General features: G+C 66.0%; 51 protein-coding genes (2 of these 51 cut by a window edge). 13 read left to right on the top strand and 38 right to left on the bottom strand.

The window, feature by feature from the left end; genetic code table 11:
• Both rfbA and rfbB read right to left on the bottom strand, forming a co-directional pair.
• A protein-coding gene (gene rfbA, locus PKKP23_RS10310; RefSeq protein WP_126876799.1) for a glucose-1-phosphate thymidylyltransferase RfbA crosses the window boundary here: on the bottom strand, positions 1–94 show its 5' end (the start). 818 nt of this gene lie to the left of the window's left edge; 94 of the gene's 912 nt are visible here — the first part of the coding sequence; it begins with the start codon at positions 92–94; its stop codon lies off the left edge, out of view.
• A gap of 3 nt (positions 95–97) precedes the next feature.
• Positions 98–1,159, bottom strand: coding sequence for a dTDP-glucose 4,6-dehydratase (gene rfbB, locus PKKP23_RS10305; RefSeq protein ID WP_126876798.1), 1,062 nt, complete (start codon positions 1,157–1,159; stop codon positions 98–100).
• Positions 1,160–1,555: 396 nt separating this feature from the next.
• Here rfbB and PKKP23_RS10300 point away from each other — a divergent pair, with 396 nt between their 5' ends.
• A complete protein-coding gene (locus PKKP23_RS10300; protein WP_240658866.1) occupies positions 1,556–2,851 on the top strand; it encodes a DUF1972 domain-containing protein in 1,296 nt (431 codons plus the stop codon).
• Positions 2,852–2,946: 95 nt separating this feature from the next.
• Here PKKP23_RS10300 and PKKP23_RS10295 read toward each other — a convergent pair whose 3' ends face one another.
• The 5 genes from PKKP23_RS10295 to PKKP23_RS10275 are packed head-to-tail and all read right to left on the bottom strand — an operon-like array spanning position 2,947 to position 8,274.
• Entirely contained in the window at positions 2,947–4,446 is a 1,500-nt protein-coding gene (locus PKKP23_RS10295) for a lipopolysaccharide biosynthesis protein (protein ID WP_126876796.1), read from the bottom strand.
• Positions 4,443–5,564 carry a glycosyltransferase family 4 protein gene (locus tag PKKP23_RS10290; protein WP_161978091.1) on the bottom strand — a complete coding sequence of 374 codons (1,122 nt, stop codon included), beginning with the start codon at positions 5,562–5,564 and terminating at the stop codon, positions 4,443–4,445. The genes PKKP23_RS10295 and PKKP23_RS10290 overlap by 4 nt, the downstream gene beginning before the upstream one ends.
• A 16-nt stretch (positions 5,565–5,580) precedes the next feature.
• Positions 5,581–6,744, bottom strand: coding sequence for a glycosyltransferase (locus PKKP23_RS10285; protein WP_126876794.1), 1,164 nt, complete (start codon positions 6,742–6,744; stop codon positions 5,581–5,583).
• Positions 6,741–7,571, bottom strand: coding sequence for a glycosyltransferase family protein (locus PKKP23_RS10280; protein WP_126876793.1), 831 nt, complete (start codon positions 7,569–7,571; stop codon positions 6,741–6,743). Before PKKP23_RS10280 ends, PKKP23_RS10285 begins: the two co-directional genes overlap by 4 nt.
• Entirely contained in the window at positions 7,558–8,274 is a 717-nt protein-coding gene (locus PKKP23_RS10275) for an acyltransferase (protein WP_126876792.1), read from the bottom strand. Before PKKP23_RS10275 ends, PKKP23_RS10280 begins: the two co-directional genes overlap by 14 nt.
• 369 nt (positions 8,275–8,643) lie before the next feature.
• Here PKKP23_RS10275 and PKKP23_RS10270 point away from each other — a divergent pair, with 369 nt between their 5' ends.
• Positions 8,644–9,045: a hypothetical protein gene (locus PKKP23_RS10270; RefSeq protein ID WP_126876791.1), complete on the top strand. Its 402-nt coding sequence runs from the start codon at positions 8,644–8,646 to the stop codon at positions 9,043–9,045.
• Between the two features lie 54 nt (positions 9,046–9,099).
• Here the strand turns inward: PKKP23_RS10270 and PKKP23_RS10265 are convergent, their stop codons facing one another.
• From PKKP23_RS10265 to PKKP23_RS10235, 7 genes are all read right to left on the bottom strand, one after another.
• Entirely contained in the window at positions 9,100–9,702 is a 603-nt protein-coding gene (locus tag PKKP23_RS10265) for a thioesterase family protein (protein WP_233425642.1), read from the bottom strand.
• A 196-nt stretch (positions 9,703–9,898) separates the two neighbouring features.
• Positions 9,899–11,158 (bottom strand): CaiB/BaiF CoA transferase family protein, encoded by a 1,260-nt coding sequence (locus PKKP23_RS10260; protein ID WP_126876790.1) that lies wholly within the window; start codon positions 11,156–11,158, stop codon positions 9,899–9,901.
• A 65-nt stretch (positions 11,159–11,223) separates the two neighbouring features.
• On the bottom strand, positions 11,224–12,006 hold the full coding sequence (locus PKKP23_RS10255; protein WP_126876789.1) for an enoyl-CoA hydratase/isomerase family protein: 783 nt from the start codon (positions 12,004–12,006) through the stop codon (positions 11,224–11,226).
• A 40-nt stretch (positions 12,007–12,046) separates the two neighbouring features.
• Positions 12,047–13,330 carry an MFS transporter gene (locus tag PKKP23_RS10250; RefSeq protein WP_017772871.1) on the bottom strand — a complete coding sequence of 428 codons (1,284 nt, stop codon included), beginning with the start codon at positions 13,328–13,330 and terminating at the stop codon, positions 12,047–12,049.
• Between the two features lie 98 nt (positions 13,331–13,428).
• Positions 13,429–16,518, bottom strand: coding sequence for an FAD-binding and (Fe-S)-binding domain-containing protein (locus PKKP23_RS10245; RefSeq protein ID WP_126876788.1), 3,090 nt, complete (start codon positions 16,516–16,518; stop codon positions 13,429–13,431).
• Complete coding sequence (locus tag PKKP23_RS10240) at positions 16,515–17,327, bottom strand: 2-keto-4-pentenoate hydratase (RefSeq protein ID WP_126876787.1); 813 nt, start codon at positions 17,325–17,327, stop codon at positions 16,515–16,517. The genes PKKP23_RS10245 and PKKP23_RS10240 overlap by 4 nt, the downstream gene beginning before the upstream one ends.
• A gap of 10 nt (positions 17,328–17,337) precedes the next feature.
• On the bottom strand, positions 17,338–18,558 hold the full coding sequence (locus PKKP23_RS10235) for a pyridoxal-phosphate-dependent aminotransferase family protein (RefSeq protein WP_126876786.1): 1,221 nt from the start codon (positions 18,556–18,558) through the stop codon (positions 17,338–17,340).
• A gap of 223 nt (positions 18,559–18,781) precedes the next feature.
• Here PKKP23_RS10235 and PKKP23_RS10230 point away from each other — a divergent pair, with 223 nt between their 5' ends.
• Positions 18,782–19,498: a GntR family transcriptional regulator gene (locus PKKP23_RS10230; protein ID WP_017772867.1), complete on the top strand. Its 717-nt coding sequence runs from the start codon at positions 18,782–18,784 to the stop codon at positions 19,496–19,498.
• Between the two features lie 200 nt (positions 19,499–19,698).
• Here the strand turns inward: PKKP23_RS10230 and PKKP23_RS10225 are convergent, their stop codons facing one another.
• From PKKP23_RS10225 to PKKP23_RS10215, 3 genes are all read right to left on the bottom strand, one after another.
• A complete protein-coding gene (locus PKKP23_RS10225; protein ID WP_126876785.1) occupies positions 19,699–20,274 on the bottom strand; it encodes a YceI family protein in 576 nt (191 codons plus the stop codon).
• Between the two features lie 51 nt (positions 20,275–20,325).
• Entirely contained in the window at positions 20,326–20,901 is a 576-nt protein-coding gene (locus PKKP23_RS10220) for a YceI family protein (RefSeq protein ID WP_017772865.1), read from the bottom strand.
• A gap of 70 nt (positions 20,902–20,971) precedes the next feature.
• Positions 20,972–21,580 (bottom strand): cytochrome b, encoded by a 609-nt coding sequence (locus PKKP23_RS10215; RefSeq protein ID WP_420873212.1) that lies wholly within the window; start codon positions 21,578–21,580, stop codon positions 20,972–20,974.
• 106 nt (positions 21,581–21,686) lie between these two features.
• On the opposite strand from PKKP23_RS10215, the gene PKKP23_RS10210 reads away from it, so the two are divergent.
• Complete coding sequence (locus PKKP23_RS10210) at positions 21,687–22,625, top strand: LysR family transcriptional regulator (RefSeq protein WP_017772863.1); 939 nt, start codon at positions 21,687–21,689, stop codon at positions 22,623–22,625.
• A gap of 90 nt (positions 22,626–22,715) precedes the next feature.
• On the opposite strand, the gene PKKP23_RS10205 is transcribed toward PKKP23_RS10210, so the two are convergent.
• Positions 22,716–24,431, bottom strand: a complete 1,716-nt coding sequence (locus PKKP23_RS10205; protein WP_126876784.1) for a SulP family inorganic anion transporter — start codon at positions 24,429–24,431, stop codon at positions 22,716–22,718.
• Between the two features lie 103 nt (positions 24,432–24,534).
• Entirely contained in the window at positions 24,535–25,224 is a 690-nt protein-coding gene (locus PKKP23_RS10200; RefSeq protein WP_017772861.1) for a VTT domain-containing protein, read from the bottom strand.
• 490 nt (positions 25,225–25,714) lie between these two features.
• Between PKKP23_RS10200 and mutL the strand changes: the two genes are divergently transcribed.
• Together mutL and miaA are read left to right on the top strand one after the other, a co-directional pair.
• Positions 25,715–27,784, top strand: a complete 2,070-nt coding sequence (gene mutL, locus PKKP23_RS10195; RefSeq protein ID WP_126876783.1) for a DNA mismatch repair endonuclease MutL — start codon at positions 25,715–25,717, stop codon at positions 27,782–27,784.
• Positions 27,781–28,764 carry a tRNA (adenosine(37)-N6)-dimethylallyltransferase MiaA gene (miaA, locus tag PKKP23_RS10190; RefSeq protein ID WP_126876782.1) on the top strand — a complete coding sequence of 328 codons (984 nt, stop codon included), beginning with the start codon at positions 27,781–27,783 and terminating at the stop codon, positions 28,762–28,764. The genes mutL and miaA overlap by 4 nt, the downstream gene beginning before the upstream one ends.
• 37 nt (positions 28,765–28,801) lie before the next feature.
• On the opposite strand, the gene PKKP23_RS10185 is transcribed toward miaA, so the two are convergent.
• The 7 genes from PKKP23_RS10185 to PKKP23_RS10155 all read right to left on the bottom strand — a co-directional run bounded on the left by PKKP23_RS10185 (position 28,802) and on the right by PKKP23_RS10155 (position 36,983).
• A complete protein-coding gene (locus PKKP23_RS10185) occupies positions 28,802–29,539 on the bottom strand; it encodes an SDR family oxidoreductase (protein WP_126876781.1) in 738 nt (245 codons plus the stop codon).
• Positions 29,536–31,080 carry an FGGY-family carbohydrate kinase gene (locus PKKP23_RS10180; protein ID WP_126876780.1) on the bottom strand — a complete coding sequence of 515 codons (1,545 nt, stop codon included), beginning with the start codon at positions 31,078–31,080 and terminating at the stop codon, positions 29,536–29,538. Before PKKP23_RS10180 ends, PKKP23_RS10185 begins: the two co-directional genes overlap by 4 nt.
• Before the next feature lie 18 nt (positions 31,081–31,098).
• On the bottom strand, positions 31,099–32,187 hold the full coding sequence (locus tag PKKP23_RS10175; RefSeq protein ID WP_017772856.1) for an erythritol/L-threitol dehydrogenase: 1,089 nt from the start codon (positions 32,185–32,187) through the stop codon (positions 31,099–31,101).
• Positions 32,188–32,248: 61 nt separating this feature from the next.
• Complete coding sequence (locus PKKP23_RS10170; RefSeq protein ID WP_126876779.1) at positions 32,249–33,286, bottom strand: ABC transporter permease; 1,038 nt, start codon at positions 33,284–33,286, stop codon at positions 32,249–32,251.
• On the bottom strand, positions 33,273–34,802 hold the full coding sequence (locus PKKP23_RS10165) for a sugar ABC transporter ATP-binding protein (RefSeq protein WP_126876778.1): 1,530 nt from the start codon (positions 34,800–34,802) through the stop codon (positions 33,273–33,275). The genes PKKP23_RS10170 and PKKP23_RS10165 overlap by 14 nt, the downstream gene beginning before the upstream one ends.
• 66 nt (positions 34,803–34,868) lie before the next feature.
• Positions 34,869–35,849, bottom strand: coding sequence for an ABC transporter substrate-binding protein (locus tag PKKP23_RS10160; RefSeq protein WP_126876777.1), 981 nt, complete (start codon positions 35,847–35,849; stop codon positions 34,869–34,871).
• A 99-nt stretch (positions 35,850–35,948) separates the two neighbouring features.
• Positions 35,949–36,983: an AraC family transcriptional regulator gene (locus tag PKKP23_RS10155; RefSeq protein WP_161978090.1), complete on the bottom strand. Its 1,035-nt coding sequence runs from the start codon at positions 36,981–36,983 to the stop codon at positions 35,949–35,951.
• A 468-nt stretch (positions 36,984–37,451) separates the two neighbouring features.
• Here PKKP23_RS10155 and dalD point away from each other — a divergent pair, with 468 nt between their 5' ends.
• The 3 genes from dalD to PKKP23_RS10140 all read left to right on the top strand — a co-directional run bounded on the left by dalD (position 37,452) and on the right by PKKP23_RS10140 (position 41,536).
• Complete coding sequence (gene dalD, locus PKKP23_RS10150; RefSeq protein WP_126876775.1) at positions 37,452–38,873, top strand: D-arabinitol 4-dehydrogenase; 1,422 nt, start codon at positions 37,452–37,454, stop codon at positions 38,871–38,873.
• An 84-nt stretch (positions 38,874–38,957) separates the two neighbouring features.
• Complete coding sequence (xylB, locus tag PKKP23_RS10145; protein WP_126876774.1) at positions 38,958–40,439, top strand: xylulokinase; 1,482 nt, start codon at positions 38,958–38,960, stop codon at positions 40,437–40,439.
• A gap of 143 nt (positions 40,440–40,582) precedes the next feature.
• A complete protein-coding gene (locus tag PKKP23_RS10140) occupies positions 40,583–41,536 on the top strand; it encodes a sugar-binding transcriptional regulator (RefSeq protein ID WP_017772848.1) in 954 nt (317 codons plus the stop codon).
• Positions 41,537–41,614: 78 nt separating this feature from the next.
• On the opposite strand, the gene PKKP23_RS10135 is transcribed toward PKKP23_RS10140, so the two are convergent.
• The 6 genes from PKKP23_RS10135 to PKKP23_RS10110 all read right to left on the bottom strand — a co-directional run bounded on the left by PKKP23_RS10135 (position 41,615) and on the right by PKKP23_RS10110 (position 47,733).
• Positions 41,615–42,724: an ABC transporter ATP-binding protein gene (locus PKKP23_RS10135; protein ID WP_126876773.1), complete on the bottom strand. Its 1,110-nt coding sequence runs from the start codon at positions 42,722–42,724 to the stop codon at positions 41,615–41,617.
• A 94-nt stretch (positions 42,725–42,818) separates the two neighbouring features.
• Positions 42,819–43,535: an HAD family hydrolase gene (locus PKKP23_RS10130; protein ID WP_017772846.1), complete on the bottom strand. Its 717-nt coding sequence runs from the start codon at positions 43,533–43,535 to the stop codon at positions 42,819–42,821.
• Positions 43,532–44,335, bottom strand: coding sequence for a carbohydrate ABC transporter permease (locus PKKP23_RS10125; RefSeq protein WP_176048921.1), 804 nt, complete (start codon positions 44,333–44,335; stop codon positions 43,532–43,534). The genes PKKP23_RS10130 and PKKP23_RS10125 overlap by 4 nt, the downstream gene beginning before the upstream one ends.
• 68 nt (positions 44,336–44,403) lie before the next feature.
• The gene (locus PKKP23_RS10120) at positions 44,404–45,354 is read right to left on the bottom strand and encodes a carbohydrate ABC transporter permease (protein WP_420873211.1); all 951 of its coding nucleotides are present in this window, start codon (positions 45,352–45,354) and stop codon (positions 44,404–44,406) included.
• Positions 45,355–45,487: 133 nt separating this feature from the next.
• Positions 45,488–46,813 carry an ABC transporter substrate-binding protein gene (locus PKKP23_RS10115; protein WP_126876771.1) on the bottom strand — a complete coding sequence of 442 codons (1,326 nt, stop codon included), beginning with the start codon at positions 46,811–46,813 and terminating at the stop codon, positions 45,488–45,490.
• A gap of 137 nt (positions 46,814–46,950) precedes the next feature.
• Positions 46,951–47,733 (bottom strand): L-iditol 2-dehydrogenase, encoded by a 783-nt coding sequence (locus PKKP23_RS10110; RefSeq protein ID WP_017772842.1) that lies wholly within the window; start codon positions 47,731–47,733, stop codon positions 46,951–46,953.
• 322 nt (positions 47,734–48,055) lie between these two features.
• Here PKKP23_RS10110 and PKKP23_RS10105 point away from each other — a divergent pair, with 322 nt between their 5' ends.
• The 3 genes from PKKP23_RS10105 to PKKP23_RS10095 all read left to right on the top strand — a co-directional run bounded on the left by PKKP23_RS10105 (position 48,056) and on the right by PKKP23_RS10095 (position 50,767).
• The gene (locus tag PKKP23_RS10105) at positions 48,056–48,982 is read left to right on the top strand and encodes a metal ABC transporter solute-binding protein (protein ID WP_126876770.1); all 927 of its coding nucleotides are present in this window, start codon (positions 48,056–48,058) and stop codon (positions 48,980–48,982) included.
• 80 nt (positions 48,983–49,062) lie between these two features.
• Positions 49,063–49,992: an ABC transporter ATP-binding protein gene (locus tag PKKP23_RS10100; RefSeq protein WP_126876769.1), complete on the top strand. Its 930-nt coding sequence runs from the start codon at positions 49,063–49,065 to the stop codon at positions 49,990–49,992.
• Positions 49,985–50,767, top strand: a complete 783-nt coding sequence (locus PKKP23_RS10095) for a metal ABC transporter permease (protein ID WP_026121045.1) — start codon at positions 49,985–49,987, stop codon at positions 50,765–50,767. Before PKKP23_RS10100 ends, PKKP23_RS10095 begins: the two co-directional genes overlap by 8 nt.
• Positions 50,768–50,850: 83 nt before the next feature.
• Here the strand turns inward: PKKP23_RS10095 and fghA are convergent, their stop codons facing one another.
• From fghA to PKKP23_RS10080, 3 genes are all read right to left on the bottom strand, one after another.
• Positions 50,851–51,705, bottom strand: coding sequence for an S-formylglutathione hydrolase (fghA, locus tag PKKP23_RS10090; RefSeq protein ID WP_126876768.1), 855 nt, complete (start codon positions 51,703–51,705; stop codon positions 50,851–50,853).
• Positions 51,706–51,717: 12 nt separating this feature from the next.
• Complete coding sequence (locus tag PKKP23_RS10085; protein WP_042299558.1) at positions 51,718–52,824, bottom strand: S-(hydroxymethyl)glutathione dehydrogenase/class III alcohol dehydrogenase; 1,107 nt, start codon at positions 52,822–52,824, stop codon at positions 51,718–51,720.
• Positions 52,825–52,911: 87 nt separating this feature from the next.
• Positions 52,912–54,354, bottom strand: a complete 1,443-nt coding sequence (locus PKKP23_RS10080; protein WP_126876767.1) for a xylulokinase — start codon at positions 54,352–54,354, stop codon at positions 52,912–52,914.
• A gap of 420 nt (positions 54,355–54,774) precedes the next feature.
• On the opposite strand from PKKP23_RS10080, the gene PKKP23_RS10075 reads away from it, so the two are divergent.
• Positions 54,775–56,148: a nucleobase:cation symporter-2 family protein gene (locus PKKP23_RS10075; protein WP_126876766.1), complete on the top strand. Its 1,374-nt coding sequence runs from the start codon at positions 54,775–54,777 to the stop codon at positions 56,146–56,148.
• A 14-nt stretch (positions 56,149–56,162) separates the two neighbouring features.
• On the opposite strand, the gene PKKP23_RS10070 is transcribed toward PKKP23_RS10075, so the two are convergent.
• The 3 genes from PKKP23_RS10070 to PKKP23_RS10060 form a co-directional block, all read right to left on the bottom strand.
• Positions 56,163–56,687 (bottom strand): helix-turn-helix transcriptional regulator, encoded by a 525-nt coding sequence (locus PKKP23_RS10070; RefSeq protein WP_126876765.1) that lies wholly within the window; start codon positions 56,685–56,687, stop codon positions 56,163–56,165.
• Positions 56,688–56,689: 2 nt separating this feature from the next.
• Positions 56,690–56,983 carry a hypothetical protein gene (locus tag PKKP23_RS34475; RefSeq protein WP_017772833.1) on the bottom strand — a complete coding sequence of 98 codons (294 nt, stop codon included), beginning with the start codon at positions 56,981–56,983 and terminating at the stop codon, positions 56,690–56,692.
• A 391-nt stretch (positions 56,984–57,374) separates the two neighbouring features.
• Positions 57,375–57,443, bottom strand: partial view of an efflux transporter outer membrane subunit gene (locus PKKP23_RS10060; RefSeq protein ID WP_126876764.1) — the final stretch only. 1,458 nt of this gene lie beyond the right edge of the window; 69 of the gene's 1,527 nt are visible here — the last part of the coding sequence; its start codon lies off the right edge, out of view — the gene reads right to left on this strand; the stop codon is at positions 57,375–57,377.

Here is a 57,443-nt window from a genome sequence, read left to right as displayed (position 1 = left end):
CCTGCGTGATCGGATAGAGCCGGGTGCCGGAGCCGCCCGCGAGGACGATGCCCTTACGTGTCGAGATATGCGTCGAGATACGTGTCGAGATCATGGCTTATGCCTGCACCAATGAATTGGAAAAGTACGCGCGCCGGTATTCGCCCGAAAGCACCGCCTCGACCCACGCTTCGTTGTCCACGTACCACTGCACCGTGCGCGCGAGTCCGCTCGCGAAGGTCTGCTGCGGCCGCCAGCCGAGTTCGCGTGCGAGCTTCGTCGCATCCACCGCGTAGCGGCGGTCGTGGCCCTTGCGGTCGGTGACATAGGCGATCTGCTCGCGATAGCTGCCCGCCGCACGCGGTTTCGCCGCGTCCAGCAGCGCGCAGATGCGGTGCACGACATCGACGTTCGTCTGCTCGTTGCAGCCTCCTACGTTGTACGTCTGCCCCGGCGTGCCGCGCGCGAGCACGGTGCGGATCGCGTCGCAATGGTCGCCCACATAGAGCCAGTCGCGCACGTTGAGGCCATCGCCGTACACCGGCAACGGTTCGCCGCGCAAGGCACGCTGGATCATCAGCGGAATGAGCTTCTCGGGAAACTGGTACGGCCCGTAGTTGTTCGAACAATTCGTCGTGAGAGTCGGCATGCCGTAGGTGTGGTGCCAGGCGCGCACCAGATGGTCGGAGCCGGCCTTCGACGCCGCGTAGGGACTGTTCGGCGCATACGGCGTGGTTTCGCTGAACGCGGGATCGTGCGGGCCGAGCGAACCGTAGACCTCGTCGGTCGAGACGTGCAGGAACCGGAAGGCTTCACGCTGCGCGCCGGAAAGGCCATCCCAATACGCGCGCGCTGCTTCGAGCAGCGTCGCGGTGCCCACCACGTTCGTCGAAACGAAGTCGCCCGGCTGGTGGATGGAGCGGTCCACGTGGCTTTCGGCCGCGAAATGCAGCACCGCACGCGGACGATGCGTTTGCATCAGCGCGTCGAGCGCCGCGCGGTCGGTAATATCGGCGTGCACGAAGACGTGGCGCGGATCGTCGCTCACTTGCCGCAGCGTTTCGTAATTGCCCGCATACGTCAGCTTGTCGACGTTGACAACAGGCTCGTCGTGACGCGCCAGCCAGTCGATGACGAAGTTGGCTCCGATAAAGCCGGCGCCACCGGTCACAAGGATCATGTCGTGCCCTCGGGTGTGTGGGATTGCCGCACTGGCGTGTTACCCAGTGTCTTTGCTGTCAGGCTGCACACGAATGCCCCGATCCGCGATGCCGCACTGCACGAAAAACATAGGCCAGAGGATCGCTATGTTAGGGTTCCCGATTGATCGGATTCGGCCATATGGTTGGCGCGTTCCGACATCATCCGGCAACACGCCGCTCTTCACGCAGGCCCGCGAGCGGCCCTTCAATCAAGGCTTCGCGCAACACACGGCTGCCGCAAGAGGTATCCACCCAGTTTGTCCGAATCGATGAAGACGGTGGCCGAATCTGCCATTTCTGTTCGCATACGCTTTTGCACGAGGCAACTCATTCACCGCAGCATCGCCACATGCATAACGACGGGGTTCGACGACATGGCAGTCAGACAGCTTTTCATTCTCGGCACGCGCGGCATTCCCGCGCGCCACGGCGGCTTCGAGACGTTCGCGGAACGCCTTGCGCTCTACCTGACACAACGCGGCTGGGAGGTCACGGTCTATTGCCAGAGCGATGCGGCTGAAGGCGCGATCAACGAAGACATCAGCGAAGACACGTGGCAAGGCGTGCGCCGCATCATCGTGCCGGTGACGCGCGCCGGTGCCGTCGGCACCATGGAGTTCGACTGGAAATCCATTCGCGACGTGGCGGCCCGCGACCCCGGCCTCGTGCTCACGCTCGGCTACAACACGGCCGTGTTCTGCACGTACCTGCGATGGCGAGGCATCACGAACATCATCAACATGGACGGCCTCGAATGGCGGCGCGAAAAGTGGAAGCTGCACGAACGCCTGTGGCTGTGGCTCAACGAGCGCGTGGGATGCTGGGCCGGCAACCATCTGATCGCCGACCACCCCGCCATCGCCGCGCATCTGGCCACGCGCGTGAAGCGCCGCAAGATCACGACCATCCCCTACGGTGCGGACCCCATCGAGAGCATGAGCGCGGTACCGCTGAGAGCGTTCGACCTCGAAGACGTTCGCTACGGACTCGTCATCGCGCGGCCCGAACCGGAGAACTCGGTGCTGGAGATCGTCACCGCGTTTTCGCGCAGACCGCGCGGCGCACGCCTCGTCGTGCTGGGCAAGTACGATGCGACACATCCGTATCAGCGTGCGGTACTCGACGCCGCCAGCGACGAAGTCATGTTCCCCGGCGCCATCTATGACCAGCACGTCGTACGCGCGCTGCGCTACCACGCCAACTTCTATCTGCACGGTCATCGTGTGGGCGGCACCAATCCTTCGCTCGTGGAGGCGCTGGGCGCAGGCTGCGCGGTCATTGCACACGACAACGTCTTCAATCGCTGGGTAGCCGGCCCGGACGCACGCTTCTTCGCCACGGAAGCCGATTGCGACATGCACATCTCCGCGCTGATCGGCGACCCGGCCACGGCGAGCGCCATGGGCCTTGCGAGTGCGCAGCGCTTTCGCAGCGCGTTTCGCTGGGACAGCGTGCTCGCGCAGTACGAGGCGCTACTGGACCGTCATGCTCGACCCGACCGGCAGCACGTCGCGGTCGTGCCGCGTGTCTCGCCGGTTACGGCTGCTGCTGCGGTTGCGGTTGCGGCACAACCGGCCGCAGCGCTCGACGCCCGCGTACGCGCGGAACGTTCGAAAGCGGATCGTGCTGTGGCGTTGAACGCCGAGCACGCGAGCACGCAAGTCGAGTGAGCTGGGCTTCGCGGCGGGCGCTCTCTACGCGTACCGCCGCGAACATCGCCGCAAGACACGCGGCAGTGCTCAAGCCGAACAAACCGTGAACCGTATTACCGGCTCTTGAGCGCGCTGCCATGGAATCTGCGGCGCGCCCTGCTCGCAGTCCAGACAGCCGCTACCGCAAAAGCAAACAGCGCAGCAAAGATCCCACTCGCCGCGACCAATGCCCAGAACTTGCCGGCATCGCGCCACAACCATGCCAGTTGGTGCGTGGCCCAAGCCGCAAGCACCGCCACGCTCGCGAGTGCGGCCAGCAAGTCGAAGCGGATGCGGCACGGCACGATGCTGCGCCCGACGAACCCGCTCACCGCGCAATACGAAGCGCCCGCTGCGAGTGCCGCGCACCCCGCGCCAATGCCGCCGAAGCGCGGCGTCAGCACGAGACTCAGCACGCCGTTCAACAGCAATGCGAGCGCCGCAACCGTGCACATCACCGCCTTGCGTTCCTTGAATTCGAGCGGCTTGTGAAAGAACGGCCCGAGCGAAAAGCAGAACGACGAAGCGACCAGCAACGGCAGAAGCGTAGCCGCCGCGCCGAATTTGTCGCCGAGAAAAAGGCGCGTGGCCGGCACGGCCACAGCATCGACGAGCGCAACGAGAACCGCGCCCGCGCACAACAGCCACGTGAGCAGGTCGCCCAGTTGGCGCGCTGCCGCCTGCTCGTTCCTGGCGTTCCACGCGCCCATCAACTGCGGCCAGGCGGCGGCAAGAATCGGCGCCATCACGAGATTCACCGAGCCCACCACGAGCGTCGACGCCGCACCGTACAGGCCCGCCATTTCCGGCCCGGCGAGTGCGCGAACGAGCAGCCGGTCGCAATACATGGCGAGGTTCATGAAGATGAACCACAGCGTCATCGCGCCGCCGTAGACGCGCAGCTTGTGAAAGACCATGCGCGTGCGGCGCGAAAGCAGCTTGTCACGCACGTCGCGGGCGAAGAGGCCCGCCCGCAACGCACCGAACGCGGCGCCCAGGCACTGCGCGGCGGCCACGGCAAGCAGCAGCGCGCCGACGTCGTTCGGCGCAATCCCACACACGAGCAGCGAAAAAGCGATCTTCAACGCACTCGCGCCCGCCTGCTGGATTGCGTAGGGCCACGCGCGCTGCTCCGATTGCAATGCGGTGCCGACAAGCGTGAAGAGCGTTTGCGCGGCGATCGCGATGACGCAGAGGGGCCACAGCGCGCCGTCCGGAACATCGAGCCACTGCGCTACGCGCGCGAGCACGTACAGCGCGGCAAGCCCCAGGAAAATCGCGCCGCCGCCGCGCAGCACGGCCGCCTTTGCATAGCTGGCCGCGCGCCGGCTCGCGCCTGCGAGGTAGCGTCCCGTGGCCTGCTGCAGCCACTGTCCCGCCACGGAACTCGCGAGCACGATCACCGTGATTGCAACCGTGTAGCCCCCATACAGCGTGGGTTCAAGACGGCGCGTCAGCAGGGAGAGCAGCACGATGTTGAGCCCCGCGTTGCTGCCTATTCCGAGCGCGTAGGGCACGTACGTCGACCACGTCTTGCACAACCGCCCCGCGCCCCCCTGCCCGCCCACCCTCATGACGCAACCGCCGGCGAACGTTGCGAGAGTGCATCGACGAGTCGTTCCACCGAGGCCTGCAGCGTGAACTGTTGGGCAAGGCGCACCGAACGGTCGGCGTAGGCCGTGCGCCGCGCGTCGTCGCCCAGCAGCGCAACGAGCGCATCGGCGAGCGGTTGTGCCGACTTCGGCGGCACGACGATACCGTTCTGCCCGTCTATCACGAAGTCGCGTGTGCCGCCGTTGTCCGCGGTGACCACGGCGCATCCGCACGCCATGGCCTCCAGCGCCGGCAGCCCCCAGCCTTCGCTCCAGCTGGGGCACAGATAGATGGACGACGCGTTGTAGACGGTCTCGCGCAGCACCTGCCTCGCGGGGTCCTGGACATACGCGATCCACGCGGGCAGGAAGTCCGGCCGTGCGGCTGTGCCGAAGAGCACCGCTTGCAGATCGGGAAACGACGCCTTCGCCAGTTCGAGTGCGGCCACGCCTTCTGCCGCACCCTTCCACGCGTGCGGCGAATACAGCATGCTCACCGTGCGGGCACGCTGAGCGGGCGCAGACGTGAGGAAGAACTCCGCGTGATCGACGGGATTGGGCACCTGCCAGGCGGTATCGCCAGATAGCTCGTGCACAAGGTCTTTCAGCCATCCCGAGATCACGATCTTCTTCATGCGCGATTGCAGCGTGCGATTGACGCGCGCCTCAGGGCCGGCCCACGTTTCGTGATGCTGAATGAAATAGAACTTCTCTCCGCTACGTGCCGGCAGACGCTCCACGTATTCGGCGGTACGCCATAGCGTCGCCACGATCACGTCCGCGTGCGGTACGTAACGCGGATACAGCGCGGGCACGACGCTAATCTTCACGCGGGGATGCATCTTCATCCACGGCACGCAGGCGCGGTGTCCCTGCCCGGCCATGGCCTCGCCCACGCCCATCAGCTTCGCGCAGTCAGCCGCGAGCGAACGCAGCCGTGCGGCCGGCGTGTGCCGGAAGCGCCACAGAAACAGCGTGCGCGGATGCAGAACCTCGATCTCGTGTCCGGCTTCGGCGAGCGCATTGGCGTATTGATAGACGATCTTGCCGCCGCCTGTGGGGCGTGGCATGAGACGCGGCAGAACGAAGGTGATTTTCATGACCAGCGCCGGTTCGTCAGCGAGATTCGCGCTGAAGCGCGACGGCGTCGTGCGGAATGGATGCATCTGCTGCCGTGGCGTGGGGCGCCTGTACTGTCTGCGCAATGGCGCGCATATAGGTCTCCACCGTGAATCCGTTCACGTAGCACGCTCGGGCCGCATTCGCGAGCCGCACGTAGTCGTCGTCGGGAAGTGCCAGTGCATGCTTGAGCACGCGCAGCAAGTCCTGCGCGTTGTTCGGCTCGAACAGAAAGCCGGTTACGCCGTGCGTCACGATCTCCGTGAGGCCGCCTGTGGCCGCTGCAATCACGGGGCGGCCGCTCGCGAAGCTTTCTATCGCCACACGCCCGAACGGCTCCGGCAACACCGACGGCACCAGCGCGTAATCGGCCCATGCGTAGTGCTCCGCAGGGTCATTCGTGAAGCCATGTATCTCGACACTCTGCGCGCACGCGTGCGCGGTGTCGCGCAACTGCCCAAGCACCGCCTCGTATCCGGGAAACACGTCGCCGATGATGCGCAGTTCGAGCGGCAAAGCACGGCCCAACGTGCGCAGCGCATCCAGCACGAATTGCTGCCCCTTCCACGGATTGATGCGTCCGATGATGGCAAGCCGCAGCGGCCGCGCACCACGCACCGGCGCAGGGGCAATGTCGCCCGCCACTTCGACGCCGTTGTGGATCACCGTGCCCGGCATACGAAACGCCGCTGCCGTCGCGTTCGAGTTGTAGATCAACGCAGCGTGCGAGAAACGCAACAACGCTCTGAACACGCGCAGCGCCACACGCGAAGGTATTTCGCGCACATGCACGTAGCACCCGGCGCGCCGCCCACGCAGGGCCGCAATCGCAGCGACGCACACCACGGTGTTCACATAGCAAACGTCGTAGCGTTCGAACAGGCGGCAATAGCGTCGCCACGCGCGTGCCATGTTCGCCAGCGTACCCAGCGGTCGCGCCTTGAGCTTCTTCTTGCGCAACACACCGTTCTCGTCGTACTGAATCCGGCTCGCATATCGCGCGACGTGATCGACGATTGGCCCGGGTTCGGGCAGCACGACGTCGATGGAGGCATCGGGGTGCTGCTCGCGCAGTGCACGCAGTGCGGAAAGAAAGCTGCGGTCGGAACCGTACAGCTCTGCGCCCTGGTGCACCATGACGATGGCTAGCGGCGTCTTCAACGAAACACCTCCGCAACGACCTGGAAGAATCGGCCGCGCGCATGGGTGCCAGCCGACACGCGCCACGCCTTCCACACCACGTAGCAGCGAATCGCGAGCTTCTCCATCAGATTGCGGTCGAAGACGTGAACCCACGATTGCCAGAGCCAGATCTGACGCTGCAACGCTGCGTCGGGATTCGTCGTGCTGCGCAATGCGGAGTCGTGCTCGAGATGCGCGCCGGTGAGCCACGCTCGCGAGCCGAGGCGCGCAATGTCGCGGCAAAAGCGCGTATCCACGCCGTAGAGCCGCAGCCGCTCGTCGAATGGTCGCGGCCCGAGGCGCGTAAGCAACGCGCGGCTGATGCACATGCCGCTCATCATCGCGGTGAAGTTCGCCGGCAAAAGCGCGCGGTCGCGTACCCGCGCGAGCGCAGACCCCTTGATCCACTTGAGGCAACCCGGGCTGATCGTCGTATCGCCGTGCCGGATGCGCGGAGTGAAGACTTCGGCGTTGCACGTGTCGATGCTCGCCGTCAGCTCGCGAAAGAACGCGGCATCGACGCTCGAATCCTGATCGAAGATGACGACGTACGGGCGATTCGACTGCCGGACCAGCATGTTGTAGATCTTCGCGAGTGACTCGTTTTCCGGCGACGACCAATAGCGCCACGGAAAAGGCAGGAAGCCCGGATCGGGCGGCGCCGGTTGCTCGCGCGCGTTGTCCCAGATATGGACTTCGATGTCGATGCCCAGCTTCGTGAAGTCGATCCGGCTGAGTGTGGCGAGTGTTTCGGATGTCTCAGGATCGCGCCGATACAGTACGACGATGAGATCAAGCGCATGCATGGGCTTCTGCTCCCTGCCTGCTGCCGACCACGCGCGCGGGAATGCCTGCCACGATCGAGTAGGGCGGCACGTCGCGCGTCACCACCGCGCCCGCGGCAACCACGCAGCCCTGGCCGATCGTGACGCCGCCCAGCACGGTCACGCGTGCGCCGAACCAGCAGTCCTCGCCGATGGCGATCGGCTTGCGCGTCGTGCCCTGGTCGCGAATGGGCCGCGTCAGGTCCGCGAAATTGTGGTTTTCCGGGTGGGCGCTGAAGTATTGCCCGATGATCGTGTTGCGACCGATGGTGACGCCGCCCGAGCCGCCCACACTCGAAAACTCGCCGATGCCGCAGCCTTCGCCAATCACGATGTGAGCGCCGGGCCGCTGCAGATCGGTGCCCACCACGAGCCGCGTATAAGCGCCGATATTCGCGCGTGCACCGATGCGCAATCCGTCGCGCCCCAGTCCGCTCAGAATGGCGCCGTCGCCAATGACCGCGTACCGTCCGATCTCGACCTTGCGTGCGAATCGCAATCTGACGCGTCGACCGACGAAGCACGGTACAGGCCGGCGCGAACGCAACGAAAGCGCCGTGCCGCGCATCAGATTCGCGCACTGCTCCGCGAGAAAGAGAAGTACGTCCAGCGTGCCCAGATCGGGCGCGAGCGCCTTGCCTGGACGAATGCGCCGCAACGCCTGATTGACCAACGCACTCAACATGCCGGTACCCGCAATGGCTCGCCGCTGCCGAGCCGTTCAATGAATACGCAGGTTCAAGGCGACAACGAACACGGTCTGTGTGCCCGCCATTGCGCAGCTTCCTGCATCGATTGCGGCACATCATAAGCACGCGCTTCACTAGCCATATAGGGCTGGCCGATCGCGCCACGATGTTGGCGGATAGCGTCACGCAGCGAGTCACGACACGACGACGCGGGGTCGAGTGGCGGCGACGTTGGCGAGAAACCGCCGAGGTATGGTTTCAATCGGCCAGGTCGCGCTCTCGCCAGCGGAAAAAATTTACGATGCTCGATGAATGTCCTGGCAAGACGCCACGTTGCGCGACGATCATCGATCGGCGGCCATCGCGTGGTGGCGAGCGCGTCGTCCACTCTGCGTCACCTTTCGGTTCCAGTCATGTCGGAAATCTATCCGTTCAAGCGCACAACGCGATTCCTGCACGAGCCCAACAGACGCGTTGCGCTGCCGGCCGCAACAGAACAGCTTTCCCACGACGACGCTATGGTGCTCGGCGAAATCGAGGACTGCTGCGCCGCGCTGTTCGACCGCTGGTGCGAGACCCGGCATGTGGTGCCGCTCGCTTACCTCATGCACGTATGGCCGCTCCCCGCGACATCCGTACACCTCGCCCGTAGAGTGGCAATCGTTTTGCGCGAGTTGCAGCGGCTTCATACGGAATCGCTCGGTCCTGTCGAGCATCAGTTGATTCGCCGTGCGCTGGGCGCGGTGGAACGCGCGTTTCCGTCGTAAAGGCGGACGTGCGAAGGCATTGCGCCAGGCATCCCGTGGTATCGGAAATCGGGATCAGACGTCCTTGAACGCTGCGTCAGTCTCCTCGTCTTCGCGCGCCGCCGCCTGGTTCACCGCCATGCCGCCCTCCGCCGCGCTCCATTGCCGGACCCATTCCGGCAAGGGTGGCGACGGCTGCGTGATACCGGCCAGCTCCATCAGCTCCGCGGTGGATACGGTCCCGCCGCTGCGCTTGAGAAAGCGCGCACGCACAACGCCGAGCGCAACCTGTGCGCCGTCGCGCACGAAACCTTGTTCGAGGAAGATGTTTTTCTCGTCCCAGCCGATCACACGCGTCGCCACTTCGTAGCGTTCGCCCAGTTCGAGCGAGCGATGAAAGCGCAGCGTTTCGAGCGTGACTACCGGATACCAGCCGCGTGCGTTGAGCCGCTTGAAAAGCCCGCTGCGGATCATCAGGTCCACGCGCGCGAGGTCCAGAATCGCGAAGTAACGGCTGTTCGTCATGTGACGCAGCACATCGAGGTCGTTGAGCCACACGCGAAACGGCGTGACGCAGGTATCCAGCACGTTCAGTGGGCCCCGACGTGCCGAGAACAACAAGGTTGTGAGAAGACGCAGCAGCAGACTCATCGCAATGGCCGATTCGATCGGTAACAAGGAAAGCGCGCACCGGACGATGCGCGAGAGTCTGCATGGTAGTCGGCCTGCGAGCGCGTAACGCGCTCAGGCGGCGGGATAGACCTAGAGCACCTCCTCTCGCCCGAGCACGGCGAGGCGGCACCCTGCGTGCGCGGCCTCTGCCCCCAATAGCCGAATTTCCGCTACGGATTCGAGAGCACAGCGCGAGCGCGATTCAAGCCGCCGCCCGCTGCGCATCGTGCGCGAGCACGGCGCCCTCGGCGACGAGCGCATCGATACGCTCGTTATCGAATCCATATTCGCGCAGCACTGCACGCGTATGTTCGCCATAGAGTGGCGCAGGCCGCGAGCGCGGCATCGGCTCGTGTTCCGGCGTGGCGCCATCCACCTCGTCCCCTGCCGAAAAGTGGATCGGCAAACCGATGCCACGCGTGCGCCCCGCAAGCGGATGGTCAGACTCCACCACCATTGCGCGCGCAAGCGTCTGCTCATGCGTGGCGACCTGCGGCACGTCGAGCACCGGTCCGCACGGCAAGCCGATAGCGTCGAATGCGACGAGCCATTCGTCCGTGGTCTTCTGCGCGAGCCGCACGCCCAGCACTTCCACGAGCGCCGCGCGATTGGCCATGCGCGCCGCGTTGGTGCTGAAGCGCGCGTCGCTTGCCAGTTCCGGCATGCCGAGCACGTTCACCAGACGCTCGTAATTGCTCTGGTTCGCGGCGCCCACGTTGATCCAGCCATCCAGCGTACGAAACGCCTGATACGGCGCGCTGGTGGGGTTGGCCGAGCCCATCTTGGGCAGCACGGTGCCGTCGGCGAAGTAGTTGGCGAAGGCCCAGTACATCTGCTGCAGGCCTGCTTCGAAGAGCGACGTATCCACCATCTGGCCGCGGCCCGTGCGCTGCTTCTCGGCATACGCGGCGCAGATGCCGAGCGCGGCGAGAATGCCCGCGTTGATGTCGGTAACGGGCGAGCCCGCCTTGATGGGCGCCTGGCCCGGCTCACCCGTCATGCTCATGAGGCCGCTCATGCCCTGCGCGATGAGGTCGAAGCCGGCCTTGTCGGCCAGCGGCCCGCTGCGTCCGTAGCCCGAGATCGCGCAGTAGATGAGCCCGGGGTTCATCGCCTTGAGCACGTCGTAGCCCATGCCGAGCTTCTCCATGGTGCCCTTGCGATAGTTCTCGGTCACCACGTCCGCGCTCGCCAGCAGCCGTTGCAGCACCTCGCGCCCGCCCGCGGTTTTCAGGTTCAGCGCGATGCCGCGCTTGTTGCGGTTGACGATCATGAACGACGCCGACTCGCCGTGCGCCATGATGGGCGCGAAGCGGCGCGAGTCATCGCCGCCCGGCACCTTCTCCACCTTGATGACGTCCGCGCCCATGTCGGCAAGCATCATGCCGCACACGGGGCCCGACATGATGTGCGCGAGTTCGATCACGCGCATGCCGGCCAGCGGGCCTGCTTTTTGTGCCATCTCGTGTCCCCTCGTTTGCCTCGTTTGCCTCGTTTGCGGCATCTACCTCGTTTGCCTCGTTTGCCTCATTTGCCTTCAAATGCCGGCTTCGTCTTCGCGAGAAACGCCTGGTAGCCGATGCGAAAGTCTTCGGTGCCGAAGCACGCGAAGCCTTCGTCGCGCTCGGCGGCAGTGAGCGGCGCCGGGTTCATCACGCGCCGCACGAACTGCTTGTGCCAGCGCGCGACGAGCGGCGCGCCTTCGGCGATGCGCGTGGCGCACGCCCAGGCTTCGCCAGTGACTTCGGCATCCGCAACCACGCGCGTGACGAGTCCTTTTTGCAGGGCCTCCTGCGCGCCGAAAATGCGCCCTTCGAGCAGAATTTCGAGCGCCACGGCCGGGCCCGCCAGCTTCACGAGCCCCGCGAGTTCGGCGTGCGCCATCACGAGCCCGAGGTTCTTGATGGGCACACCGAAGCGGCTCGACTCGCCGCAGATGCGCAGGTCGCACATCGACGCAATCTCGAGCCCGCCGCCCACGCAGATGCCGTGAATCATCGCGACGAGCGGATGGCGGCAGCGCTCGAACGCGTCGAGCGTGCGATGCATCAGCGCGCCGTACTCGCGCGCCTGCTCCACGTTTGCGCGGTCCGTAGCGAATTCGCCGATGTCGTTGCCCGGCGAAAACGCCTTCTCGCCCGCGCCGCGCAGCACGATGCAGCGCAGGCTGTCTTCGGCGGACAACGCGTCGATGGTTTCGCCCAGCTCGCGCCACAGCGTCTTCGTCATCGCGTTCAACTTGTGCGGCCGGTTGATCGTGACGGTCGCGATGAAGCCGTCACGCTCAACCACAATGCCTGCTTCGTTCATGGCGTCTCCCTATGCCGCTATGCCACCAGGCTGCCGGCAATCAGACGAGCCCGGCTGCCGGCTTGATCGCTTCGTCGGCCTGCTCTTCGAGCCGGCGGTCCGGCCGCATGGCGATGGAGAGCACGATGCCCGCTGCCATCAACGCCATCGACGCGATGAACGGCAGGTTCCAGTTGCCCGTCACGTCGATCATCCAGCCGCCCACCACGGGGCTGATGATCGCGGCGAGCGCCGAGCCCGTGTTCATCACGCCGCTCGCGGTGCCGGCGTGCTTCGGCGCGATGTCCATCGGCACGGCCCACATCGGTCCGATGGTCATTTCGTTGAAGAAAAAGCCGAGGCTCAGGCACACCGCCGCGAGCGTGATCGACATGTTCGGCACCAGCATGATGGGCATGAGCGAGAGCAGCGTCGCGAACATGCAGATGGCCACCATCGCGCTGCGCGCAAGACGCGGGCGACCGGTGCGCTTGAGAATCTTGTCGGTCACTTCACCGCCCAGCCAGTCGCCCAGCACGCCCGCGAAGAACACGCCCGACGCGAAGAGCGCCGACTTGCTCAATTGCAGGTGATAGTTGTGCAGGAAGTACTGCGGAATCCAGCCGAGGAAGAGCCACAGCACCCAGCCGTAGCAGAAGTACACGAGGGTGACGGGCGCCATGCGGCCCACCAGCGCGCGCCAGGGCACCGGCTTGCGTTCCTTGAAGCCGCTGTAGGCGGGCAGGCGGTCGCTTTCGGCGTTGCTGATGCGCGGATGCTCGCGCGGGTCGTCGCGGAAATACCAGATCCACACGAGCGCCCACAGGAAGCTGATCACGCCCGTCACCACGAACGAACCGCGCCACGACGTGGCGAGCATGAGCCACGTGATGAGCGGCGGCGCCACCGCGTTGCCGATGCGCGAAGCCGCATGCGTGATGCCTTGCGCGAAGCCGCGCCGCTCCGGGGTGGTCCAGTTCGACATGGCGCGCGTGGCCGTGGGGAACGTGGCGCCTTCGCCCAGACCCAGCAGCAGCCGCGCGATCACGAGCGACACGAAGCCGCCCGCGAGCCCCGTGAGCACGGTTGCGCCGGCCCAGATGATGGCGCACACGGCGAGCGTGCGGCGCGGCCCGAAGCGGTCGCCCAGCCACCCGCCGATGATCTGGAACACGAGATACGGATACGCGAACGCGGAAAAGACAAAACCGACCTGCGTATGGGTAAGACCCAGCTCGGCGCCGAACTGGCTCGCTGCCGTGCTCACGTTGACGCGGTCAACGTAGGTGATGAGGTACATCGCGCACAACAGCAGCAGAACGCGCGTCGTGACTCGACGGAACATCGCTGTCTCCTTGTCTCCGGTGCCGGCTGCGCTGTAGCGCTGCATCGAGGTAGCGCGCCGTGCGTGGTCAGGTGTGGTTGGAATGACTGCCCGTTTTGCTACATCAATGCCTCCTCGAGAATGTGGGCCACGTGGCGCGCCTTCGCGCCGGCCCCATCGGCAATCTGGTGGCGACAGCTCGTACCGTCCGCCACGATCACGGTGCCCGGCTCCGCCGCGCGAACGGCGGGCAGCAGCGAGAGTTCGGCCATCGCCATCGACACCTCGTAATGCTCGGCCTCGTAACCGAAGCTGCCGGCCATGCCGCAGCACGACGATTCGATCACGGCCACGTCGATGCCGGGAATCCAGCCGAGCACCGTGCGCGAAGGCGCAAACGCCCCGAACGCCTTCTGGTGGCAATGGCCGTGCAGCAGCGCGCGCTTCATGCCGTGAGGCGCCTTCAGCGGCAACTGCATGCGGCCGGCCTCGCGCTCGCGCACGAGAAATTCTTCGAACAGCAGCGCGGACTGCGCGAGCCGCTGTGCCACGTCGCCGAAACCATACGCGAGGAACTCGTCGCGCAGTGTGAAAAGACACGACGGTTCCAGCCCGACGATGGGCACGCCGCGCTCGACGAACGGCCGCAACGCATCCAGCGTGCGGCGCGCTTCGGCCTTCGCTTCGTCCACGAGTCCCGCGGCGAGGAACGTGCGGCCGCAGCACAACGGGCGCTCGCTGCGCGCCGCGGCACCCTGGGCCGCGAACGGATCGACGTGCACGGTGTAGCCGGCCGCTTCGAGCACGCGCCGCGCCGCGCGCGCGTTCTCGGGTTCCATGTGGTTGTTGAAGGTATCGACGAAGAGCAGGACTTCGCGCGTGGCTGACCTGACTGCACCGGCAGTGGTCCCCTGCCCGCGACGCTCGCCTCGCACGCTCGCAAGGAAGCTCTTCGTGAAACGCGGCAGGCTGCGCTCGGGCGCAATGCCGAAGCGTGCCAGCAGCGCGCGCGCCGCCGACGAATGCGTGACGAACGCCGTCACCGGCGCAAACCCGCCGGCGAGCGCCGCATAGCGCGGCAGAAACGCGACGAGCCGATCGCGCCAGCGCATGGGATGCCGCGCATACCATGCCGCGCGGGCCTCGATCTTCACCTTCGCCATATCGACGCCCGTTGGGCAGTCGCGCTTGCAGCCCTTGCAGGAGACGCAGAGGTCGAGCGCCTCGCGTACCTCGGTGCTCGCCAGACCCGCCTCCCCGACCTGCCCGCTCAACGCCAGCCGCAACGTATTCGCGCGGCCCCGCGTGACGTGCTGCTCGTCGCGCGTCACGCGATAGCTCGGGCACATCGTGCCCGCGTCGAACTTGCGGCAGTGGCCGTTGTTGTTGCACATCTCCACGGCCTTCGCGAGTCCGTGCGTGCGGTCGCCGCCACTGCCCGGCGCGCCTTCCGCGCCGGTGAGGGGGTCGCGCGTCACGTTCCACGCGGACCAGTCGAGCTTCGGTTCGAACGGTGTTTCTGCGTAGCCCGGTGCAAAGCGGAAGTGACGCGCGTCGTCCATCTTCGGCGGCGCGACGATGCGGTCCGGGCTGAACAGGTTGTCGGGATCGAACAGCGCTTTGACTTCGCCGAATGCGCGCGTCAGCTGCGGTCCGTACTGCCACGAGATCCATTCGCCGCGGCACAGGCCGTCACCGTGCTCGCCCGAATAAGCGCCCTTGTACTCGCGCACAAGCGCCGCCGCTTCTTCGGCAATGGCGCGCATCTTCGCGGCGCCGTCGCGGCGCATGTCGAGAATGGGCCGCACGTGCAAAGTGCCCACGCTCGCGTGCGCGTACCACGTGCCTTCCGTGCCGTGTCGGTGGAACACGTCGGTCAGGCGACTCGTGTATTCGGCGAGATGTTCGAGCGGCACCGCGCAGTCTTCGATGAAAGACACCGGTTTGCCGTCGCCCTTCATGCTCATCATGATGTTGAGCCCGGCCTTGCGGACGTCCCAGAGCGCTTTCTGCGGGCCCGTGTCCGTCATGCGCACGACCGAGCCCGGCATGCCGAGGTCGCCCATCAGCGCGACGAGGTCTTCCAGCCGGCGTAGCAACGGCGCCTGCTCGCTGCCCGCGAATTCGACCAGCAACACCGCTTGCGGACGACCCACGAGCGCTGCTTCGATCACGGGCCTAAAAGCCGGATTGCCGAGCGAGAGATCGATCATGGTGCGATCGACCAGCTCCACCGCCGAGGGACCGAGCCGCACGATGTGCTGGGTGAGGTCCATTGCCTGGTAGAAGGTGGGAAAGCTCACGACGCCGAGCACCTTGTGCGCGGGCAGCGGCGCGAGCTTCAGCGTGAGTTCGCGGCTGAACGCGAGCGTGCCTTCGGAGCCCACCAGCACGTGCGCGAGATTCGGCTCGCCGTCCGCGCTGTAGGGCATCGGGTTCTGGCAGTCGAACACGTCGAGGTTGTAGCCCGACACGCGGCGCAGCACCTTGGGCACGCGCGCCACGATCTCGTCGCGCTCGCGTGAAGCGATGTTGCGCAGACCGTCCACGATGGCGCGCACGCGAGGGGTCGCCGCTTCCATCTGCGCAAGCGGGCCGAAGCGCGCGAGCGTGCCGTCGGCGAGCACGGCATCGATGGCGGCCACGTTGTGGACCATGTTGCCGTACTGGATGGAGCGCGAGCCGCACGAGTTGTTGCCGGCCATGCCGCCTAGCGTGCATTGCGCACCTGTGGAGACGTCCACGGGAAACCAGAGCCCGTGCGGCTTCAACCACGCGTTCAGATGATCGAGCACCATGCCGGGCTCGACCATTACCGTCAGCGCTTCAGCATCGAAGTGCTTCACGCGGTTGAGCCACTTCGACGTATCGATCACGAGCGCTTCGCCCACGGTCTGACCGCACTGGCTCGTCCCTGCACCGCGTGCGAGCACGGGCACATGGTTTTCGCGGGCAATCTGCAATGCTGTGAGCAGGTCGTCTTCGTCGCGCGGCACCGCTACACCGACGGGCGTGATCTGGTAGATCGAGGCGTCCGTGGCATAGCGGCCGCGCGAGGCACGGTCGAACAACACGTCGCCGCGCAGCGCATTGCCCAACTGGACGGCAAGCGGCGTGGGCGCCATCGCACCCCCCGCCGTGCCGCCAGGGTCCGACGGCATGAGCCGCACCGGCCGCACGAGCGTTGCGCTGCGCGGCGCCGATGTCATCGGGCGGCTCCGTCGAACTGCACCTGCACGGGCGGCAGCCCTTCGATCTCGCCCACGGCAACGCCTGGCTCGCGTGCGCTCCACATGCCGATGAAACTGCCGGTGGTGATGACGGTGCCCGCTTCCAGCGCCATGCCGCGGCCAGTGCTGTGATTCACGACCCAGGTCAAGAGCCGCCGCGGATCGCCCGCCGGGTTCGCCGGCTCAGAACCGAACACGCTCGCGCCGTTATAGGTGAAGCGCAGCGACGGCGCGGCGAACGGGAAGTCGTCGCGATACGGCACGGGCGCGCCCGCAATCAGCGCGCCGTGATTGAGCAGATCGGCAAGCTGCCACAGGCGGTCCACGTCGGGCCACGCGGCGAAGCGGCTCGTCACGACTTCGATGGTCGCGCACATCGATTCGATGGACGACATCACGTCTTGCGCGGCATAGGGCGTGCTGCTCGCTTCAAACGTGCGGCCAAGGCGAAACGCGATCTCGAGTTCGAGCGCGAACGGCGCGTGCGCGTCGAAGTGCAGACGCGCGGGGCTCGCGTAGAGCAACGCGTCAGGCAACGGCGCGCCTTGCGCGGGTGCGTCGGGCGACTTCGCGCCCACCTTCCAGCCGCCGATGCCGTACTTCAGGCGGCGCAGCGTCTCGTGCTGGGTGTCGAAGGCGTCCTCAGCGGTGGCGGGCGCGAGTTCGTCGGGCACGCGCACGATGGGTGAGTGATCGGCGCGCGCATCGGCAAGCCACTGGGCGCGTGCAGCGGTACGGGCGGGGCTGCTGCCGGCCGCTGCGAAGTCGAGGGTTTCGGGACGATTCATCGCGCGGCCCTCACGCGGCTACGCGCAGTGCACGCGCCGGCGCGTGCGTGCCGAGATATTCCATGGCCGCCTGCACGCCACTGCCCGCGAGCTTCACGCCGCCCAGCTTCAGCCCCATCTCGCAGCCGGCGAGCGTGGCCATCAGCGTGAGGTCGTTGCAGTCGCCCAGGTGGCCGATGCGGAACATGCGCCCCTTCACCTTGCCGAGCCCCGTGCCCAACGACATGTCGAAGCGCTCGTAGATCAGCTTGCGCACGGCGTCGGCATCTACGCCCTCGGGCATCACGACGCCCGTGAGCACCGGCGAGTAGACAGCCGGGTCGGCACATTGAATCTCGAGGCCCCACGCGCGCACCGCCTGGCGGCACGCTTCGGCGAGGCGCTGGTGACGTGCGAAGACGTTGTCGAGCCCCTCGCTGAAGATCATGTCGAGCGCTTCGGCGAGGCCGTAGAGCAGGTTCGTATTCGGCGTGTAGGGCCAGTAGCCGGTGCGATTCATCTCGATGATCTCGGTCCAGCCCCAGAACGCGCGCGGCAGCTTCGCGTGGCGGCTCGCTTCCAGCGCCTTTTGCGACACCGCGTTGAAGCTGATGCCGGGCGGCAGCATCAAGCCCTTCTGCGAACCGGACACGGTCACGTCCACGCCCCATTCGTCATGGCGATAGTCGGCGGAGGCGAGGCCCGAGATCGTGTCGACCATGAGCAGCGCCGGGTGGCCCGCGGTGTCGATGGCGCGGCGCACCGCGGCGATGTCCGAGGTCACGCCCGTCGAGGTCTCGTTGTGCACCACGCACACGGCCTTGATGGCGTGCTGCGTGTCTTCGCGCAACCGCGCTTCGATCATGGGCGCCTGCACGCCGCGCCGCCAGCCTTCCACGCCGGGCAGCCCGAGAAACTCGGGCTTCAGACCGAGGCTCTCGGCCATCTTCTTCCAGAGCGTGGCGAAGTGGCCGGTCTCGTACATCAGCACGGTGTCGCCGGGGCTCAGCGTGTTGCACAGCGCGGCCTCCCAGGCGCCGGTGCCCGAGGCCGGATAGATCACGACGGGCTGCGCGGTCTGAAACACCTTCTTGATGCCGGACAGCACCCGCAGGCCGAGCGCGCCGAACTCCGGGCCGCGATGGTCGATGGTGGGATAGCTCATCGCGCGCAGAATCCGGTCGGGCACGGGGCTGGGCCCGGGAATCTGCAGGAAGTGACGGCCGGCGGGATGAAAGTCCAGTTCAAGCATTGCGCGTCCTTTTTGAATTTTGCATGCAAAATACTTTAGAGCACGAATAGGTCTCTGGGAAGGCGCAATGTGCATCACAGCGGCCAGGACAAACCCTTAGCCTCGCAGAGGCCGCGTCACGCCTTGTCTGGCACTAGAATCCGAACATCCGGTCCGCGTTGGTAAAATACCGCTCGCGTCTGGCCAAGCCGCCGGCTGACGCGATTCGATGACGGGAAATTGCATGCGAAATACAGATATTGCCGACGACGCCTCTTTCACGCCCACCTTGCCGCGCGTCGAGCGGCTGCGTCTGCACGACACGGTGGTGGAGCACTTGCGCAACTTCATCGTGGAGGGGCGGCTCGCGCCCGGCGTGAAGCTCAACGAACGCGAACTCTGCGAAATGCTGGGCATCTCGCGCACGCCGCTGCGCGAGGCACTGAAGGTGCTGGCAGCGGAAGGCCTGATCGATATTTCGCCGAATCGCGGCGCGTCGGTGTCGCGCATGTCGGCGGCCGAGATTCGCGAGATGTTCGAACTGATGAGCGGACTCGAAGCGTTTTCGGGCGAACTGGCCTGCGAGCGCATCACGCCTGCGGAACTCGCGCAGATCAAGGCGCTGCACTACGAAATGCTGGCCTGCCACGCGCAGAACGACCTGCCCGGCTACTACAGCCGCAACATGCAGATTCACGACCGCATCAACGAGGCCGCGCGCAATTCGGCACTCCGACAGACGTGGCTTTCGATCAACCGGCGTTTGCAGGCGCTGCGGTTTCGCTCGAACTTCTCGGCGTCGAAGTGGGACCACGCCGTGCACGACCACGAAGAGATGATCAAGGCGCTCGAATCACGCGACGGCAAGCGGCTCGCCACGATCCTGCGCCAGCATCTGCTCGACAAGCGCGACGCGGTGCTGCTCCAGGACGCGCAGCAGCAGGCGGTCAGTGGGGCGTAAGAGGGTGCGTAAGGGGGTTGCCGTAAGGGGGTGCGTAAAGGCAGCCGAGGTTGACGAGAAAGTCCGCAGGGAATGAAAAAAGCCCGTGTGCCTCGAAAGAGCACACGGGCTTTTCACTGCCTGCGTCTGATTGCGTCTGTTGACCGATGCGGCGCGCAAGCAACCGCGCTAACGCCGCATTCGGTCGAGCTAAGCCAGCCTCAGTCGGCCTTCACGCCTTCCACCTGGATCTGCAGCGTGGTGGCCATCTTGAAGCCATAGGCCTGGCCGTAGTTCACGCCGAAGTCGGCACGGTCGAACTGGGCGGTAGCGTCTGCACCGCACACTTCGCGCTTGAGCATCGGGTTCGTGAAGCACTTGAACGAATCGATCTTCAGGTTCAGCGGCTTGGTCACGCCATGCAGCGTGAAGGTGCCGATCACTTCCACAGGCTTGTCGCCGTCGAAGCGGATCGACGTGCCCTTGTAGACGGCCGTCGGGTACTTCTCGACGTCGAGCATTTCGGCCGAGCGCACGTGCTTGTCGAGCGCGCCGTTGCCGGTGTCGATGGACGATGCGTCGATGGTCACGTCCACGGTACCGGTCTTCGCTGCGCGGTCCAGCACCACTGTGCCGCTCGACTTCGTGAACTTGCCGCGCCACACCGAAACGCCGCCGAAGTGGTCGGTTTCGAAGCTCGGGTACGTGTGGGTCGGATCGAGGTTGTAGGTGGTCGCGAACGCCGGTGCGGAGAGAACGGCGGCGAATGCGGCGATAAGCGAAAGGCGGGTCTTCATGTGTTCACTTCCTGGTTTGCGGAAAACGGTTGAGACAAAAGATCGAGCGCGTCACTTGCCCGCGCTGACGATGTGAAACTTGATCTGCACGTCGTCGGCCACGACGGAGGTGTCTTTCCATTCGCCGTCGCCAATGCCGTAGGCCAGGCGCTTGATGGGCAGCGTGCCGTCGAACACTTCGTTCGCGCCGTCCTTGCGGAACTGCACGGGCACTACGACGTCGGTGGTCTTGCCCTTGATGGTGAGCTTGCCGGCCACACTGTAGGCGCCGTTGGCCGCCGGCTTGATCTGCGTGGAAACGAAGGTAGCGTGGGGCCAGGCAGCGGCGTCGAACCATTCCTTGCCCGCCACTTCCTTGTTGTATTCGGGCGAGCCGAGATCGAAGCTCGCCACATCGATGTCGATCTTCGCGCTGCCCGCGGCGGCATTCGCCGGGTCGAAGCGGATGGCTGCGTTGATGCGGTTGAACTTGCCTTCCACGGGCACGTTCATCTGCTTGAAGACGGCGCTGACGCTGGTCTTCGAGGCATCGGTAGCGGCGAGCGCGGGAAGCGAAAGCGCGGCGGCGCCCGCCACGAAGGCGGCGGATGCGGCGAGCGCGCAAAGCGAAACGAGACGTCGGTTCATATCGGGTGAGTGCGGTGAATGTTGTGTGGTGAGCGACGAGCGGTGAAGCGAAGGGATCGCGGTGTTGCGATCAACGACCCGATGCGCCGCCCCGCCCGCCGAACGGCAGCATGCGGGCCACGATGCGCTGCCTGTCGAGCAGTTCGTGTTTGACCACGGCAAGCAGGTGCGCGGCAACGACGGCGGCCAGTGCGTAATCGAGCGCGATATGCACGGTCTTCAGCACGACCTTGAGCGCGTCGTCGGGACCGATCAGCGTGGGCAGCGGCAGCACGCCCAGATAGACCACTTGAATGCCGGCCGCCGAGCTATAGAGATAGCCGCTCACCGGCACCGCGAACATCAGCACGTAGAGCGCGGCGTGGCCCGCGTGAGCGGCCAGCTTCTCCCAGCCGTGCATCGCGTCGGGCAGCGCGGGGGGACGGTGCGTGGCACGCCAGACAACGCGCGCGAGTACGAGCACGAGCACCGTGACGCCGATCCACTTGTGCCACGAGAAATAGCGCAGCTTGGTGGGCGTGATGCCCGGGATGTCGGTCATGATCCAGCCGAGCGCGAAGCCCCAGACGATCAGCGCGGCCACGCTCCAGTGGAGCAGCATGGCCACGGCGCTGTAACGGCCCGCGGGCGCGACGGACGAAGTGGCTTCGGAAAGCGGACGGGAACGGGAAGTAGACAAGGCAATCGGCACGCAATGAAAACAGGTTCGCGGACTGTACCGAACGCCTCCTATTCAAACAACCGGCTAAACTAGATCATTCATATCCAATTTTTCGATACATCGCGTGAGCCGCCCTACCCAACCGCAAGACCGCAGCCCGAGCCTCGATCAACTGCGCACGCTTATCGCCGTCAGCGAGACCGGCAGTTTCTCCGCCGCGGCCGAGCGGCTCGGGCGCGCGCAGTCGGTCGTGAGCTACGCCATTGCGAGCCTCGAAACGCAGCTGGGCGTCGCGCTCTTCGAGCGCGGCAAGCGGCGTCCGCAGCTCACCGCGGCGGGCCGCGCGATTCTGGCGGACGCCCGGCGCCTCGACCTGCTCGCCGGCCAGCTGAGCGCCAAGGCAGCCGGCCTGCAACGCGGACTCGAGAGCGAAGTGTCGCTGGCAGTGGACGTGATGTTCCCCTCCGAACGGCTTGTCGAAGCGCTCCAGGCGTTCGCGCGCGAGTTTCCCACCGTCGCGCTGAATCTCACGATGGAGGCGCTCGGCGGCGTGCTCAAGCTCGTGCTGGACGGCGAGTGCCTCGTGGGCATCAGCGGGCCCAACCAGAACTGGCCGCACGTGATAGAAGCCGAAACGATCTGGTCTGTGGAACTGGTGCACGTAGCGGCGCCCGACCATCCGCTTGCGCGCCTCGCGCAGCCCATTCGCGTTTCCGAAGCGCGCGAGCACACCCAGCTCGTGCTGACCGACCGCAGCCGCCTCACCGAGGGCCAAAGCTTCGGCGTCTACGGCACGCGCACCTGGAAGCTGGGCGACCTGGGCGCGAAGCATCGTCTGTTGCTGGCGGGGCTGGGCTGGGGGTCGATGCCGCGCCACCTCGTGCAAGCAGACCTCGATGCGGGGCGGCTCGTGCGCGTCGAACTGGCGGACCGGCGCGGGGTGAACTACAACGTGTCGCTGATCCATCGCACCGATACGGCGACGGGCCCCGCTACACGGTGGCTCTGCGACCACCTCTGCGAAGGCGCGCCGGCCGACATGCCGCTGCCGGGCGCGCGGTAGTCTCATGCGGGCATCGTGGGCATGGCAGGACTAGAGGGTGTTGCCGGCGCCGGCCGGCACGCGATGGTCGCCGGATCTCGCAACTCACGTCTACGTGGAAGCAACCGGCGCCTGCGCTCCGTTCACCGACGACACGCATTCGTCCACGCTCAGTTCGTGCAGCGTGTCGGCCGGCATCACGTCGTCGGCTGCGCGCTGCAACGCGCGCAGCGCTCTCGGCTTGAGCCGCACCAGTACCAGCTTCAGATTGCGCGAGCGGCATTCCGCCGCGAAGATGCGCAGCGCCTCGATGGCGGACCCATCGACGTCAGGCGTTTCTTCCAGGCTCATCATCACCGTCTGCACCGGCGCCGCCTCGCGCAGCAGCGCGCGCACCTGGCCCAGCACGCGTTCCGTATTGGCGAAGAAGAGCGGCACCTCGGGACGCACGATCAGCAGGCCCGGTATGGGTTGCGCGTCGGGGTGGGCCGAGATGTCGACGAAATCGTGCGTGCCGCGCAGCCGGCCCAGCACGCTCACGTTGGGCTCCGAAAGCTTGCGCAGCGTAAGCAGCAGGCTCACGCCGATCGCAGCCAGCAACCCGTGCAGCACGCCGAGCACGAGCACCGCGGCCAGCGCCGCGATCACCACGAGCCGGTCGCGATGCCAGGTCCAATACGGCTTGAACACCGAGGGATGCAGTGAATGGCTCACCGCGAAGATCACGATGGCGGCCAGCACCGGCTCCGGCGTGCGCGCGAGTTCGGGCAGCAGCACCAGCACGATGATGCCGACCACCACGGCAGCGCACACGCCCGCGAGCCGGCTTTGCGCGCCTGCGGCCTCGTTGGCCGACGTGGCCGAATAGCCCGCGCCCACGGGCATGCCATGCAGCAGCCCTGACACCAGGTTGGCGCAACCGAGCGCCACGAGGTCGCGATTGGCCGACACCGTATCGCCGTGCTTGAGCGCGAAATTGCGAATGGAGCCATACGACTCGGCATAGAGAATCAGCATCAGGGCGAAGCCGAGTTCCGCCGATTGCATCCATTGCGAACGCCCGAGCACGGGCAGGCCGAACGAAATGTTCTGCAGATCGATCTCGCCCACCGACGCAATGCCGTAGCGATGCCAGTCGAGCCCATAGCTCGCGGCAACGCTGAGCACGATCACGACCACCGACGCCGGCAGCCGCGTGCGGCGCCCAAGGCCGAACAGAATCGCGAGCGCCACGGCGCCCACGGCCACGCTGTACGGATTCCAGTGCGAGGCCTGCTGGAAGAACTCGACGAGGATGCGCGGGGCATCGCTGTGCTTGACGGGCACCGCGGCGATCTTCGGCAGTTCCTTGATGAGAATGGTGAGCGCGAGGCCGAACGTGAAGCCGCGCAGCACGGGCCGCGCAATGAAGTCCGACATGCCGCCCAGACGCGCCGCGCCCGCCAGCATGAAGAGCACGCCCGTGGTGGCCACCAGCGCCGCGGCAAGCGAAAGCTGCGCAACCGCGTTGGACGCAGGCTCGGAGAGCACCGTCGCAGCCAGCACGGCCGCTGAAGACGAGGTCGCCGAGACAATCGCAAAGCGGCTCGTCCCGACGAGCGCGTAGACCACGAGCCCCGCGAGCAGCGCGATGAGGCCCGCCTGCGGCGGCAGGTTCGCGATGCCCGCGTAGGCGACCGCTTCGGGCAACAGCAGCCCGGCGATGGAAAGACCCGCGAGCACGTCGCGCCGCACGCCCTGGGGCCGCGGCAGCGGCGGTTCTTCGAGCGCGGAAAACTGCTCGGGATGCTGGAGGTCGGCGGGAGAGCGTTGCGGCGAAATGAACATGACAGGTCCGGAATCAGGCAATCGTCGCTTTCAATGCGGGCTCTCTTTAACGTGCGCTTCTGGCGTCCGCTTAATGTTCGCTCAACGTCCGCTTAACGTGCACTTAACGTCCGCCACCCGGCTTGCGCGCCGAGCCAGCCGACGCATTGCGGCTCATGAGCTTCCACAGCGCGCCGAGCGCGACGGGCACCACCGCCGCGCCCACGCCCACCAGCACGATCACGTTCAGGTACTGGCGAATGAACGGAATGTTGCCGAAGAAGTAGCCGAGCAGCACGAGCAGCAGCACCCAGAACAGCGCGCCCGTGAAGTTGAACAGCTGGAAGCGCTTCATCGACATGCCCGACACGCCCGCCACGAACGGCGCAAACGTGCGCACCACGGGAATGAAGCGCGCGAGCACGATGGTCTTGCCGCCGTGGCGATCGTAGAAATCGTGGGTCTTCTGCAGCGCGGCGCGGTCCAGGAAGCGTTCCAGCACCGGTATGTGCGTACTGAACACCTTCGGGCCGATGGCACGCCCCACCAGATAGTTCACCGTGTTGCCCGTCACGGCCGCCACGAGCAGCAGCACGATCAGCGCAGCCAGATCCATCTCGTGCGCAGCGGCGAAGGCCCCGCCGATGAACAGCAGCGAGTCGCCCGGCAGGAACGGCAGCACGACGAGGCCCGTTTCGCAGAACACGATCAGAAACAGCACCGCGTAGACCCAGGCGCCGTATTGCTGGATGAAAACTCCGAGGAACTTGTCGATGTGCAAGACAAGATTGACGAACTGCAGCAGCGTATCCAAAGGCGTCCCTTATTGAGCGGATGGAGGAGTGAAGCGCGGCGCGCGGCATGATCGGGCCCTGAACCCTGCATTGTCGGCCCTGGCGCCTGGTGAGGCCGGCACCGCGAGCCGGCGCGCTGACGGCGCCATGATACCAGGCCGTGGCACCTCACCAATGTGCGAAGTCGCGCTTGGGGGGAGCGAAAGAGGGCAAAAGGGGCGCAAATGAGTGGCAAGAAGGCGACTTCGCTGCGCGCCAGACGCCGGGCGGGCGGAGTCCCGCCGTTGCGTGCCGTGCCTGGCCGGGCGGCTGTGCGATGGGAAGACATGCCCGGGCAAAAGTGTGCGGGGGCGAAGCTGTGCCGGGTGACGGGTGGCGAAGTCGAGCCGCATTGAACCGAGCCCCACCGCGTCAAGTCGAGTCGAGCCGAGTCGAGTCGAGCCGCACGGCGCCGAGCCGCCCAGCCCCGCACCCTCGCAGCACAAGTCCGCCCAAGGCTGCGCTTATATAATGGCCCGCATGTCCCAGTCCCAAAATCTCGACTCCGCCGCCAGCGCGGCCACCCCAGCGGCCACAGACGGCGAAAGCGCGCGCGTAGCCGGCGCAGCGCCCCGCGCGGCGCAGCCGCCGCGCGCCATCCAGCCGCTGCCCGACCAGCTCATCAGCCAGATCGCCGCCGGTGAAGTGGTGGAGCGGCCGGCGTCGGTGGTCAAGGAACTCGTCGAAAACGCGCTCGATGCCGGCGCCACCACGCTGCGCATCCTGCTCGACGAAGGCGGCGTCAAACGCATCTCCATTACCGACGACGGCTGCGGCATTCCCGAAGCCGAACTGCCGCTCGCGTTGATGCGCCACGCCACGAGCAAGATCCGCTCGCTCGCCGAACTCGAAGCGGTGGCGACGCTCGGGTTTCGCGGCGAGGCGCTGGCGTCCATTGCGTCGGTGGCGCAGATGTACATCACTAGCCGCACCGACGACGCACCGCACGCCATCCGCATCGACGCGCAGACCGGCGTGCTCGCGCCCGCCGCGGGCACACGCGGCACGACCATCGAAGTGCGCGAGCTGTACTTCAACACGCCCGCGCGCCGCAAATTCCTGAAGAGCGAGCAGACAGAGCTGGGCCACTGCCTGGAGATGATCCGGCGCGCGGCGCTCGCGCGGCCCGACGTGGCGATTTCGGTGCTCCACAATGGCCGCGCCGTCGAACACTGGAACGCGAGCGAGCCGCCCGCGCGCGTCGCGAAGATTCTCGGCGAGACGTTCGCCACGGCGCATCTGCCGCTCGACGAATCGGCCGGGCCGCTCGCGGTGTACGGCTGCGCGGGTCTGCCCACGGCAAGCCGCGGCCGCGCGGACCAGCAGTATTTCTTCGTGAACGGCCGCTTCGTGCGCGACAAGCTGCTCACGCACGCCGTGCGCTCCGCGTACGAAGACGTGCTGCACGGCGACCGTTACCCGTCCTACGTGCTGTTCCTCGACCTGCCGCCCGAAGCGGTGGACGTGAACGTGCATCCCTCGAAGATCGAAGTGCGGTTCCGCGACTCGCGCTCCATTCACCAGTTCGTGTTCCATGCCGTGCAGCGTGCGCTTGCGCGGCATGCGGGGGCATCGCCGGAAACGACGGCGGGCGGACATGCGGCCGACCTCGGCGTACTCGGTGCGCCGGCATCGTTCGGCTCCACGCCGCTGGGGTCGTCGGCGGCTTCTTTCGGTGGCACGCCTGGCAATGGATTCGGCGCAGGCGCCGCCGCACGCGGACAGTCTTCCGGCACGACCTGGCTGCGCGACAGCCGCATGACGCAGGGCTCGTTGCCGGTCGCCCAGCCGCTCGCGCTCTACGACGCGCTATTCGGCCGCAAAGACGTGGGCACCGGCACCGACGCGGGCAGCACCGTACTCGAAGCACGCGACGCGCCCACTGAAAACGACACCGGCACCTACGGCGCATTCGGCGCCTACGCAGGCAACGCCGCGACGCTTTCCGCCTCGGACGAACAGCCGCTCGGTTTCGCGCTGGGCCAGATCCACGGCATCTACGTGCTCGCGCAGAATACGCGCGGCCTCGTGATCGTCGACATGCACGCCGCGCACGAGCGCATTCTCTACGAGCAGTTCAAGCACGCGCTCGCCGAACGCGCCGTGGCCGTGCAGCCGCTGCTGATTCCGCTTTCCATGCACGCGGACGCCGTGGAAATCGGCACTGCGGAAGAAGAGCGCGCCACGCTGGATGCGCTCGGCTTCGACATCGCCGTGCTCTCGCCCACCACGCTCGCCATCCGCGCCGTGCCCGCGCTGCTCAAAGACGCGGACCTGCAAGCGCTCGCGCGCGCCGTGCTGGCCGACCTGCACGCCTACGGCGGCTCGCGCGTGCTCACGGAACGCCAGCACGAACTGCTCGGCACGCTGGCGTGCCATCACGCCGTGCGCGCGAACCGGCGCCTCACGCTCGACGAGATGAACGCGCTGCTGCGCCAGATGGAAGCCACCGAACGCGCCGACCAGTGCAACCACGGGCGGCCCACGTGGTATCAGCTCACGCTCGCCGACCTCGACCGCCTCTTCATGCGCGGTCAATGAGCGTGCAGCCTGAAGCCGTCACCCAGGTGGCGTGCCTGCTCGGCCCCACCGCCTCCGGCAAGACCGCGGCGGCACTCGCCTTCGCAGCGCGCGCAGCGGCGAGCGGACTCACGGTGGAAATCGTCAGCGTGGATTCGGCGCTGGTCTATCGCGGCATGGACATCGGCACCGCGAAGCCCACGCCCGAAGAGCGCGCCGCGGTGGCGCATCACTTGATCGATATCGTCGACCCCGCCGATGCCTACTCCGCCGCCGATTTTCGCGCCGACGCGCTACGCGTCATTGCCGAGATCATTGCGCGCGGACACGTACCGCTGCTGGTGGGCGGCACGATGCTCTACTACCGCGCCCTCACGCACGGCCTCAACGACCTGCCCGCCGCGGACCCCACGATTCGCGCCGCGCTCGACGCCGACGCCGCCCGCGAAGGCTGGCCCGCGCTGCACGCGCGGCTCGCCACGGTGGACCCGGCCACGGCCGCGCGCCTCGCGCCCAACGACTCGCAGCGCATCCAGCGCGCACTCGAAGTCTTCATGCTGACCGGGCAGCCGATGTCCGTGCTGCTCTCGGCGCCCACGCAAGCGAACGAAGACGATCCCGCGCGCGCGTTTCGCTTCGTGCCCATTGCGTTGGAACCCTCGGACCGCGCCGTGCTGCACGCGCGCATCGCAGCGCGTTTCGACGCGATGCTGGCCGCGGGCTTCATCGACGAAGTGAAAGCGCTGCGCGCGCGCGGCGACCTGCATCCGGGTCTGCCTTCGATGCGCTGCGTGGGCTACCGCCAGGCCTGGGAATATCTGGACGGCAGCATCGACTACGCGACGATGCGCGACAAAGGCATCTTCGCCACGCGGCAACTCTGCAAACGGCAGCTCACGTGGCTGCGGTCCATGCCCGAGCGCATCGTGATCGACTGCTGCGCGAGCGATGCAACCGAACGCGCGGTGCTCGCCATGGAGCAGGCACTGAGCAATTCATAACGAGCAGCCCATAACGGGCCCACACCGGGCACACGCTTCACTGCGCGAGAAACCCGCCGTCCACGGGCAACGCCACGCCGCTAATCATCGAAGCGGCATCGCTCAACAGAAACATCACGGGCGCGGCCACTTCGTGCGGCTCGGCGAAACGCTTGAGCGGAATGCGTTCGAGCGCCGCCGCGCGCTTCGTCGGCTCGCTCCAGGCCTCGACCGCCATTGGCGTGAGCGTCACCGTGGGATTGACGCTGTTCACGCGAATGCCGTACGGCCCGAGTTCCAGACACAGCACGCGCGTAATCGCATCGAGCGCCGCCTTCGACGCGCAGTAAGCCAGATGCTGATCGAGCGCCGCGAGCGCCGCCTGACTCGACACGTTGACGATGCTGCCCGCGCGTTTCGCGTCGATCATGCCGCGCGCCACGTGCCGCGCCACCAATGCCGCGCCGCGCGCGTTCACGGCCATCAGACGGTCGAAGCCTTCCGCCGTGGTGTCGATTGCAGGCGCAAGTCCGGTTACGCCCGCGCAGTTCACGAGGCCATCGAACGGACCGAGTGCAGCGAAGGCATCGGCAATCGCGACCTCGTCGCTCACATCGAGCGCGAGCGGCTTGCAGCCCGTTTGCCCGGCCAGTTGTGCGAGCGCCTCCACGTTGCGTGCCGCCGCGACTACCTTCGCGCCGCTGGCGCACAGGCGCTCCACGGTTGTGCGTCCAATGCCGCTCGATGCGCCGGTGACCAGGATCGAGCGTCCGCTGAAATCGAATTGCGTGTTCATGTGGATTGCAGCCTGTGCATGATCGGCTTGAGCGCCGGGTAGAGGTCTTTGTAGATGGCGTAACGCTGCGCGTAGAGCGCCTTGCGCGCGGCGTCCGGCTGCGCGCGCTCCACGAGCGTGATCCAGCCGCGCTCCGCGGCTTCGTGCGAGGTCACGCCCGCACCCACCGCCGCGAGCAGCGCGGCGCCCATCGCGGCTTCCACGTCCTGCTCGATGGTGAAAACGCGATAGCCCGTGATGTCCGCGATGATCTGCATCCAGAGGTTCGAATGCGCGGCGCCGCCCACTACGATGAGCCGGTCGTCGAGCGACCGTGCGCCTTGGCGGCCCGCCTCGATGTTGTGCTGCAACGCGAACGACACGCCTTCGAGCACCGCGCGGTACAGATGCGCCCGCGTATGAAAGAGACTGAGCCCGACGAACGCGCCGCTTGCCTTCGCGTCCCACACGGGGCTGCGCTCGCCCATCAGATACGGCAGGAACGTCACGCCGTCCGAGCCTGCGGGTACGCTGGACGCGGCCTCTTCGAGCAGGCGATGCGCGTCGCCGTGCGACGTGGCGCGCGCAGCTTCGATCTCCGCGTGGCAGAACTGCTCGCGATACCAGGCGACCGACGCGCCCGCCGTGATCGCGCCGCCGAACACGTAGAGGTCGCGCTGCGCGTTGAACACGTGCGGCATGGCCACGAGCCCGTGATGCGCGTCCACCTGCTGGTTGAGGTAGCCCCAGCACATGCTGGTGCCGATCATCGCCACGTGCTGGCCCGGCTTCGTCACGCCGGCCGCGAAGGTGGCCACGGCCGCGTCCACGCCGCCCGCCACCACGGCCGTGCCCGCTTCGAGTCCGAGCGACTCGCACCATTGCGAGAGCAACCCGCCCACCACCTCGGACGACTCCACAAGACGCTCGGGCATCATCGTGGCCGGAATGCCGAGCATGTCGAGCGCCTCGTCGGACCAGTCGCGCCGCGCGATGTCGTACACGCCGCCGATGTTGCCCGCCGAGCTGTGATCCACGGCGACCTCGCCCGTGAGCAAATAGATGATGTACGCGTTCGGCGGCAGGAAGTAGCGCGTGTTGGCCCACACGTCCGGCTGATGCTCGCGCAGCCACAGGATCTTCGTGTAGCCGTAGTAGCTGTCCACGCCGTTGCCCGTAATTGCGTAGAGCCGTTCGAGGTCCACGTGCTCGCGTACCCATTCCACTTCGGCCGTGGCGCGGCGGTCCATCCAGATGAGGCACGGGTGCAGCGGGCGCATCTCGTTGTCCACGGCAATGCCCGATCCACCGTACAGGCTGCTCACGCATGCCGCCTTGATGTCCGCCGCGGCCACGCCTGCTTCGCGCGCGGTCGCCACGCAACGTGCAATGCACTCGCTCACGGCCTTGAGCCACACCGAAGGCCATTGCTCGGCCCAGAGCGGCTTCGGCGTATCGGGCTGGTAGGCCGAGGCATGCTGCGCCACGATCGCGCCGTTGCGGTCCACGAGCAGCGCCTTGGTGCTTTGCGTGCCGATGTCCACGCCGATGACGTATTCCATGCTGTCTCCGTAGTTCTGCTATTTGCGTGGCTTCATGAGCACCTTGATCGAATCGAGCGAGTTCGCCACCTTGATCGCCTCGTCCCATTCTTCCAGCGAAAAGCCGTGCGTGACAATCCCCTTCGACGTGACGAGCCCGCGCGCGAGCAGGTCGATGGCGATGGGGTAGCAGTACGGCCCCAGGTGCGCGCCGCGCACATCGAGTTCCTTGCGGTCGCCGATGATCGACCAGTCCACCGTGGCGTCGCTGCCGAATACGGAGAACTCGACGAAGCGGCCCAGCTTGCGGATCAGGTCCATGCCCTGGTTCACGCCCGCGGGCACGCCCGTGGTTTCGATGTAGACGTCGCAGCCGTAGTCGTTGGTGAGCGAGCGCACGATGGCGAGCGCATCTTCGCGCGTGGGATTGATCGTGACGTCCGCGCCGTATTCGCGGGCCAGTGCGAGCCGCTCTTCCACGAGGTCGATCACGACGAGTTTCTTCGGCGTCTTGAGGTGCGCCACCTGCGTCATCATGAGCCCGAGCGGCCCGGCGCCCGCGATCACCACCACGTCGTCCAGCTGGATGTCGCCGCGATTGACGGTGTGAATCGCGCACGCGAGCGGTTCGATGATCGCGGCGTCTTCGAGCGAAATGCCGTCGGGAATCTTGTGCACGATCGCCGTGGGCGGAATGCGCATGTATTCGGCCATGCCGCCGTCGGCCACTTCACGCTGAAAGCCGAAGATGTTGTGCACCTCGCACATCCAGTACTGGCCCGAGCGGCAATAGCGGCACTTGCCGCACGGCACGATCTGCTCGGCAATCACGCGTTCGCCCACTTTCACGCCGAAGTGCTCGGCGGCGCCCTCGCCCACTTCTTCCACGTAGCCGAAGAACTCGTGGCCCGGAATGACGGGTGCCTTCACCCAGGGGCTCGGGCCGCCCCAGAACATCTTTGCGCCCGAATGGCATTTGCAGTCGCTCGCGCAGATGCCGCACGCCGCAATGCGAATCACGAGTTCGTGCGCCCCCGCGCGCGGCCTGCGCACCTGCTCCACGCGATAGTCCTTCGGTGCGTGGCACACGATGGCCGTCATCTGCTGATCGTTGTCTTGAGTCGTCATGGGTTTGCCTGTTGTGTCCAGTTCACGTTCAAACGAAAGAGATTGAGAGAGCACCGCGCCCTTACTTGCGACGTTCGCGGCTGATGTAGATGGCGAGCAGGATGATTCCGCCCTTGATGACGTTCTGCACGTACGGATTCACGCCGACCATGTTCAGACCGTTGTTCAGCACGCCGAGCAACAGCGCGCCAATCAGCGTGCCGACAATCGATCCGCGTCCGCCTGAAATGGACGTGCCGCCCATCACGACGGCCGCGATGGCGTCCAGCTCGAACCCCACGCCCGCGTTCGGCTGGCCGCTCATGAGGCGCGCGGTGAGCACGATGGCCGCGAACGCAGAGGTGAGCCCAGAGAGCGTGTACACGATCAGCTTCACGCGTGCCACGCGCACGCCGGAAAGCCGCGTGGCCTGTTCGTTGCCGCCAATCGCGTAAACGTAGCGGCCAAACGGCATGCGTTCGAGCAGCAGCCACGCGAGCAGATAGACCACAAGCATGATGAGCACCGGCGCCTGGATGCCGAACACCTTGCCGCTGCCGAAGAAGCCGACCCAGTCGGGCAGGCCGTCGATGGGATAGCCACCTGTGTAGATGAGCGCGAGACCGCGCGCCACGCCCATGGTGGCCAGCGTCACGATGATGGGCGGCATGCCCGCGAAGGCCACGAAGAAGCCGTTGGCGACGCCGAACCCGAGCCCCACGGCAATGCCCACCACGAGCGCCGCCACCGCGTTCATGCCGGCCACCATGAGCCCTGCGGCCAACGTGCCGGAGAGCGCCATCACCGAGCCCACCGAGAGGTCGATGCCGCCTGTGAGAATCACGCAGGTCATGCCCACCGCGATGATCGCGTTGATGGAGACTTGTCGCAGCACGTTTTCGAGGTTCGACGCGGAGAGAAAGCTGCTGCTCGCGAACATCATCGCGACGCAGACCACGACGAGTCCGACGAACGGATAGAACAGCGTGGAGCGACGCAGCGCGTGCCAGATGCGATGCAACGAAAGCGGCTCTGGTTCGCGGCGCACCGACAAGGTCGATGCACCTGTGCCGGATGCCGATGCTGATGCTGAAGAAGAAGGTTCGTTACGCAGATTCATGTTGCACTCCGGATGCGCCAGAGGTCGCATAAGTCATCACGATGTTCGGATCGATGTCGTCGCCTTCGAGCGTCGCTTCGATGCGGCCCTGCCGGAATACGGCGACGCGGTCGCACATGCCCACGATCTCGGGCAGCTCCGACGAAATCATCACGATCGAATAGCCGCGCGCTGTGAGTTCGCGCATCAGCTGATAGATCTCGGCCTTCGCGCCCACGTCGATGCCGCGCGTGGGTTCGTCGAAGATCAGGATGTCGGCGTGGTGGTTGAGCCAGCGCGCGATCACCACCTTCTGCTGGTTGCCGCCCGAAAGCGTTTCCACGCGCGTGTCGATGGAAGGCGCCTTGACGCCTACGCGCTTCACCACGTCCGCGGTGGTGCGCGCCTCGCCGCGCCGGTCCACGAAGAAGCGCAGGCTGCGGTACTTGCCGAGGTTGTTGATGGAGATGTTGTGGCGAATCGAGAAGTCTGTAATGAGGCCTTCGGTCTTGCGGCTTTCGGGCAGGATGCCGATGCCCGCGGCGAGCGCATCGGCCGGGTCGGTGAAGTGCGCGGCCTCGCCGCGTACGCGCACTTCCCTCACGTGCGCGGGCTCGGCGCCGATCACGGCGAGCGCCGTTTCCGTTCGCCCCGATCCCACGAGTCCCGCGAAACCCAGAATCTCGCCTTCGTGCAGCGTGAAGTGGTTGACCGGTCCGTCGCGATGCAGTTGCAGCGCCTCCACTTCCAGCACCGGCTTCGCGTGGCGCGCATGCGGCGGCGTGACGGGCCTCGGCGGAAAGCTGTTTTCGATGCGCCGCCCCACCATCATCTCCACGAGCCGGCCCACGTCGGTGTCGTGCACTTCCGTCGTGCCCACGTATTGCCCGTCGCGCAGCACCGTGATTCGGTCGCATACCTCGAAGATCTCGTCGAGGTGGTGCGAGATGAAGATCATCGCCACGCCCTGCTGACGCAACTCGCGCATGATCGTGAAGAGATGCCCCGCCTCGGCGGGCGTAAGCGTCGCCGTGGGCTCGTCGAGAATCAGGATGCGCGCATCGAGCGAGAGCGCCTTGCCGATTTCCACGAACTGCTGCTGCGCCACCGAAAGCTCGCGCACCGGCACCGTGAGATCGATATCGACGTCGAGCCGCGCGAAGATCTCCGCCGCCGCGCGGCGCATGCGGGCGCGCTCCATCATGCCGAAGCGGTTGCGCAGCTCGCGCCCGAGAAACATGTTCTCCACGGGGTTCAGGTACGGAATCAGGCTGAACTCCTGAAACACGATGCCCACGCCCGCCGCCACGGCGTCGTGATAGTTCGCGAAGTGGCGCGCCTCACCATCGATCACGATGGTGCCCGCATCCGGTTGATAGATGCCGCACAGAATCTTCATGAGCGTCGATTTGCCCGCGCCGTTTTCGCCGAGCAGCGCGTGAATTTCGCCGGGCGCAACGCGCAGGTGAATGTCCTGCAGCGCCGTCACGCCGGGAAAGCGCTTCGTGATGCCGTCGAGCTGCAATATCGGTTCCATTGCCTCTTCACCTCTCGCTTTGCCTGCGACGCGCGGGTTCACGCAGCGCGCCGCAGGCGTTCACGCTTACCAGCTAAAGCCCTTCGCGTTGTCCTTGTCGACGAGCTTCACGTCCACCGGAATCGTCTTCGGCACATTGGCTCCCCACTTCTTCGCGAGCGCAATGCCGATGGCAATGCGGATCTGGTCACGCGGAAACTGCGCGGAGGTTTCGATGAACTTCGAGTTCGGCTTCTGGATCGCGGTGATGGCTTCGGGCGCGCCGTCCACGCTCGTGAGCTTGATGTCCTTGCCCGAGGATTCGATGGCCGAGAGCGCGCCCATCGACCCGCCGTCGTTCACGCTGAAGATGCCCTTCAGGGTCGAATGCGCCTGGATCATGTTCTCCGTGACGGAGAGCGCCGTGGCGCGCTCCTGCTTGCCGTTCTGCGTGTCCACCACCTTCACGTTCGGGAACTTCGCGAGCGCCGACTTGCAGCCGCGCACGCGTTCGAGAATGGGCACCACGGGAATGCCGTCGAGAATCGCCACTTCGCCGCTGCCGCCAATTGCTTTTGCGAGGTACTCGCACGACATGGCGCCCGCGTCGAAATTGCGCGAGCCGACGAACGAATCGACGGGGCCGTTCGCGTTGGCGTCCACGGCCACCACCACGACGCCCGCCTTCTTCGCCGACGTGACGGCGGACTGAATGCCCGTGGAATCCGTCGGGTTCACGAGCAGGATGTCGATCTTCTTCTGCAGCATGTCTTCCACGTCGCTCACCTGCTTGCTCACGTCGTGATGCGCGTCCGTCACCACGACCTGCGCGCCGATGGTGGCAGCCGCGTCGTTGAGCGCCTTTTGCATCGTCACGAAGTACGGGTTGTTGAGTTCCTGGAACGTCATGCCGATCTTGAGCGGCGCGGCGTTCGCAGCGGGCACGGCGCCCGCCATGAGGCCGAGCGCCAGAGCGGCGCATGCAGCAAGCGGACGCAGCGAGCGCAGCCGATGCAACCGATGCAAGGAAGGGCACGCGGGCGATGCAGTGGAAGAAAGGTGCGTCATGGTCGTCTCCGTTTTTGAGTGTGAGTCATCCCATCGCGCGGCCGGCGGCAGCGCGAGGTGGTGCAACTGCGGTGAAGAAAGGAAAGCGCGGGCGGGCGTTCAGCCCGGTGGAGCGGCGCCTGGCAAGGCACCCGGCGCGCGCAGGCCGAGCGAGCCCGGCAGGCCAGGGGAGCCTGGCGAGCGCGTGCTGGCCTGCGGAGCCGGCACGATGTCAGGCGCCCCGGCGATGCCCGTGCCGCGCGCGGCAGCTTCTTCGGATGCGACGCGGCTTGCGTCGTTCATCTGCTGGTAGCGGCGGAACATGGAAGGCGCCATGCCCTTGGCGGCGAGGAATTGGCGGTTGAAGTTCGAGAGGTTGTTGAAGCCGGTCTTGAAGCAGATGTCCGTGACGCTCAGTTCGGGGTCCATCAGCAACTCGCACGCGAGGTTGATGCGCATGCGGTTCACGTACTGCACGAACGGCAGTCCCGTGTGACGGCGGAAGTAACGCGAAAACGCACTCGGGCTCTGGCCCGCGAGGCGCGCGAGTTCGCCTTCGCGCAGGTCGGTGGCCAGGTTCTTGCCGATGTACGAGAGCACGTGGTTGATGCGCGTGGACGCGAAGCTCGCCGGATCGGCCTGGTACGCGGGGCTCGCGAGCAGCTGGCGGTCTGTGGCGTCGAAGAGCATCTGCATCATCGAGAGGAACAGCACGATGCGGCGCAGCCCGCGCGCTTCGAGCAATTCGGCGAAAAGCGGCTGGATAGCAGCGCTCGTCGCGGGCCCGAACTGCACGCCGCGGCGCGAGTCGTCGAGCAACGGCTGAAGCTGACGCCACTCGGGAAAGCTCTCGGCGCAGTGCGAAACGAACGCCTGGCCAAACTGCACGACGAGATTGCGTTGCGCGATGGTCTCGCCTTCGGGCACGTCGCTCACCCAGTTGTGCGGCAGGTTCGGCCCCATCAGCACGAGATTGCCGGGCGTGAAGCCGCCGATATAGTCGCCCACGAACATCTTGCCCGTGGTCGCGACGATCAGATGGATCTCGAATTCGGGATGAAAGTGCCAACGTACCGTGCGGTACGGATAGCCATGCGACCACACCTTGAACGATTCGTCCCGGCGGACGTCGACTACCTCCAGATCGGGTTGCACGCGTTCCTCCTGATGTCTCTCGTCGACCGGCCAGCGCATCGAGCGCGGTGGCTTTCTGTTAGGCGAAAAGGTAGTCGCCGGGCGCGCGCGGGGCCACTCGAAATGAGACCCCGGACCGATACTTTTTTGCATTCGGGTTAGTCCCGACGCGTTCCAGGTCAAATTTGGTGCAATGCAACAGCCAGAGCAGCGCGCCGGATTGCTGCGTGTGCATCTCGCCCGCCGTCGGCTTCCCTCCCTTCCAGACACGCGTCCCAAGTGCGTCTGCGCCGCGCTGCGCCACCGAAACTGGCCGGCCGCGCCTTGACTTTCGCATCGGCGAATACGATCATTCGTTCAAACGTAGAGCAATTGTTCTCTTTGCGCGCAACTTGCCCGCTCGCGAACCTCACGCTCAATTCGCCATAGAACGCACAGACGCACGCCGGTCGTGCGTCATCACGTGCGCATGCCTTTCAGGAGACGCTCATGAACACCGAACGCAGCGGTGCGAACGTGATCCTGCACATCGGTGCAGGATCGTTTCATCGCGCGCATCAGGCCTGGTATCTGCATCGCGTGAACGAGTCGCGCACGCCTAACCAGCCCGACGAGGCTGACTGGTCGCTCACCGTCGGCAACATTCGCGGCGACATGAACGCGGTACTCGACGCACTCGCCGCGCAGTCCGGCGTCTACACGCTGGAAACCGTGACGCCGCAGGGCGAGCGCGCGTACGAGACGATCCGCTCGATTCGCCGCGTACTGCCCTGGGCCGCGGACCTCGCGCCGCTCGTTGAAGCGGGCGCGGACCCGGCCTGCAAGATCATTTCGTTCACGGTGACGGAAGGCGGCTACTACCTCGACGAACACGATCGGCTCGACACGGCGAACCCCGATCTCGCGGCAGACCTCGCCGGTGGAAGCACCACGATCTACGGCGCGCTCGCCGTCATCCTCGAAGAGCGCATGCGCCGCAACGCGGGCCCCGTCACGCTGCAAAGCTGCGACAACCTGCGCAGCAACGGCAAGCGCTTTCGCGCGGGCATGACGGAGTTTCTCGACCGCCGCGGCGCGACCGCGCTGCGTCAGTGGTTCGACAGCCACACGGCGTGCCCCGAATCGATGGTGGATCGCATCACGCCGCGCCCCACGCCCGACGTGCGCGAGCGTGTGCTCGCGGCAACCGGCGTGGACGACGCGTGCCCCGTGATGGGCGAGGCGTTCATCCAGTGGGTGATCGAAGATCATTTCATCGCGGAGCGGCCCGCGTGGGAGCGCGCGGGCGCGGAGCTGGTCGAGTCGGTCATGCCTTACGAGGAAGCGAAGATCCGCATTCTCAACGCGAGCCATAGCTGCATTGCGTGGGCGGGCACACTCCTGGGCCTCGCCTACATCCACGAAGGCACCGCCGATGCCGAGATCCGCCAGTTCGCGCACGACTACGTGACCGAAGACGTGATCCCGTGCCTCACGCCCAGCCCGATCGACCTCGCGCGCTATCGCGACGTGGTGCTCGAACGCTTCGGCAATCCGTTCATTCAGGACACGAACCAGCGGGTGGCCGCAGACGGCTTCTCGAAGATTCCCGGCTTCATTGCACCCACGCTCGCGCAACGCATCGACGCAGGCATGCAGCCCACCGCAACCGCGGTACTGCCCGCGCTGTTCTTCCGCTTCCTCGAGCGCTGGCAGCGTGGCGAATTGCCGTACACGTATCAGGACGGCGTGATGGACGAACGCGCGGTGCGCGCCGTATTCGCCGCAGCCGACCCGCTCGCCGCGTTCGCCGCGGACCGTCTGCTATGGGGCCGCATGGCGGGCACGGCGGCGCTTGAAGGGGCGCTACGCGTCGCGCTCGCGCGCGTGGACGCGTGGCTCGCCAAACGAAACGCTGACGGCCGCGCATAGGGCCGAATGGGGTGAATGCGCATGGCGACACGCACGGCATGCGGCTAAAGTAGCGCATCTCCTAACGACGAAGTTTGAGCGCTCATGTACCTCGGCATCGACCTCGGCACGTCCGAAGTGAAAGTCCTGCTGCTGGCCGCCGACGGCCGCGTGGTCGGTACGGCGGGCACGCCGTTTTCGGTCTCGCGCCCGCGTCCGCGCTGGTCCGAACAGAATCCCGCGGACTGGTGGGCCGGCACGCTCAGCGCGCTGCGCACGCTGCGCGAGCGGCATCCGCAGGCGTATGCGCAGGTGCGCGGCATCGGCCTTTCGGGACAGATGCACGGCGCCGTGCTGCTCGATGCGCACGACCGCGTGCTGCGTCCCGCGATTCTCTGGAACGACATGCGCAGCGTGGACGAATGCGCGGAACTGACCGCGCGCACGCCGAAGCTGCATGACATCGCGGGCAATCTCGCCATGCCCGGCTTCACCGCGCCGAAGCTGCTGTGGGTCGCGCGCCACGAGCCGCACGTCTTTCGCGAAACGGCCTGCGTGCTGCTGCCGAAAGACTATCTGCGTCTCAAGCTGACAGGCGGCAAGGTGTCCGATCCGTCCGATGCCGCCGGCACGCTCTGGCTCGACGTCGCCAAGCGCGACTGGTCTGACGCGCTGCTCGCGGCCTGCGACATGCGCCGCTCACAGATGCCGCGTCTTGCCGAAGGCAGCGCGCCTTCGGGCACGTTGCTGCCCAACGTCGCGCGCGAACTCGGCCTCTCGCCGGAAGTGATCGTGGCTGCGGGCGGCGGCGACAACGCGACAAGCGCGATCGGCATCGGCGCCACGCAACCGGGCGACGGCTTCGTCTCGCTCGGCACCTCGGGCGTGCTGTGCGTGGTGGGCGACCGTTTCCGGCCCAATCCTGCGTCGGCCGTGCACGCGTTCTGTCATGCGATTCCCGACCGCTGGCATCAGATGAGCGTGGTGCTTTCCGCCGCAAGCTGCCTGCGCTGGGTCTGCAAGCTCACCTCCACCGACGAACCCACGCTGCTCGCCGAAGTCGAGCAACTTTCGCCCGACGCGCTCGCCACCGCACCGCTCCTTTTGCCTTACCTCTCGGGCGAGCGCACGCCGCACAACGACCCGTATGCGCAGGGCGTGTTCTTCGGCATGACGCACGCAACGGACCGCGCGCTGCTCGGCTACGCCGTGCTGGAAGGCGTGACGCTTGCGCTCACCGACGGTCTCGACGCGCTGCGTGCCGCGGGCACCGAAACAGGTCCGCTTTCGATGCTGGGCGGCGGCGCGCGCAGCCGCTACTGGGCGCAACTGCTCGCCGACGCGTTCGACACGCCCACGCGCCAGCACGGCGGCGGCGAAACGGGTGCGGCACTGGGTGCGGCGCGCCTCGGCTGGCTCGCGGCCGGCGGCGACCCGCACGTGGTGCTGACGAAGCCGCCCGTGCTAGCGGAATTCACGCCGAATCGCGAGCGCCATGTCGCCTTGCGCGCGCGGCTCGACAGTTTTCGCGCGTTGTACCGGCATGTGCGTCCGCTCTTCGATCCGTCGCGAGAGCGGCTCGCCTAGCCTCGCGTCGCGTCACGCAGTTGCCACGCGCAACGTGACGCGAGTGCTCCCGAAGCGCACGAAAATGCCCTTCCCGCCGCTGGTATAGTCGCGCATCCGGTAAAGCCAGCAGGCGCCGCCCAGGTCTTTCGAGACGAATCATCGTGCCCAAGTCATCCGAAAAACTCGACCTCGCTACTCGCGCCGCGTGGCTCTACTACGTAGCGGGCAACACGCAGAACGAAATTGCCGAGAAGTTGCAGGTCTCGCGGCCCGTCGCGCAGCGGCTCGTGGCGTTCGCGGTCGAAAAGAACCTGATCCGGGTGCGCGTGGATCACCGGCTCGCCGATTGCCTCGCGCTTGCCGACCGTCTCTCGAAGCGCTACGGCCTCACGGTGTGCGAGGTGGTGCCCGTGGACCACGACAGCCCCGAAGAGATCGACCGCAAGCTCGCCGTGGCGGGCGCCCAGGTCATGGAGCGCTACCTCACCGAAGAAAAGCCGATGGTGATCGCCGTGAGCAGCGGCCGCACGCTGAAGGCCGCCGTCGATCAGATCGCGCAGCTCGACCGTCCGCAGCATCGGCTCGTTTCGATGGTGGGCGCGATTGCGCAGGACGGCTCGTCGAACCGCTACGACGTCGCGCTGCATATTTCGGAGAAGACGGGCGGCAAGCACTTTCTGCTGCCGGCGCCGCTCATTGCCGACAACGAGGCCGAACGCGCGCAATGGTGCAATCACCGGCTCTATCGGATCGTGGAAGGGCTTTCGGGCGAAGCGGACGTGGCGTTCGTGGGCATCGGCAACATCGGGCCGAACTGTCCGCTGCACGAAGACGGCTTCATTACGTCAGCCGAAGTGCGCGAGTTGACGCAACTGGGCGCGGTGGCGGAAATGCTGGGCTTGCCGATCGACGCTTCCGGCCGTCGCGTGGAATCGCCCACGGGACGGCGCGTGACGAGCATCCGGCTGGATTCGCCGCCTCTCCGCCCCACCATCGGCTTTGCGGGCGGCGAGCGCAAGCGCCAGGCGGTACTCGCGGCGCTCAAGGGCGGCTGGCTCTCGGGGCTCGTCACGGACGAGCTTTCTGCACAGGCGGCGCTGGAAGAGAGCCTTTAATCGCTCTTGAACGGCCCTCTCCATCGCGCCGGCTTCAATCCGGTATCAAGCCGATGTCAAGCCGATATCAAGCCGATATCAAGCCGCCAGCACCTCCACGATCTTGCGCGCGAACGCCTGCCCGTTTGCATCGAACAGATGGCAATGCTCGGGCGCGGCGCCGAGCATCAGCGTCTCACCGTGCTCGTGCTTTTCGAGCGGCGGAATGCGTGCAATCAGCCCGTCCGGCGCCACCGACGACTCCGCATACAGATAGGCCGCGTCGCCGAGCGATTCCACCGTCATCGTGCGAGCGCTCACGCCGTACTCGCCCGCGCCCACGTGCAAGTGCTCGGGCCGAATGCCCACGGACACCTTGTCGCCCTCGCGCGCCGCGCCCGGCTCTACGGCAACCTTCTGCGTCTCGCCCGTCGCAAAGGCCACGAGTACGCCGTCGCGCGATACGGACCGCACCACGCCGTCGAGGAAATTCATCTTCGGCGAGCCGATGAAGCCCGCCACGAAGCGATTGGCCGGCGCGTGATAGAGCAGGTTCGGCGAACCCACCTGTTCGACGTTGCCCGCGGAGAGCACGACGATCTTGTCGGCGAGCGTCATGGCTTCCACCTGGTCGTGCGTCACGTAGATCATCGTGGTCTTCAGCTCGTCGTGCAGACGCGCGAACTCGAGGCGCATCTTCACGCGCAGCGCGGCGTCGAGATTCGAAAGCGGCTCGTCGAACAGAAAGACCTTCGGCTTGCGCGTGATCGCGCGGCCAATGGCCACGCGTTGACGCTGGCCGCCCGACAGCTGCTTCGGCTTGCGGTCGAGCAGATGGTCGATGTGCAGGATCTTCGCGGCGTTCTTCACGGCCGCATCGATCTCGGGCTTCTTCGCGCCCGCGAGCTTGAGGCCGAACGCCATGTTGTCGTAGAGCGTCATGTGCGGATAGAGCGCGTACGACTGGAACACCATCGCGATGCCGCGCTTGGCGGGCGGCACTTCGTTCATGCGCGAGCCGTCGATCATGAGGTCGCCCCCGCTGATTTCTTCGAGCCCCGCGATCATGCGCATCAGCGTGGATTTCCCGCATCCGCTCGGGCCGACGAACACGACGAACTCGCCGTCGGCGATGTCGAGGTTCACGTTGCGCAGCACTTCGTTGTCGTCGTAGCGCTTGTTCACGTTACGCAAGGTCACGCTTGCCATGATGTGTCTCCGAATTTTGCGGGTGTTGCGGGTACTGCTTGGACTGCCCGTTGCACTTTCCGTCGTCTCGCACTGAGGCGCTGTCTCGCGAGACTCAATACGAGCCCACTGCCGCACGCTGCTGCCACTGCGCGGCAAGCGCGGGCAGCTCGCGCATGTCGTCGAATACGTAATGCGCACCGGCGGACTGCAGCGCGCTCGCCTGGTGCCCGCCGACATGCGTGCCGCCGATGAAACCCAGCACCGTCATGCCGGCCGCGCTCGCGGCCGTCACGCCCGTCACGCTGTCTTCCACCACGAGGCACGCGTGCGGCGCGAGACCGAGCCCTTGCGCCGCAGCCAGGTAAACGTCGGGCGCGGGCTTGGGCTGCGCAACGGCGTCCGCGCAAAAGAGCCGCTCGCCGAAAAACGTGGCGAGCCCCGTGCGCGTAAGCACGGTGCGCACGTAGGCGCGGTAGCTGTTGCTCGCGCAGGCCTTGGTGAACGGAATCTGCTCGAGCGCGGCGGCCACGCCTTGCACGGTGGGCGCATCCACGGCGGCGGCTTCCACGGTGCTGCGGATGGCCGCCACTTCGTCGTCGCCCAACGTCCTGCCAAGCTGGCCCGCCGCGCCTTGCAGCACACGCTCGATACGCAGGCCGAGCAGCGGCATGACGACCGGCTCCACTGCGGCGTCGGGCCAGCGCGCTTCGAGTTCGCGCACCAGCACGCGCGCCGCCACGGCTTCGCTGTCGATCAGCACGCCATCGCAGTCGCAGATCAGCGCGAGCGCAGTGGCATCGCGCGCTGCCGTCGTTACCGCTGCCGTCATTTGACCGCCCCGAACGTGAGGCCGCGCACCAGCTGCTTCTGCGAAAGCCAGCCGACGATCAGAATGGGCGCCACCGCGAGCAGCGAAGCGGCCGAAAGCTTCGCCCAGAACAACCCTTCAGGGCTCGAATACGACGCGATGAATACGGTCAACGGCGCCGCGTGGGAACTCGACAGATTGATGCTCCAGAACGCCTCGTTCCACGAGAGGATCACGAGCAAGAGCGCCGTCGAGGCAAGCCCGGGCAACGCCATCGGCATCAGCAGATAGACGATTTCCTGCCAGGTCGCGGCGCCGTCGATGCGGCCCGCTTCCAGGATGTCGCGCGGTATCTCGTTGAAGTACGTGAAGGCCATCCACACCGCAATGGGCAGATTGATGAGCGAGTAGACGATCACGAGGCCCCACACCGTATCCAGCAGGCCGCTGTTTTTCCAGAGCACGTAGATGGGCACGAGCACGCCGACGGACGGCATCATCTTCGTCGAGAGCATCCACAGCAGGATCTTCTGCGTGCGGTGGTCGGGGAAGAACGCCATCGCGTAAGCCGCGGGCACCGCGAACAGCAGGCAGATGACGGTAACGCCCACGGAGATCAGCACCGAATTCCAGGCGAACGCGAAGTAATCGCTGCGTGCGAAGACCTCGCGAAAACTCTCCAGCGTCGGCATGAAGAAAAGCGTCGACGCGTACGCCTGCTGTTCGGTCTTGAACGCCGTAATGGCCATCCAGAAGATCGGGAAGAACAGCAGCAGCGCGATTAGCCACGCGAGAATGCCTGGAATGCTGCGGCGGATCATGGCGAGCGGCGAAGCGCCGGGCGCGCGCGCCACCGCAGCGGAAGGAGCGGAAGAAGCAGCAAGCTGGCTCATTTTTCGTACTCCCCTTTCAGGTTCCTCGCGAGCATGCGCACGAGGAAGAACGACACGATGTTCGCGAGCACCACGGCGAGAATGCCGCCCGCCGACGCAATGCCGACGTCGAACTGCTGCAGGCCCATCGAATAGATCAGATACGAGAGGTTGGTCGTGGCGTTGCCGGGACCGCCGCCTGTCGTCGTGTAGATCTCCGCGAAGATCGAGAGCAGGAAGATGGTCTCCATCATGACCACCACGGCGATGGCGCGCTTCAGGTGCGGCAGCGTGATGTAGAAGAACATCGAGAAAGCCCCGGCGCCATCGATGCGCGCCGCTTCCTTCTGTTCCTGGTCGAGCGACTGAATGGCCGTGAAGAGGATCAGGAACGCGAACGGCAGCCACTGCCACGCCACGATCATGATGACGGCCGTGAGCGGGTACTGGGCGAACCAGTCGATGGGCGTGAGGCCCAGCGCGCGCATGCCCGCGGCCACGAGTCCGTACACGGGGTGCAGGATCATGTTCTTCCAGATCAGCGCGCTCACCGTGGGCATCACGAAGAACGGCGCGATGGCGAGCAGTCGCGCCACGCCCTGGCCGTAGAACTTGCGGTCGAACAGCACCGCCATCAGCACGCCGCCCACCACGGTAATCACCAGCACCGCGCCGATCAGTTCGAGCGTGTGGGCGATGGAGGGCAGGAACGACGGATCGGTGGCGAGAAAACGGTAGTTGTCGAGGCCCGCGAAGCCCTTCACATCAGGGTTCAGCAGGTTGTAGCGCGAGAACGAATACCAGATGGTCATCGCGAGCGGAATGGCCATCCAGAGCAGCAGGACTGCGACGGACGGCGTCATCAGCCAGCGCGACGGACGGCGCTTGCCGACTTCGCTCGCCTCTACGGTGGTTTCGCGGTGGACGTGCATGAGGGGGAGATGGAGATGACGCATGATCGTGACCACCCTTCGGTTGGAGCGGGCCCGGAAGTGCTGCGGCCCGCTCGGGTGCTACGGGTTCCGGCTGAGACGCAACATGCCAAGTACGATTGCGCCGCGGCCGGAACGCTTGCTGCGGGTTACTTCAAGTCACTTCAAGTTACTTCAGATAGCCGGCCTGGCGCACGGCGCGATCCGCCGTGGCGTTGCCTGCCTGCAGTGCCTGGTCGACCGACATCTGGCCTGCCAGCGCACCGGCAATGCTTTGACCCACCACGGTACCGAACGACTGGAACTCAGGGATGCCAACGAATTGCACGCCCGTGTACGGCACCTTTTGCGCGGTCGGCGAATTCGGGTCGGCGGTCTGGATCGCCTTCAGCACGAACTCGGAAAACGGCGCCGCCTGCTTGTACTCGGCGCGCTGATAGGTGGATTCACGCGTACCCGGCGGCACCGATGCCCAGCCCTCGTCCTTGGCCACCATCTCGATGTAGCCCTTCGACGTGGCCCACGTGATGAACTTCTTCGCCGCGTCCTGCTGCTTCGAGGACTTCGGAATGGCGAGCGCCCACGACCACAGCCAGTGCGAGCCCTTCGGCGTGACTTCGACCGGCGCCGCGGCAAAGCCGATCTTGTCGGCCACCTGCGACTGCTGCTTGTTGTAGAGCATGCCGGCGGCCACGGTCGCATCGATCCACATGGCGCACTTGCCCGACGACATCAGCGTGAGGTTTTCGTTGAAGCCGTTCGAGCTGGCTCCCGGCGGGCCGTCCTTCTTCAGCAGGTCGACATAGAAGTTCACCGCCTTCTTCCACTCGGGCGAGGTGAGCTGCGCGTTCCACTTCTCGTCGAACCAGCGGCCGCCGAAGGTGTTCACGAGCGTCGTGACGTAGGCCATGTTCTCGCCCCAGCCGGCCTTGCCGCGCAGGCAGATGCCGTAGGTGCCGCTGGCCTTGTCCGTGAGCTTGTCGGCGAACTGGGCGATCTGGTCGTAGGTGGGCTGGTCGGGCATCTTGAGTCCCTTGGCCGCGAACAGGTCCTTGCGATAGAACGTCATGGAGCTTTCGACGTAGAACGGCAGCGCGTAGAGCGTGCCGTTGTACGAGAGACCATCGCGCGCGGTCTTCACGACGTCGTTGAGGTCGTAGTCGGCGGGCAGGTTCGACATCGGCGAAAGCCAGCCGCGTTTGCCCCACTGCGGCGTTTCGTAGGTGCCGATCATCATCACGTCGAACTGGCCGCTGTTGGTCGTGATGTCGGTGGTGGCGCGCTGGCGCAGCACGTTCTCTTCGAGAATCACCCAGTTGAGCTTGATGTCCGGATTCGCCTTTTCGAACGCGGGCGAGAGCTTCTTCAGCTCGATCATGTCGGGGTTGTTCAACATGGCGATCGTCACCGTCGCGGCAGAGGCGCTCGCGGCCGCGGCGCATCCGACGGCGCCGACGGCGAACGCCCGAAGCGCGGTTCTCAAGGCTCGTTTCATGACTTGTCTCCTGTATGGACTGCGTTATGGCGGGCCGTCGCAAGGCCCTTCTTGATGGACGGAACAACAGACGCCGCGGCCGCGCGCAGCGCGATCTGGATTCAACTTCGGACCTGACTTCGGCCTCGACTTCGGACTCAACTCATCCAGTTGCCGCCGTCGACGTTCAGCGTCTGGGCGGTGATGTAGTCGGCGTCGGCGGAAGCGAGAAACAGCGCCGCGCCCGTGAGGTCGCCGGGCAGCCCCATGCGGCCAAGCGGCACGGCTTCGCCCACGAGCCGCTTCTTCTCGCCCACGGGACGGTTCTCGTAGCGGGCGAAGAGCGCATCGACCTGATCCCACATCGGGGTATCGACGACGCCCGGGGCGATGCCGTTCACGTTGATTCTGTGCGGCGCAAGCGCGAGCGCCGCGGACTGCGTGTAGCTGATGACAGCGGCCTTGGTCGCGCAGTAGTGCGAGACCAGCGCCTCGCCGCGGCGCCCGGCCTGCGACGACATGTTGATGATCTTGCCGCCGTCGCCCTGGCTCACCATCTGGCGCGCCACGGCCTGCATGAGGAAGAACAGGCCCTTCACGTTGACGGCGAAGAGCTTGTCGAAGATGTCCCAGGATTCGTCGAGCAGCGGCCGCATGTCGAAGAGCGCCGCGTTGTTGAAGAGCACGTCGATGCGGCCGAAGCGCGCCACGGTGGCGGCAACGATGCGCTCAATATCTTCGCGCCGCGTGACGTCTGCATGAAGGGGGAGCAAGCGGTCGCCGTACTCGCGGGCAAGCTGGGGCGCGATGCCTTCGGCCGGCTTCAGGTCCACGAGCGCGCAACGCGCTCCTTCTTCCAGATAGCGCCGGGCCACCGCTTCGCCAATGCCGCTTGCTGCGCCGGTCAGAATCGCAACCTTGTCCTGCAATCGCGCTGCCACTCGCTGTCTCCTGATCGTTCTGCCGTCCACGCAGCGAGCGAACGCCCATCACGCGAACAATTGCTCTGTTTGTGATCGAATGATCGGATACGAGTCGGATCATGTCAAGGCGCGACGTGACATTTCGATGGTGCGGCGCGCAAGGTCCGCGACATGGCTGTACGGCAGAGGTGCCGAAAGATAGTGATACGTTATATCATCCCGATTTCGTGTCGCGCGCCGTCACGAGCCCATGCCGGAAAACGGCGAATGCAACGCCACGGCGCGGCGGGAACGCCGTAACGAACGCAACCCTCCTCAACCTCGAAGCCCGGGAACAACCATGAAGACAGCCCACTCGCTGTGGAATCTGCTGCGTCGCAGCATGCGCCTGCCCGCCCTCCTCGCGGCCAGCGCCGCGGCCCTTGCCATGAGCCATGCGGCGCTCGCGCAGGAAAGCAAAGTGCCCGTCGTGGCAGCGGAAAACTTCTACGGCGACGTGGTGCGGCAGATCGGTGGCCGCTACGTGGACGTGACCAGCATCCTCTCGAATCCGGACCAGGATCCGCATCTCTTCGAGGCCAGCCCGAAGACGGCGCGCGCGCTCCAGCAGGCCAGCATCGTGGTCTACAACGGCGCCGACTACGACCCGTGGATGACGAAGCTCCTCGCCGTGTCGAAGAGCAGCAAGCGGGCGACGATCGTGGCCGCCGATCTCGTCGGCAAGAAGGCCGGCGACAATCCGCACCTCTGGTACGACCCGGCGACGATGCCGGCCGTGGCGCGCGCCATCGGCTCGGCGCTCTCGGCCGCAGACCCCTCGCACAAGAACGTGTACGATGCCAACCTTGCAACGTTTCTCGGGTCGCTGAAGGGCATCAACGACAAGGTCGCGGCCATGCACGCGCGTTACGCGGGCCAGCCGGTGACGGCCACGGAGCCGGTGTTCGGCTATATGTCCGACGCGATCGGGCTTGCGATGCGCAACCTGCACTTCCAGCTCGCCACGATGAACGACACGGAAGCGAGCCCCTCGGACATCGCCGCCTTCGAACGCGATCTGCGCGAGCGGCAAGTCCGGGTGCTGATCTATAACAGTCAGGCCACCGAGGCGCTCACGAAACGCATGCTGAAACTCGCGCAGGATTCACACGTGCCGAGCGTGAGCGTCACCGAAACGGAGCCGGCCGGCATGACGTTCCAGCAGTGGATGCTGGCGCAGCTGACCGCGCTCGACAAGGCGCTGGCCTCGGGCGCCGCGGCAAAGTAGCTCGCGGTAGCCCGCAACGGTCAACAGCCGGCAGCCAATGCAGCAAAGCAGCACCAGGCAGTAGCAAAGGGAACCCATACATGAACGTGACTGGCCGCGCGCCATCCGAAAGCGCTCGCGATCCGGCCATTGCGCCCGTGCTCGAGCTCGATCGCGTCACCATCGAGCTGGGTGGGCGCGTCATTCTGCGCGACACGAGCTTCACCGTGAATCAGGGCGAGTTCATTGGCGTGCTGGGGTCGAACGGCGCCGGCAAGACCACGTTGATGCGCGCCGTGCTCGGTCTCGTGCCCGCGGCGCAAGGCACGATTCGCGTACTGGGCGAGCCGGTGATGCGCGGCAACGCGTCGATCGGCTACATGCCGCAGACGCGCAGCGCGCTTGCGGGCCGGCGCATTCGCGGCCGCGAATTCGTCGCAATGGCCGCGGACGGTCACCGCTGGGGCCTGCCTCATACGGATGCCGCCACGCGCGCCGACGTCGACCGCGTGCTCGAACTCGTGGGCGCCCGCTCGCTCGCGAAGCGTCCGCTCTTCGAGCTATCCGGTGGAGAACGGCAGCGCCTGCTGCTCGCGCAATGCCTGCTCGGCAAACCGCAACTGCTGCTGCTCGACGAACCGCTCATCAGCCTCGATCCGCATCATCAGCGCAGCGTCGTCGAACTCGTACGCGAGGTGCAGCGCGAACTCGGCATCGCGGTGCTGTTTTCGGCGCATGAACTCAACCCGCTACTGAATGCGCTCGACCGCGTGCTGTATCTCGGCAACAGCGTGGCGGCGCTCGGCACCGTCGATGAAGTCATCACCGCGCCCGTGCTCACGCGGCTCTATGGCTCGCCCATCGACGTGATGCGCGTGAAAGGCCGCATCTTCGTGATGTCCGGCGACGTCGAAATCGAAAAACACGACCACGGCCACGAAGACGAGCACGAACATGCGCCGGGCCACGAAAGCCACCGCCACGATCACGGTCACGGCAGCCATCCACACGATCACACGCACGATGTTTGAATACGACTTCATGGTGAACGCCTTCGCGGCGTCGGGGATTGTCGCGGTGCTGGCGGGCGTGGTCGGCTACTTCCTCGTGCTGCGGGGGCAGACGTTCGCGGGGCACGCGCTCTCGCACGTCGGCTTCACTGGTGCGACGGGCGCGGTGCTGCTCGGCATCTCGCCGCTCTGGGGCATGGTGGGCTTCACGTTCGCGGCGGGCATGTGCATGGGCGCGCTCGGCGAACGGCTGGCCGGCCGCGACGTCGCGATCGGCGTCACGCTCTCGCTCGCACTGGGCTTCGGGCTGCTGTTCCTGCACTTCTTCACGCAGTACGCAACGCAAGTGACAGCGCTGCTGTTCGGCAACGTGCTGGGCGTGAGCGGACCGACGCTCGTCGTGCTGGCGGCGCTCGCCGTGGTGAGCCTTGCCGCGCTGGCGGCCATCGCGCGGCCCTTGCTGTTTGCCTCGCTCCAGCCTGAGCTTGCGGAGGCGAAGGGCGTATCGCTGCGGCTCGTCTCGACGCTGTTTCTCGCCGTGACGGCGCTCGCCGTGGCCGCGTGCACGCAGATCGTGGGCGTGCTGCTCGTGTTCACGTTGATGGTGGGCCCGGCTGCCGCGGCGCAAAACCTCACGACGCGGCTTTCCACCGGGCTTGCGCTCGCCGCGCTGTTCGCGCTCGCCCAGGCGTGGCTGGGCGTGACGCTCGCCTTTTATACCGACTGGCCCACGAGCTTCTGGATCACCGCGCTTGCGGCGGCGGTCTACGGTGCGAGCCTGTTGCGCAGACGCTAGAAGTCAGACGCCGTCATATGCAGCCGCGCGCGGCGTGAGAGCCGCGCGCTTCCTTAGCCCTGAGCGGAGCCCCTCAGCAACCTTCAACGACAGAGCACCCTGGCGTGATGCGCCAGATGGTCTTCGATGAACGTCGAGATGAAGAAGTACCCGTGGTCATAGCCCGCGTGACGGCGCAGCGTGAGCGGCTGCCCCGCCTGCCTGCACGCGGCCTCGAACACGTCGGGATTGAGCTGGTTCACAAGGAACTGATCGTCGAGCCCCTGATCGACCAGAATGCCCTCGCTAAACCGCGCGCCCAGCTTCGTTACGAGTTCGCTCGTGTCGTAGTCGCGCCACGCCTCGCGGTCGTCGCCCAGGTAGCCGCCGAACGCCTTCTCGCCCCACGGGCAGCGCATGGGCGCGGCAATGGGCGCAAACGCCGATACCGACCGATAGATCTCCGGGTTACGCAACGCCAGCATCAGCGCACCGTGCCCGCCCATGGAATGACCGAAGATGCCGAGCCGCGCGCCGTCCACGGGCAGTTCGGCCAGCAGGGTCTGCCGCAACTCGTCGCGCACGTACGAGTACATGCGATAGTGCTGCGCCCACGGCTCGCGCGTGGCATCCACGTAGAAGCCCGCGCCCACGCCGAAGTCCCACGAATCGGTCTCGCCCGGCACACCGGCGCCGCGCGGACTCGTGTCCGGCGCAATCAGCGCGATGCCGTGCTGCGCCGCGACGCGCTGCGCGCCGGCCTTGATCGGAAAAGTTTCTTCCGTGCAGGTGAGCCCGGCCAGATAGAACAGCGCCGGCACGCGCGGCGCGCCCGCCTGCAACGCCTGCGGCGGCAGGTAGACCGAGAAGCGCATCGGCAGCCCGATGGCCGCGGACGCGTGACGGTAGATGCGCTGCACGCCGCCGTGGCAGCCGTGCGTTTCAACGAGTTCCAGCATCGCGTGCTCCTGTCAGTACAGCACCACTGAACGGATCGACTCGCCCCGCTTCATCAGATCGAAGCCTTCGTTGATCTTCTCGAGCGGCAGCGTGTGCGTGATGAGGTCGTCGATGTTGAGCTTGCCTTCCATGTACCAGTCGACGATCTTCGGCACGTCCGTGCGGCCGCGCGCGCCGCCGAACGCCGAGCCCTTCCACTGGCGGCCCGTCACGAGCTGGAACGGACGCGTGCTGATTTCCTCGCCCGCCGCCGCCACGCCGATGATGAACGACTGCCCCCAGCCCTTGTGCGTGCATTCCAGCGCCTCACGCATCAGCTTCACGTTGCCCACGCACTCGAACGAGTAGTCGGCGCCGCCGTCGGTGAGCTGCACGATGTGATCGACCACGTTCTCCACTTCGTTCGGATTCACGAAGTGCGTCATGCCGAACTTCTTCGCGAGTTCCACGCGCTTCGGGTTGATGTCAACGCCGATGATCTTGTCCGCGCCCACCATCTTCGCGCCCTGGATCACGTTGAGGCCAATGCCGCCCAGCCCGAACACGACGACGTTCGCGCCCGCCTCGACCTTCGCCGAATAGACCACCGCGCCCACGCCCGTGGTCACGCCGCAGCCGATGTAGCAGACCTTGTCGAACGGTGCGTCTTCGCGGATCTTCGCCACCGCGATCTCGGGCACGACGATGTAGTTCGAGAACGTCGAGGTACCCATGTAGTGAAAGAGCGGCTTGCCGCCGAGCGAGAAGCGCGAGGTCGCGTCGGGCATCAAGCCCTTGCCCTGCGTGGCGCGAATAGCCTGGCACAGGTTCGTCTTGCGCGAGAGGCAGAACTTGCACTGACGGCATTCGGGCGTGTAGAGCGGAATCACGTGGTCGCCCTTCTTCAGCGTGCCGACGCCAGGCCCCACGTCCACGACGATGCCCGCGCCTTCGTGGCCGAGAATCGCGGGGAAAAGCCCTTCGGGGTCGGCGCCCGAGAGCGTGTAGTAGTCGGTGTGGCAGATGCCGGTGGCCTTCACCTCGATCAGCACCTCGCCCGCACGCGGGCCTTCGAGATCGACTTCTTCGATCGTCAGCGGGGCGCCGGCCTTCCATGCAACGGCTGCTTTCGTCTTCATTGTGTTTCGCTCCTTGGAATCGTTGAGTTCGTGAGTGCCCGGCGTGCGTGTGACCTTACGCGCCAGGCTGCATTCTTTCTTGCTGCTTCATGACGGCGCTGCGCCATCGAACCAGTCTTTCACCCGCCCGTACAGATCGACGAAGCGGGCATAGCGTTCTTCCAGCCCGACGTCGCCGCTCGGTGTGGCCACCCGTGTGGCCGCAGGCGCAAGTGCCGGCAGATCGGCTACGGCCCAATGGCCGCATGCGACGCCTGCCAGCATCGCCGCGCCACGCGCCGCGGCGTTCGGACTGTCCACGGCATGGAGTTCGGCCTGCAATGCGTCGGCGAGCAGCTGGCGCCAGCGCGCATCCACCGATCCGCCGCCCGCGAGCCTGAGCGACGGCACCTCGGCACCGCTCGCGCGAATCGCGTCGAGGCCCGCTCGCAGCGCAAATGCGACGCCTTCGAAGGCCGCGCGCATCATCGTGCCGCGCGTGTGTCCGAGCGCGAGGCCAAGCCAGCCGCCGCGTGCCGCGGGGTCGAGCCACGGCGAACGTTCACCGGTCAGGTAGGGCAAGAAGGTGAGGCCTCGCGCGGCGTCTGCCGCGAAGGCGTCGCGATAGGCGTCCTGCCACTCGTACGCGAGCCAGCCGCGCACAGCTTCCAGCGCCACGCCCACGTTTTGCATCGCGGCCATCCGGTACCAATGGTCCGTCGCGGCACGGTAGGCATGCAGGCCGCGCACCTTCGCGGGCTCGCGTGTCGACAGCACCACGATCTGGCCGCCCGTGCCCGTGGTGAGCAACGCATCGCCGTCATTCGCGAGTCCGCTGCCGAGCGCCGCGCACGGGGTGTCGGCAGCGCCGATGGCGAGTGCGATGCCGGGCGTCAGCCCGAGCTGGCGTGCGGCTTCGTCGGCGAGCGTGCCGCCCGCGGCATACGACGGCGACAACGCCGCGAACCATCGACGCGGCAATCCGAGCGTGTCGAGCAGGTCGAGGTTCCATGTGCCGCCGGCGTCGGCGAGCGCGGTGGCGCAAGCGTCCGAAGGGTCGGCCGCTATCACGCCGCCCAGCGCGACGCGCAGCCAGTCTTTCGGTTGCAGTGCCCAGCGCGCGGCACGCAATGCATGCGGATCGTTGAGCGCGATCCAGCGCAGCAGCGGCCCCGCCATGCCAGGGGCGACAGGGTTCGGCTGCGGATCGGGCCATGCATCGAGCAGGGCGAGCGCGCGCGTGTCGGGCCAGAGCATGGCGGAACGCACGGCGCGGCCCTCGTCATCGGTCAGCACTACGCCGTGCATCTGCCCCGAGAAACCGATGGCGCACACGGCAGCACGCTCGTCGGCGGGCAGCTTGCCGGCGGCCTCGCACAACGCGCGCCACCACGTGTCCACGGAGATCTCGGCCCAGCCCGGGTGCGGCGTCTCGATGCCATAGGCCACGCTGGACGCGGCACGCTCGCGACCTTCGCCATCGATGATCGCGAGCTTCAGCGAGCCGGTGCCCAGATCGATGCCGAGAAAGCGCGCAACGGGCAGGCTCATGAACGCTCCGTGAAGAAAAATGACGACGATGATAACCACACGGCAAGGGCCGCGTGACGAGATTCGCAAGCCGGAGCGCGAGGCACGGCGGCCACTTGCGTGCAGAAGATTGACGGACCAGACGGACGACCGTGCGGGACCACCCGGGACCACCCATATGGCGCGCGGAATAGAGATCATAACGGGCACTGCACGCGCGTGGGCGCGGATCGTACGGCGTGCCGGCACCTTGGACCTAGCCGGGACGTCATGGCGGCACCCGGGCGCTGCCTACCGGTGCACGCAGATCTCTCGCGCTCGCCCGCCGCGCGGTGCCATATCGTCACCCGGAGGCGGGGAATAGAAACGAGCAGTCTTGTTGGGCCTTTTCGTCCGGCATACCGTGGAGGTCATTCCCAACGAGATGTGGAGACAGCCGCGATGCCCCCGAACACCGTCCATCCCTGCGACGAGCGACTGCCGGCCGGCCAGTTGCTCACGCTCGGCATTCAGCATGTGCTTGTCATGTATGCGGGCGCCGTTGCTGTGCCGCTCATCGTTGGCAGCGCGCTCAAGTTGCCGAAAGACCAGGTCGCGTTTCTCATCAGCGCCGACCTGTTCTCGTGCGGTATCGCCACCTTGATCCAGACACTCGGTGTGTGGATCTTCGGCATTCGCCTGCCTGTCATCATGGGCTGTACGTTCGCGGCCGTGGGCCCCATGATCGCGATCGGCACGAATCCATCGCTGGGCATTCTCGACGTCTTCGGCTCGACCATCGCGGCGGGCGTGATCGGCATTCTGCTTGCGCCCATGATCGGCAAGCTGCTGCGGTTCTTCCCGCCCGTGGTGGTGGGCACCGTGATTGCCGTGATCGGGCTTTCGCTGATGGAAGTGGGCATCAACTGGGCGGCGGGCGGCGTCGGTAATCCGGACTATGGCAATCCGGTCTATCTCGGTCTGTCGCTCGTGGTGTTGATGCTGATTCTGCTGATCAACCGGTTCGGCAAAGGCTTTGTGGCCAACATCTCGGTGCTGCTTGGCATGGTGGCCGGCTTCGTGATCGCCGCACTGCTGGGGCGCGTGAACATGGCCGGTGTGACGAGCGCGCCGTGGGTCGGCTTCGTCATGCCGTTCCACTTCGGGCTGCCGCACTTCGATCCGCTCTCTATCGCGACGATGGTGACGGTGATGTTCGTCACGTTCATCGAGTCGACCGGCATGTTCCTCGCGGTCGGCGACATGGTGGACCGTCCCGTCGATCAGGCAACGCTGGTGCGAGGACTGCGCGTGGATGGACTCGGCACACTGATAGGCGGCATCTTCAACTCGTTCCCGCACACATCGTTCTCGCAAAACGTCGGGCTGATTGGTGTAACCGGCGTGAAGAGCCGCTTCGTCTGCGCGACCGGCGGTGTGATTCTGGTGCTGCTCGGGCTGTTCCCGAAGATGGCGCAGGTTGTGGCTTCCGTGCCGGCGTTCGTGCTGGGCGGCGCCGGCATCGTAATGTTCGGCATGGTGGCGGCTAACGGCATCAAGGTGCTCGCGAAGGTCGACTTCGTGAAGAACCACCACAATCTCTTCATCGTGGCCGTGAGCGTGGGCCTCGGGCTCGTGCCGGTCGTGTCGCCCCACTTCTTCTCGAAGCTGCCGCCTGCGCTCTCGCCCATCTTGCACAGCGGCATTCTGCTCGCGTCGCTTTCCGCGGTGCTGCTCAATCTCGTGTTCAACGGCGTGAAAAGTGAAAAAGCAGCGCAGTGCGAAATTCGACGCTCGGGACACGACTTCGACGGACGCGCCGCCGACGTGCATTGACTGTCTGCGTACCGCTACCCTACGAGCTGCGCCAACGCCCGGTTCATCTGCGGCTTGAGATCGCGTGCGTCTCTCGCCAGATTGATCTGCTTGGCCAGCTCCGCCACTTCCAGCACCTCGGGCTTGATGTCGTAGCCGCCGCGGTTATACAGCCAGCCCAGCACGTCCGCGAGATGCCACACCGAGGCGCTGCCTTCGTGAACCGGCATCGGAAAATTGTGTGCGTGACCGACCATGAGCTTGCGCATGTTCTGACGAGACACGCCCGCCACTTCCGCAACGTCGGTGAGCCCGACGAAGTCGGGTGCCGCCTCGATGAGACGCGCTGTGGGAATGGCGCGCTTCACGTCCTCCAGCGCGCTCACCAACGCCTCGCGCGCGCTCTTCGCTTCGCGCGTAAACAGCAACGCGATGCGACCCGGTTGCCCGATGCCGACCGTTGCGTCGTCGCAGCCTGCTTCGCCAAGCCGCTCGACGATCTCGTCGTAATCGAAATCTTGCGCAGCCAGCCGATACTTCAGCGTGAAAACGTATTCCATCTTTACTCCTGCTTTGTGCCGCACGTGTCCGCTTCCTTCGCCTCACGCTTTTGACGGTGCGTCGTGCAATTGTCGACGACCCGCCGCAAGTGCTTCGCATGATTGCCCGGATTCTTCGGCGTGCTCCAGATACTCGTGATGCAAAATTCGCCGCAACGGCATTCAGCGTCGTTATACGGACAGTACAACCTGCCCCACGCATGCCCCTTGCCGCCACTTTGCACACGCCAGCCCTGTTCTTCCGCGTAGGCCAGCGCCTCTTCTACGTCCTTTTTCGAGTGTGTTCCACGAACCATCAACGGCCTCAATTCTCCAGTGATTATTACTCGTTGTCAACTGACAACTGTGATCGAACCGGACGTTTTGCGCGACGGCTTACGACTCGTTACGAGCCCCGCAAATCGATCCGATTGAAGGAGATGCTAGCCCCAGCAGACACCAAAATGATGGACTGCCAATCATGTTTAGCCATCCGGCCGAGGGTCCGGAGCAAGGTCTATAGTTAGTGGTCACATCGGTCCAAAAGAAAAAGCCCTCGTCGGTCATTTGACCAACGAGGGCTTTTGTCTCTTTGTCTATCCACCTCAACCTGCGAGGTCTTCAACCCGTCATGCGCGACCGCGGATTTCCCGCTCTCGCACGACGCACTACGTCACGTATCCCGATCGCCGCACGTGGCGCGGCACCTCATCCCGCCGACGCGGACGAAGCCGCCACGGGCGCGCTCGCCGCGCCGTAGTCGACCGGTGCGTCTGC

Source organism: Paraburkholderia kururiensis JCM 10599 = LMG 19447 (assembly GCF_003986935.1).
In the GTDB taxonomy this organism is placed as follows: domain Bacteria; phylum Pseudomonadota; class Gammaproteobacteria; order Burkholderiales; family Burkholderiaceae; genus Paraburkholderia; species Paraburkholderia kururiensis.
The sequence above is the reverse complement of the archived record's forward strand: the minus strand, read 5'-3'. Positions and strand labels throughout refer to the sequence as shown.

Coding starts and splice junctions, on each gene's coding strand:
- rfbB (WP_126876798.1), bottom strand. CDS start 1,159: ATGATCCTTGTGACCGGTGGCGCCGGCTTTATCGGAGCCAACTTCGTC.
- PKKP23_RS10300 (WP_240658866.1), top strand. CDS start 1,556: ATGGCAGTCAGACAGCTTTTCATTCTCGGCACGCGCGGCATTCCCGCG.
- PKKP23_RS10295 (WP_126876796.1), bottom strand. CDS start 4,446: ATGAGGGTGGGCGGGCAGGGGGGCGCGGGGCGGTTGTGCAAGACGTGG.
- PKKP23_RS10290 (WP_161978091.1), bottom strand. CDS start 5,564: ATGAAAATCACCTTCGTTCTGCCGCGTCTCATGCCACGCCCCACAGGC.
- PKKP23_RS10280 (WP_126876793.1), bottom strand. CDS start 7,571: ATGCATGCGCTTGATCTCATCGTCGTACTGTATCGGCGCGATCCTGAG.
- PKKP23_RS10275 (WP_126876792.1), bottom strand. CDS start 8,274: ATGTTGAGTGCGTTGGTCAATCAGGCGTTGCGGCGCATTCGTCCAGGC.
- PKKP23_RS10260 (WP_126876790.1), bottom strand. CDS start 11,158: ATGGCACAAAAAGCAGGCCCGCTGGCCGGCATGCGCGTGATCGAACTC.
- PKKP23_RS10255 (WP_126876789.1), bottom strand. CDS start 12,006: ATGAACGAAGCAGGCATTGTGGTTGAGCGTGACGGCTTCATCGCGACC.
- PKKP23_RS10250 (WP_017772871.1), bottom strand. CDS start 13,330: ATGTTCCGTCGAGTCACGACGCGCGTTCTGCTGCTGTTGTGCGCGATG.
- PKKP23_RS10245 (WP_126876788.1), bottom strand. CDS start 16,518: ATGACATCGGCGCCGCGCAGCGCAACGCTCGTGCGGCCGGTGCGGCTC.
- PKKP23_RS10240 (WP_126876787.1), bottom strand. CDS start 17,327: ATGAATCGTCCCGAAACCCTCGACTTCGCAGCGGCCGGCAGCAGCCCC.
- PKKP23_RS10235 (WP_126876786.1), bottom strand. CDS start 18,558: ATGCTTGAACTGGACTTTCATCCCGCCGGCCGTCACTTCCTGCAGATT.
- PKKP23_RS10230 (WP_017772867.1), top strand. CDS start 18,782: ATGCGAAATACAGATATTGCCGACGACGCCTCTTTCACGCCCACCTTG.
- PKKP23_RS10225 (WP_126876785.1), bottom strand. CDS start 20,274: ATGAAGACCCGCCTTTCGCTTATCGCCGCATTCGCCGCCGTTCTCTCC.
- PKKP23_RS10220 (WP_017772865.1), bottom strand. CDS start 20,901: ATGAACCGACGTCTCGTTTCGCTTTGCGCGCTCGCCGCATCCGCCGCC.
- PKKP23_RS10205 (WP_126876784.1), bottom strand. CDS start 24,431: ATGTTCATTTCGCCGCAACGCTCTCCCGCCGACCTCCAGCATCCCGAG.
- mutL (WP_126876783.1), top strand. CDS start 25,715: ATGGCCCGCATGTCCCAGTCCCAAAATCTCGACTCCGCCGCCAGCGCG.
- miaA (WP_126876782.1), top strand. CDS start 27,781: ATGAGCGTGCAGCCTGAAGCCGTCACCCAGGTGGCGTGCCTGCTCGGC.
- PKKP23_RS10185 (WP_126876781.1), bottom strand. CDS start 29,539: ATGAACACGCAATTCGATTTCAGCGGACGCTCGATCCTGGTCACCGGC.
- PKKP23_RS10180 (WP_126876780.1), bottom strand. CDS start 31,080: ATGGAATACGTCATCGGCGTGGACATCGGCACGCAAAGCACCAAGGCG.
- PKKP23_RS10175 (WP_017772856.1), bottom strand. CDS start 32,187: ATGACGACTCAAGACAACGATCAGCAGATGACGGCCATCGTGTGCCAC.
- PKKP23_RS10170 (WP_126876779.1), bottom strand. CDS start 33,286: ATGAATCTGCGTAACGAACCTTCTTCTTCAGCATCAGCATCGGCATCC.
- PKKP23_RS10165 (WP_126876778.1), bottom strand. CDS start 34,802: ATGGAACCGATATTGCAGCTCGACGGCATCACGAAGCGCTTTCCCGGC.
- PKKP23_RS10160 (WP_126876777.1), bottom strand. CDS start 35,849: ATGACGCACCTTTCTTCCACTGCATCGCCCGCGTGCCCTTCCTTGCAT.
- dalD (WP_126876775.1), top strand. CDS start 37,452: ATGAACACCGAACGCAGCGGTGCGAACGTGATCCTGCACATCGGTGCA.
- xylB (WP_126876774.1), top strand. CDS start 38,958: ATGTACCTCGGCATCGACCTCGGCACGTCCGAAGTGAAAGTCCTGCTG.
- PKKP23_RS10135 (WP_126876773.1), bottom strand. CDS start 42,724: ATGGCAAGCGTGACCTTGCGTAACGTGAACAAGCGCTACGACGACAAC.
- PKKP23_RS10130 (WP_017772846.1), bottom strand. CDS start 43,535: ATGACGGCAGCGGTAACGACGGCAGCGCGCGATGCCACTGCGCTCGCG.
- PKKP23_RS10125 (WP_176048921.1), bottom strand. CDS start 44,335: ATGATCCGCCGCAGCATTCCAGGCATTCTCGCGTGGCTAATCGCGCTG.
- PKKP23_RS10115 (WP_126876771.1), bottom strand. CDS start 46,813: ATGAAACGAGCCTTGAGAACCGCGCTTCGGGCGTTCGCCGTCGGCGCC.
- PKKP23_RS10105 (WP_126876770.1), top strand. CDS start 48,056: ATGAAGACAGCCCACTCGCTGTGGAATCTGCTGCGTCGCAGCATGCGC.
- PKKP23_RS10100 (WP_126876769.1), top strand. CDS start 49,063: ATGAACGTGACTGGCCGCGCGCCATCCGAAAGCGCTCGCGATCCGGCC.
- PKKP23_RS10095 (WP_026121045.1), top strand. CDS start 49,985: ATGTTTGAATACGACTTCATGGTGAACGCCTTCGCGGCGTCGGGGATT.
- fghA (WP_126876768.1), bottom strand. CDS start 51,705: ATGCTGGAACTCGTTGAAACGCACGGCTGCCACGGCGGCGTGCAGCGC.
- PKKP23_RS10085 (WP_042299558.1), bottom strand. CDS start 52,824: ATGAAGACGAAAGCAGCCGTTGCATGGAAGGCCGGCGCCCCGCTGACG.
- PKKP23_RS10080 (WP_126876767.1), bottom strand. CDS start 54,354: ATGAGCCTGCCCGTTGCGCGCTTTCTCGGCATCGATCTGGGCACCGGC.
- PKKP23_RS10075 (WP_126876766.1), top strand. CDS start 54,775: ATGCCCCCGAACACCGTCCATCCCTGCGACGAGCGACTGCCGGCCGGC.
- PKKP23_RS10070 (WP_126876765.1), bottom strand. CDS start 56,687: ATGGAATACGTTTTCACGCTGAAGTATCGGCTGGCTGCGCAAGATTTC.
- PKKP23_RS34475 (WP_017772833.1), bottom strand. CDS start 56,983: ATGGTTCGTGGAACACACTCGAAAAAGGACGTAGAAGAGGCGCTGGCC.